The 55,998-nt window shown below is 58.7% G+C and carries 56 protein-coding genes (1 of these 56 running past the window's edge); 31 read left to right on the forward strand and 25 right to left on the reverse strand.

Annotated features, from left to right (window positions below; translation table 11 throughout):
• On the forward strand, positions 1-377 hold the 3' portion of the coding sequence (locus FCS96_RS02665) for a DUF808 domain-containing protein (RefSeq protein ID WP_138438688.1). Its footprint begins 538 nt before the window's first position; 377 of the gene's 915 nt are visible here — the last part of the coding sequence; its start codon lies beyond the left edge, outside the window; the stop codon is at positions 375-377.
• Between the two features lies 1 nt (position 378).
• On the opposite strand, the gene FCS96_RS02670 is transcribed toward FCS96_RS02665, so the two are convergent.
• From FCS96_RS02670 to ubiE, 9 genes are all read right to left on the reverse strand, one after another.
• Complete coding sequence (locus tag FCS96_RS02670) at positions 379-1,098, reverse strand: 16S rRNA (uracil(1498)-N(3))-methyltransferase (protein WP_138438689.1); 720 nt, start codon at positions 1,096-1,098, stop codon at positions 379-381.
• Positions 1,095-1,874, reverse strand: a complete 780-nt coding sequence (gene tatC, locus FCS96_RS02675) for a twin-arginine translocase subunit TatC (RefSeq protein WP_138438690.1) — start codon at positions 1,872-1,874, stop codon at positions 1,095-1,097. The genes FCS96_RS02670 and tatC overlap by 4 nt, the downstream gene beginning before the upstream one ends.
• Positions 1,871-2,347, reverse strand: coding sequence for a Sec-independent protein translocase protein TatB (gene tatB / locus FCS96_RS02680; RefSeq protein ID WP_138438691.1), 477 nt, complete (start codon positions 2,345-2,347; stop codon positions 1,871-1,873). The genes tatC and tatB overlap by 4 nt, the downstream gene beginning before the upstream one ends.
• Before the next feature lie 11 nt (positions 2,348-2,358).
• Entirely contained in the window at positions 2,359-2,595 is a 237-nt protein-coding gene (tatA, locus tag FCS96_RS02685) for a twin-arginine translocase TatA/TatE family subunit (protein ID WP_138438692.1), read from the reverse strand.
• A gap of 89 nt (positions 2,596-2,684) precedes the next feature.
• Positions 2,685-3,014: a phosphoribosyl-ATP diphosphatase gene (locus FCS96_RS02690; protein ID WP_138438693.1), complete on the reverse strand. Its 330-nt coding sequence runs from the start codon at positions 3,012-3,014 to the stop codon at positions 2,685-2,687.
• 12 nt (positions 3,015-3,026) lie between these two features.
• Positions 3,027-3,443 carry a phosphoribosyl-AMP cyclohydrolase gene (gene hisI, locus FCS96_RS02695; protein WP_138438694.1) on the reverse strand — a complete coding sequence of 139 codons (417 nt, stop codon included), beginning with the start codon at positions 3,441-3,443 and terminating at the stop codon, positions 3,027-3,029.
• Between the two features lie 41 nt (positions 3,444-3,484).
• A complete protein-coding gene (gene ubiB / locus FCS96_RS02700) occupies positions 3,485-5,128 on the reverse strand; it encodes a ubiquinone biosynthesis regulatory protein kinase UbiB (RefSeq protein ID WP_138438695.1) in 1,644 nt (547 codons plus the stop codon).
• Positions 5,125-5,766, reverse strand: a complete 642-nt coding sequence (locus FCS96_RS02705) for a ubiquinone biosynthesis accessory factor UbiJ (protein ID WP_138438696.1) — start codon at positions 5,764-5,766, stop codon at positions 5,125-5,127. Before FCS96_RS02705 ends, ubiB begins: the two co-directional genes overlap by 4 nt.
• Positions 5,766-6,557 (reverse strand): bifunctional demethylmenaquinone methyltransferase/2-methoxy-6-polyprenyl-1,4-benzoquinol methylase UbiE, encoded by a 792-nt coding sequence (ubiE, locus tag FCS96_RS02710; RefSeq protein WP_138438697.1) that lies wholly within the window; start codon positions 6,555-6,557, stop codon positions 5,766-5,768. The genes FCS96_RS02705 and ubiE overlap by 1 nt, the downstream gene beginning before the upstream one ends.
• Before the next feature lie 126 nt (positions 6,558-6,683).
• Here ubiE and FCS96_RS02715 point away from each other — a divergent pair, with 126 nt between their 5' ends.
• The gene (locus FCS96_RS02715; RefSeq protein ID WP_138438698.1) at positions 6,684-6,962 is read left to right on the forward strand and encodes a polyhydroxyalkanoic acid system family protein; all 279 of its coding nucleotides are present in this window, start codon (positions 6,684-6,686) and stop codon (positions 6,960-6,962) included.
• A gap of 17 nt (positions 6,963-6,979) precedes the next feature.
• On the opposite strand, the gene FCS96_RS02720 is transcribed toward FCS96_RS02715, so the two are convergent.
• Positions 6,980-7,729 carry an FFLEELY motif protein gene (locus FCS96_RS02720; protein ID WP_138438699.1) on the reverse strand — a complete coding sequence of 250 codons (750 nt, stop codon included), beginning with the start codon at positions 7,727-7,729 and terminating at the stop codon, positions 6,980-6,982.
• Positions 7,730-7,801: 72 nt separating this feature from the next.
• Complete coding sequence (locus tag FCS96_RS02725; RefSeq protein WP_138438700.1) at positions 7,802-8,725, reverse strand: alpha/beta hydrolase; 924 nt, start codon at positions 8,723-8,725, stop codon at positions 7,802-7,804.
• Positions 8,726-9,060: 335 nt separating this feature from the next.
• Here FCS96_RS02725 and FCS96_RS02730 point away from each other — a divergent pair, with 335 nt between their 5' ends.
• Together FCS96_RS02730 and FCS96_RS02735 are read left to right on the forward strand one after the other, a co-directional pair.
• Complete coding sequence (locus FCS96_RS02730; protein ID WP_138438701.1) at positions 9,061-10,488, forward strand: WS/DGAT domain-containing protein; 1,428 nt, start codon at positions 9,061-9,063, stop codon at positions 10,486-10,488.
• A gap of 90 nt (positions 10,489-10,578) precedes the next feature.
• Positions 10,579-11,448 (forward strand): bile acid:sodium symporter family protein, encoded by an 870-nt coding sequence (locus FCS96_RS02735; RefSeq protein WP_138438702.1) that lies wholly within the window; start codon positions 10,579-10,581, stop codon positions 11,446-11,448.
• Positions 11,449-11,467: 19 nt separating this feature from the next.
• On the opposite strand, the gene FCS96_RS02740 is transcribed toward FCS96_RS02735, so the two are convergent.
• Positions 11,468-12,391, reverse strand: coding sequence for a DMT family transporter (locus tag FCS96_RS02740; RefSeq protein WP_138438703.1), 924 nt, complete (start codon positions 12,389-12,391; stop codon positions 11,468-11,470).
• 256 nt (positions 12,392-12,647) lie between these two features.
• On the opposite strand from FCS96_RS02740, the gene FCS96_RS02745 reads away from it, so the two are divergent.
• The 3 genes from FCS96_RS02745 (at position 12,648) to FCS96_RS02755 (ending at position 17,376) form a co-directional block, all read left to right on the forward strand.
• Positions 12,648-13,754, forward strand: coding sequence for a porin (locus FCS96_RS02745; protein WP_138438704.1), 1,107 nt, complete (start codon positions 12,648-12,650; stop codon positions 13,752-13,754).
• 252 nt (positions 13,755-14,006) lie between these two features.
• A complete protein-coding gene (gene nosP / locus FCS96_RS02750) occupies positions 14,007-15,167 on the forward strand; it encodes a nitric oxide-sensing protein NosP (RefSeq protein WP_138438705.1) in 1,161 nt (386 codons plus the stop codon).
• Complete coding sequence (locus FCS96_RS02755; protein ID WP_138438706.1) at positions 15,154-17,376, forward strand: hybrid sensor histidine kinase/response regulator; 2,223 nt, start codon at positions 15,154-15,156, stop codon at positions 17,374-17,376. Before nosP ends, FCS96_RS02755 begins: the two co-directional genes overlap by 14 nt.
• A gap of 66 nt (positions 17,377-17,442) precedes the next feature.
• On the opposite strand, the gene FCS96_RS02760 is transcribed toward FCS96_RS02755, so the two are convergent.
• The gene (locus FCS96_RS02760) at positions 17,443-18,120 is read right to left on the reverse strand and encodes a response regulator (protein WP_171040687.1); all 678 of its coding nucleotides are present in this window, start codon (positions 18,118-18,120) and stop codon (positions 17,443-17,445) included.
• 254 nt (positions 18,121-18,374) lie between these two features.
• Here FCS96_RS02760 and FCS96_RS02765 point away from each other — a divergent pair, with 254 nt between their 5' ends.
• From FCS96_RS02765 to FCS96_RS02775, 3 genes are read left to right on the forward strand one after another with little or no spacing between them, the layout of a single operon-like run.
• Positions 18,375-19,361, forward strand: a complete 987-nt coding sequence (locus FCS96_RS02765; protein WP_171040650.1) for an ABC transporter substrate-binding protein — start codon at positions 18,375-18,377, stop codon at positions 19,359-19,361.
• Entirely contained in the window at positions 19,358-20,134 is a 777-nt protein-coding gene (locus FCS96_RS02770) for an ABC transporter permease (RefSeq protein ID WP_138438708.1), read from the forward strand. Before FCS96_RS02765 ends, FCS96_RS02770 begins: the two co-directional genes overlap by 4 nt.
• Complete coding sequence (locus FCS96_RS02775; protein ID WP_138438709.1) at positions 20,127-20,795, forward strand: ATP-binding cassette domain-containing protein; 669 nt, start codon at positions 20,127-20,129, stop codon at positions 20,793-20,795. The genes FCS96_RS02770 and FCS96_RS02775 overlap by 8 nt, the downstream gene beginning before the upstream one ends.
• 30 nt (positions 20,796-20,825) lie before the next feature.
• On the opposite strand, the gene FCS96_RS02780 is transcribed toward FCS96_RS02775, so the two are convergent.
• The 4 genes from FCS96_RS02780 to FCS96_RS02795 are packed head-to-tail and all read right to left on the reverse strand — an operon-like array spanning position 20,826 to position 24,540.
• Positions 20,826-21,629 (reverse strand): ABC transporter permease, encoded by an 804-nt coding sequence (locus tag FCS96_RS02780; protein ID WP_138439621.1) that lies wholly within the window; start codon positions 21,627-21,629, stop codon positions 20,826-20,828.
• A gap of 2 nt (positions 21,630-21,631) precedes the next feature.
• The gene (locus tag FCS96_RS02785; protein ID WP_138438710.1) at positions 21,632-22,354 is read right to left on the reverse strand and encodes an ABC transporter ATP-binding protein; all 723 of its coding nucleotides are present in this window, start codon (positions 22,352-22,354) and stop codon (positions 21,632-21,634) included.
• Positions 22,351-23,325 (reverse strand): YVTN family beta-propeller repeat protein, encoded by a 975-nt coding sequence (locus tag FCS96_RS02790; RefSeq protein WP_138438711.1) that lies wholly within the window; start codon positions 23,323-23,325, stop codon positions 22,351-22,353. The genes FCS96_RS02785 and FCS96_RS02790 overlap by 4 nt, the downstream gene beginning before the upstream one ends.
• A 42-nt stretch (positions 23,326-23,367) precedes the next feature.
• Entirely contained in the window at positions 23,368-24,540 is a 1,173-nt protein-coding gene (locus FCS96_RS02795) for an ABC transporter substrate-binding protein (RefSeq protein ID WP_138438712.1), read from the reverse strand.
• A 162-nt stretch (positions 24,541-24,702) separates the two neighbouring features.
• Between FCS96_RS02795 and FCS96_RS02800 the strand changes: the two genes are divergently transcribed.
• Positions 24,703-25,962: a sensor histidine kinase gene (locus FCS96_RS02800; RefSeq protein ID WP_138438713.1), complete on the forward strand. Its 1,260-nt coding sequence runs from the start codon at positions 24,703-24,705 to the stop codon at positions 25,960-25,962.
• The gene (locus tag FCS96_RS02805) at positions 25,959-26,615 is read left to right on the forward strand and encodes a response regulator (protein WP_138438714.1); all 657 of its coding nucleotides are present in this window, start codon (positions 25,959-25,961) and stop codon (positions 26,613-26,615) included. Before FCS96_RS02800 ends, FCS96_RS02805 begins: the two co-directional genes overlap by 4 nt.
• 12 nt (positions 26,616-26,627) lie before the next feature.
• Here FCS96_RS02805 and FCS96_RS02810 read toward each other — a convergent pair whose 3' ends face one another.
• Together FCS96_RS02810 and FCS96_RS02815 are read right to left on the reverse strand one after the other, a co-directional pair.
• Positions 26,628-27,281, reverse strand: a complete 654-nt coding sequence (locus FCS96_RS02810; RefSeq protein WP_138438715.1) for a pentapeptide repeat-containing protein — start codon at positions 27,279-27,281, stop codon at positions 26,628-26,630.
• A 67-nt stretch (positions 27,282-27,348) separates the two neighbouring features.
• Complete coding sequence (locus FCS96_RS02815) at positions 27,349-29,157, reverse strand: methanol/ethanol family PQQ-dependent dehydrogenase (protein WP_138439622.1); 1,809 nt, start codon at positions 29,155-29,157, stop codon at positions 27,349-27,351.
• A gap of 372 nt (positions 29,158-29,529) precedes the next feature.
• Between FCS96_RS02815 and pedF the strand changes: the two genes are divergently transcribed.
• The 4 genes from pedF (at position 29,530) to exaC (ending at position 34,672) form a co-directional block, all read left to right on the forward strand.
• On the forward strand, positions 29,530-29,979 hold the full coding sequence (gene pedF / locus FCS96_RS02820; protein WP_138438716.1) for a cytochrome c-550 PedF: 450 nt from the start codon (positions 29,530-29,532) through the stop codon (positions 29,977-29,979).
• Positions 29,980-30,051: 72 nt separating this feature from the next.
• Complete coding sequence (locus FCS96_RS02825; protein ID WP_138438717.1) at positions 30,052-31,008, forward strand: substrate-binding periplasmic protein; 957 nt, start codon at positions 30,052-30,054, stop codon at positions 31,006-31,008.
• Between the two features lie 147 nt (positions 31,009-31,155).
• Positions 31,156-32,931 (forward strand): PQQ-dependent methanol/ethanol family dehydrogenase, encoded by a 1,776-nt coding sequence (locus FCS96_RS02830; protein WP_138438718.1) that lies wholly within the window; start codon positions 31,156-31,158, stop codon positions 32,929-32,931.
• A gap of 220 nt (positions 32,932-33,151) precedes the next feature.
• The gene (gene exaC / locus FCS96_RS02835; protein WP_138438719.1) at positions 33,152-34,672 is read left to right on the forward strand and encodes an acetaldehyde dehydrogenase ExaC; all 1,521 of its coding nucleotides are present in this window, start codon (positions 33,152-33,154) and stop codon (positions 34,670-34,672) included.
• Between the two features lie 102 nt (positions 34,673-34,774).
• Here exaC and FCS96_RS02840 read toward each other — a convergent pair whose 3' ends face one another.
• Entirely contained in the window at positions 34,775-36,898 is a 2,124-nt protein-coding gene (locus FCS96_RS02840; RefSeq protein WP_138439623.1) for a NosR/NirI family protein, read from the reverse strand.
• A 224-nt stretch (positions 36,899-37,122) separates the two neighbouring features.
• Here FCS96_RS02840 and pqqA point away from each other — a divergent pair, with 224 nt between their 5' ends.
• The 11 genes from pqqA to FCS96_RS02895 all read left to right on the forward strand — a co-directional run bounded on the left by pqqA (position 37,123) and on the right by FCS96_RS02895 (position 47,496).
• On the forward strand, positions 37,123-37,194 hold the full coding sequence (gene pqqA, locus FCS96_RS02845; protein ID WP_007153157.1) for a pyrroloquinoline quinone precursor peptide PqqA: 72 nt from the start codon (positions 37,123-37,125) through the stop codon (positions 37,192-37,194).
• Between the two features lie 53 nt (positions 37,195-37,247).
• A complete protein-coding gene (gene pqqB / locus FCS96_RS02850) occupies positions 37,248-38,177 on the forward strand; it encodes a pyrroloquinoline quinone biosynthesis protein PqqB (protein ID WP_138438720.1) in 930 nt (309 codons plus the stop codon).
• The gene (pqqC, locus tag FCS96_RS02855) at positions 38,174-38,929 is read left to right on the forward strand and encodes a pyrroloquinoline-quinone synthase PqqC (RefSeq protein WP_138438721.1); all 756 of its coding nucleotides are present in this window, start codon (positions 38,174-38,176) and stop codon (positions 38,927-38,929) included. Before pqqB ends, pqqC begins: the two co-directional genes overlap by 4 nt.
• Entirely contained in the window at positions 38,926-39,204 is a 279-nt protein-coding gene (gene pqqD, locus FCS96_RS02860; RefSeq protein WP_171040651.1) for a pyrroloquinoline quinone biosynthesis peptide chaperone PqqD, read from the forward strand. The genes pqqC and pqqD overlap by 4 nt, the downstream gene beginning before the upstream one ends.
• Positions 39,201-40,349 (forward strand): pyrroloquinoline quinone biosynthesis protein PqqE, encoded by a 1,149-nt coding sequence (pqqE, locus tag FCS96_RS02865; protein WP_138438723.1) that lies wholly within the window; start codon positions 39,201-39,203, stop codon positions 40,347-40,349. The genes pqqD and pqqE overlap by 4 nt, the downstream gene beginning before the upstream one ends.
• Positions 40,315-42,213 (forward strand): alpha/beta hydrolase family protein, encoded by a 1,899-nt coding sequence (locus FCS96_RS02870; protein ID WP_228264007.1) that lies wholly within the window; start codon positions 40,315-40,317, stop codon positions 42,211-42,213. Before pqqE ends, FCS96_RS02870 begins: the two co-directional genes overlap by 35 nt.
• 57 nt (positions 42,214-42,270) lie before the next feature.
• Positions 42,271-43,434: an alcohol dehydrogenase-like regulatory protein ErcA gene (gene ercA, locus FCS96_RS02875; RefSeq protein ID WP_138438724.1), complete on the forward strand. Its 1,164-nt coding sequence runs from the start codon at positions 42,271-42,273 to the stop codon at positions 43,432-43,434.
• A complete protein-coding gene (locus FCS96_RS02880; protein WP_138438725.1) occupies positions 43,418-45,166 on the forward strand; it encodes a PAS domain-containing hybrid sensor histidine kinase/response regulator in 1,749 nt (582 codons plus the stop codon). The genes ercA and FCS96_RS02880 overlap by 17 nt, the downstream gene beginning before the upstream one ends.
• Positions 45,167-45,232: 66 nt before the next feature.
• On the forward strand, positions 45,233-45,514 hold the full coding sequence (locus FCS96_RS02885) for a hypothetical protein (RefSeq protein WP_041339054.1): 282 nt from the start codon (positions 45,233-45,235) through the stop codon (positions 45,512-45,514).
• Between the two features lie 66 nt (positions 45,515-45,580).
• Complete coding sequence (locus tag FCS96_RS02890; protein ID WP_138438726.1) at positions 45,581-46,957, forward strand: class II fumarate hydratase; 1,377 nt, start codon at positions 45,581-45,583, stop codon at positions 46,955-46,957.
• A gap of 56 nt (positions 46,958-47,013) precedes the next feature.
• Positions 47,014-47,496, forward strand: coding sequence for a CDP-archaeol synthase (locus tag FCS96_RS02895; protein ID WP_138438727.1), 483 nt, complete (start codon positions 47,014-47,016; stop codon positions 47,494-47,496).
• Positions 47,497-47,515: 19 nt separating this feature from the next.
• On the opposite strand, the gene FCS96_RS02900 is transcribed toward FCS96_RS02895, so the two are convergent.
• Positions 47,516-48,487 carry a metallophosphoesterase gene (locus tag FCS96_RS02900; RefSeq protein ID WP_138438728.1) on the reverse strand — a complete coding sequence of 324 codons (972 nt, stop codon included), beginning with the start codon at positions 48,485-48,487 and terminating at the stop codon, positions 47,516-47,518.
• Positions 48,488-48,705: 218 nt separating this feature from the next.
• Between FCS96_RS02900 and msrA the strand changes: the two genes are divergently transcribed.
• Positions 48,706-49,371: a peptide-methionine (S)-S-oxide reductase MsrA gene (gene msrA, locus FCS96_RS02905; protein WP_138438729.1), complete on the forward strand. Its 666-nt coding sequence runs from the start codon at positions 48,706-48,708 to the stop codon at positions 49,369-49,371.
• Positions 49,372-49,382: 11 nt separating this feature from the next.
• The gene (gene msrB / locus FCS96_RS02910) at positions 49,383-49,808 is read left to right on the forward strand and encodes a peptide-methionine (R)-S-oxide reductase MsrB (RefSeq protein WP_138438730.1); all 426 of its coding nucleotides are present in this window, start codon (positions 49,383-49,385) and stop codon (positions 49,806-49,808) included.
• A 27-nt stretch (positions 49,809-49,835) separates the two neighbouring features.
• Here the strand turns inward: msrB and sorU are convergent, their stop codons facing one another.
• A complete protein-coding gene (gene sorU / locus FCS96_RS02915) occupies positions 49,836-50,156 on the reverse strand; it encodes a SorU family sulfite dehydrogenase c-type cytochrome subunit (protein WP_138438731.1) in 321 nt (106 codons plus the stop codon).
• Positions 50,157-50,188: 32 nt separating this feature from the next.
• A complete protein-coding gene (gene sorT, locus FCS96_RS02920; RefSeq protein ID WP_138438732.1) occupies positions 50,189-51,415 on the reverse strand; it encodes a SorT family sulfite dehydrogenase catalytic subunit in 1,227 nt (408 codons plus the stop codon).
• A 226-nt stretch (positions 51,416-51,641) separates the two neighbouring features.
• On the opposite strand from sorT, the gene FCS96_RS02925 reads away from it, so the two are divergent.
• Complete coding sequence (locus FCS96_RS02925) at positions 51,642-51,806, forward strand: hypothetical protein (protein ID WP_228264008.1); 165 nt, start codon at positions 51,642-51,644, stop codon at positions 51,804-51,806.
• Positions 51,807-51,830: 24 nt separating this feature from the next.
• Here the strand turns inward: FCS96_RS02925 and FCS96_RS02930 are convergent, their stop codons facing one another.
• Positions 51,831-52,814: a calcium/sodium antiporter gene (locus tag FCS96_RS02930; protein ID WP_171040652.1), complete on the reverse strand. Its 984-nt coding sequence runs from the start codon at positions 52,812-52,814 to the stop codon at positions 51,831-51,833.
• Between the two features lie 9 nt (positions 52,815-52,823).
• Positions 52,824-54,074, reverse strand: a complete 1,251-nt coding sequence (gene nhaD, locus FCS96_RS02935) for a sodium:proton antiporter NhaD (protein WP_138438733.1) — start codon at positions 54,072-54,074, stop codon at positions 52,824-52,826.
• A gap of 334 nt (positions 54,075-54,408) precedes the next feature.
• Between nhaD and mqo the strand changes: the two genes are divergently transcribed.
• On the forward strand, positions 54,409-55,890 hold the full coding sequence (mqo, locus tag FCS96_RS02940; RefSeq protein ID WP_138438734.1) for a malate dehydrogenase (quinone): 1,482 nt from the start codon (positions 54,409-54,411) through the stop codon (positions 55,888-55,890).
• Positions 55,891-55,998 lie beyond the last annotated feature (108 nt).

The following is a 55,998-nucleotide window of genomic DNA, read 5'->3' on the forward strand; positions in this document are numbered from 1 at the left end:
CGATTATGATCACGGTCGTGGTGTACGGCCTGGTCGCCGGCATCGTGAAGCTCGACGACGGCGGGCTCTACCTGAGCCAGCAGGACAATGAGGCCGTGCAGAAAGTGGGGCGGGGCATTCTCTGGCTGGCACCTTACATGATGAAGACCCTGTCGATCGTGGGCACCATTGCCATGTTCCTGGTTGGCGGTGGCATTCTGACCCATGGTCTGCCGCCGGTATACGACGCCATCCACCACGTTGCCCAAGGCCTTGGTGGTGTGCCCGAGGTCATCCTACCGACCCTGGCTGACGGTGTGTTTGGCGTGATTGCCGGAGCCGTGCTGGTGGGGGTGATTACCCCGCTACAGAAGCTTTGGGCGGCGCGTTCAGCCTGAGTTAGCCGCAGGCATCGAACAGACGGCTGACCAGAACCGGTACGGCCGTCTCCACCCGCAGAATGCGTGGCCCCAGGTGCACGGGGGCACAGCCGGCTTCCTCGAGTTTACCCACCTCGTAAGGCGTAAAGCCGCCTTCCGGCCCAATGCACAGCGCGGTGGGCTGGTCCAGATGGGTGGGGCAGGGTCGATCTGTGCCCGGGTGGGCTACCAGGGCGTGTTTGTCGGCCAGCAGTGCCGGTAGCTCATCTTCCACGAAGGGTTTGAACAGCTTGCGAATGTGCACCTGGGGCATCACCGTGTCTCGCGCCTGTTCCAGGCCCAGCGTCAGGTTCTCGCGCAGGTTGTCATCGGACAGCCACGGCGTCTGCCAGAAGCTTTTTTCCACTTTATAGCTGTTGATCAGCCAGAGGTCCTTCACCCCCAGCGTCGCACAGGTTTGCAGCACCCGGCGAAACATCTTGGGGCGGGGCATGGCGAGCACCAGGGTCAGCGGCAGCGCGGGCGGTGGTGCCTGATCAAACGATACCTGCAATTCCGCTTCGGTTTCGGTTAGCCGCAGCACTTCACCGGTGCCAATGTCGCCATTGACCCGGCCGACCGGAATGCAGTCACCGGTCTCAACCCGGATTACTGAGTGTAGATGCTGTAGCCGGCGCCCGGTCAGCCTGACCCGATCGTCCGCGGTGAAATCCTCGTCAAACAGCAGTGCCAGGTTCATTCGCCGGCGGACTCGTCGGTCTCAGCGACTTCCCGCTTCGCCAGTCGGCCGAAGATGATGCCCACCTCAAACAGGATCCACATGGGCACGGCCAGCAGCGTTTGGGAAATGATGTCCGGCGGGGTCAGCAGCATGCCGATGATGAAGCACGCCACTACCACGTAGGGGCGTTTGGCAGCCAGATCGGCCGGTGTCGTCGCGCCGGTGAGAATCAGCAGTACCGTGGCGATGGGGATTTCAAAGGCGACCCCAAAGGCGAAGAACATCTTCAGGACAAAATTCAGGTAACTGCTGATGTCCGGCAGCTCAACAATGCCTTCCGGCCCAATGGCGGTGAAAAAGCCAAATACCAGCGGAAACACCACGTAGTAGGCGAAGGCAGCGCCGGCGTAGAACAGCAGCACCGAGGTAAACAGCAGGGGAAACGCCAGCCGTTTCTCGTGGGAGTACAGGCCCGGCGCGACGAAACTCCAGAGCTGGTACAGGATGATGGGAATGGCAGCAAAGACCGCCAGGACCAGGGCCAGCTTCAGGGGCGCAAAAAACGGGGAGGTCACGTCGGTGGCGATCATGGTCTGCCCGATCGGCAACAGCGATCGGATCGGTTCCGAGAGCCACAGGTACAGGTCGTTGGCAAACGGGTAGATAGCAGCAAAGCAGATCACCACTGCCAGTACCATTTTCAGCAGGCGGTTACGCAGCTCCAGCAAATGCTCGATCAGGGGCATTTCCTGGTGTTCGGGGGAAGCAGGGTTGCCGTCTGGCTGGGAAGTCATGAACGGTCATCCGATGGAGCATGCCCCGAGCGGGGCTGTTCGGTGCCCTCGGGCTCGGCGCCGGGAGTGGGTTCGTGTTCAGGCGCCGCGGCGGACTCGGCCGATGGCGTCGGCTCATCGCCGTTTTCGGGCGATTTCGTGGCCACACGACGGGTCGCCGGGGCCGGGCGTGAGCTCTGGTGGTCGCTGTGCGGCATGATCATGTGTTCGTAACGCTTGGCATCGTCGAGCGCACCGCGCACGCTCTTCTGGACGTCTTCGAGTCCTACATCGCCGGCTTTGCGCAGTTCTTCCCGTAGCTCTTCGGCCTTGAGCTGGCGATCCAGCTCCGAGGTGAACTGGCTTACCATGCGCCGGGCACCGCCAATCCACCGCCCGGCAGCTCGGGCAGCGGTAGGCAGGCGCTCGGGGCCGAGCACCAACAGAGCAATGACGCCGCAGATCAGCAGTTCAAGAAAGCCAATATCGAACATTCAGCCTGGTCTCAGCTGTGGGACTTGTCCCGTGGCTTTTCTTCGGGTTTGGCCGGCTGGCCCTTCGCGTCGGTATCTTCTTCCAGGGAGTCCGGGTCAGCGGCCTTGCTGTCCTCGTCGTTCATGGATTTCTTGAAACCACGGATTGCACCGCCCAGGTCGGTGCCGATGTTGCGCAGCTTCTTGGTTCCGAACAACAGAATCACGATGCCGAGTACGATAAGGAGCTGCCAGATACTGATGCCCATGATGGGGTCCTCGTTTTAAGTTGTCGCTACACCGTAGTGTACGTTAACAGATCGGATTGACGTTAATCTCCCGATCAGTCTGTTTTCCCTTATTGGTCCCGGGAGGCTTTCTCTTCCAGTCCGGACAGGTCGAAACGCCGGGCCAGTTCATCCAGGACTTCGTCCGGGCCAAGGCCGAGCCGGGACAGCATCACCAGGCTGTGAAACCACAGGTCTGCGGTCTCGTAGACCACGTTCGAGGTGTCACCCGAGTGCTCCGCGTCCTTGGCGGCCAGCAGAGTCTCGGTGCATTCCTCACCGACTTTTTCCAGAATCTTGTTCAGGCCTTTGGCATGCAGGCTGGCCACGTAGGACGTGTCCGGATCGGCCTGTTTGCGCGCTTCCAGTACCTGTGCCAGTTGTTGCAATACGTCACTCACCGTCGGAACTCCTTATTTGCTGCCGTAGATGGCGTCGGGGTCTTTGATCACCGGATCAACGCTGACCCACTGACCGTCTTCCAGGCTGCGATAGAAGCAGCTGCGTCGGCCGGTGTGGCAGGCAATGCCGCCCATTTGTTCCACCTTGAGCACGATGACGTCTTCATCGCAATCCAGACGGATATCCTTGATGACCTGCTGGTGGCCAGAGGATTCACCCTTGCGCCAGAGTTTGCCACGGGAGCGGGACCAGTACACTGCCTGGCCCTCAAGAGCTGTCAGCCGAAGCGATTCCCGGTTCATCCAGGCCATCATCAGGATATCGCCAGTGGCCGCATCCTGGGCGATGGCGGGCACCAGTCCATCGTCGGTCCAGCGGATGACATCCAGCCAGTCGGGGTTGTCGACATTATCGGGGGAATCTTTCATTTTTGTGAATCCTGAATTCTCAATGCTGAATCAATAATCAGTTAGCGACTTCCGCGCAGCACCAGGCCGCCTGCTCCGGCCAACAGTAGCCAGCTCCAGATCGGCACGTCGGCGACCCAGGCCTGGGCTTCCGGTTGGGTGCCCAGCACCGCCACGGCGATCAGAACGCCGGCAGTCAAACCGCGTCGCCAGCGGCGTTCCGCGCGTCTTTGCTGTTCCTGAAGCAGTTCCAGTGTAGCTTGATTCTGTTGCTCGGTGGGGCCGGACTGGCGCAGTTGCAGCAGCGCATCGTGCACCAGTTGCGGCATCTCCGGCGACTGTTCCAGCCAAGAGGGCAGGTGTGTTTGCAGTGACTTGATCAGTCCGGACGGGCCTATCCGACGGCGCATCCAGCTTTCCAGATACGGTTGCGCGGTGCTCCACAGGTCCAATTCGGGGTAAAGCTGGCGACCCAGGCCTTCCACGTTCAGCAGTGTCTTCTGGAGCAGAACCAGCTGAGGTTGCACCTCCATGTTGAAGCGGCGTGCAGTCTGGAACAGGCGCAGCAGGAAGTGACCAAAGGAAATGTCCTTCAGTGGCTTCTCGAAGATCGGTTCGCACACGGTGCGGATGGCAGCCTCAAACTCGTTGACCCGGGTATCCGGTGGCACCCAGCCGGACTGGACGTGCAATTCGGCGACCTGGCGGTAGTCACGGCGGAAAAACGCCAACAGGTTGCGGGCCAGGTAGCTCTGGTCGTCCGGTGCGAGGGTGCCAACAATGCCGAAATCGATGGCGATGTATTTCGGATCAGCAGGGTTGCTCACGTCCACAAAGATGTTGCCCGGGTGCATGTCGGCGTGGAAGAAGCTGTCTCGGAACACCTGGGTAAAGAAGATTTCCACGCCTTTTTCGGCCAGCACCTTCATGTTCACGCCGGCGGCGTTCAGGGCCGGCACGTCGGCAATGGGTATGCCGTGGATGCGCTCCATCACCAGCACCGACTTGCGGGTGTAGTCCCAGTCGATGAAGGGGATGTAAATCAGTGATGAGTTCTCGAAATTGCGGCGCAGCTGGCTGGCGTTGGCGGCCTCGCGCTGCAAATCCAGCTCGTCGTGAATGGTGGAGTCGTAGTCTTCGACCACCTCCACCGGGTGCAGGCGCCGGCCTTCAGACCAGTATTTCTCCAGAAGACCGGCCATCAGGTACATCAGGGCCAGGTCCTGACGAATAACCCGTTCGATCCCCGGACGCAGGACCTTCACCACAACCTTCTGGCCATTGGGTAGGGTGGCGCCATGCACCTGGGCCACTGAGGCCGAGGCAATCGGATCCGGCGTGAAGTCCTGGAACAGCTCAGCCACCGGGGCTCCAAGCGACGACTCGATGATGGTGCGGGCAACGTCGCTGGGGAAGGGAGGAACCCGGTCCTGCAGGTTTTTCAGGGACTCGGCCATGTCGTCTGGCAGCAAGTCGCGCCTCGTCGACAGGATCTGGCCGAACTTCACGAACACCGGCCCCAGCTCCTCCAGCGCCAAGCGCAGTCGGTCGCCCCGGTCTAATTTCGGCTTGGGAAACAGGTGCCAGGGCGCGAGCAGGAAAAACACCTTCAGCGGTGCCGGCAACTCCGCCAAGGGCAAAAACGTATCCAGCCGGTATCGGCAGAACACCCAGGCGATTCGGATCAGTCGTTGCAGGCGGGTCACGGGTTCTCCGGTTCGTCAGTAGGGGCGCGGTTGCCAATCTGGTCGATGCGCGCGGCAAGGCGTTCAGTGCGGAGGTTAAGTTCGTCGATGTCCGCGAACGTGGCTTCCAGTTCGCGCCGGCCGGGGAGGGCACGGCTTTCCTCGTGCACGTATTCCTCGATATTGGCGTTCAGCGCCTGAAAGGCGTTGCGGCTCCATTTCACCGCCCCGCGAACCCGTTGGCCCAGAAAATGCGCGGGCACGTCACCGATGTGTCGGGCCATGGCCGCTTCCCAGTCCGGGTTAAGCTGATTCAGGGCGCGTTGTAGCTGGTGTGCCAGTGCGGTATCGCCCTCCACCTGCAACCGGCCATCGCTGAACACCCGATCATCACCGAGTGCCAGTGCCGCCAGGGCAATGGGCTTGCCCTGGATTTCCAGTCCCGGCGTTTCCGGTGGCTGGCTGCTGACCTGAACCCGACTGCCCGTGGTGTGCAGTGTGTAGGCCAGAGGCAGTGGCGCGGTAATGGTCACCCGGACCGGGGCATTCAATGCGGTCAGTAGCGCCCGACGGCCTGCCGGATCAAGTTCCAGGGCCTGGTTCAGCGCGCCTTCGATGATGGCGGTTACCGCAGCGAGCAGGGTCGGCCCGGGAAACATCAGGGCTTGATTCCCACGTGCAGGGCAACAATGCCGCCGGTCATGTTGTAGTACTTGCAGCCTACCAGACCGGCGTTTTCCATCATGCCCTTCAGGGTGTCCTGGTCGGGATGCATGCGGATGGATTCGGCCAGGTACTTGTAGCTTTCGCTGTCGCCGGCAATCAATTGGCCCATCAGCGGCAGGGCGGTAAACGAGTAGGTGTCGTAGGCTTTGCTCAGCAGCGGGTTAGTCGGCTTGGAGAACTCAAGGATCATCAGCTTGCCGCCGGGTTTGAGAGCCCGGGTCATGTCGCGCAGGGCTTGGTCCTTGTCGGTGACATTGCGCAGGCCAAAGGCAATGGAAACCGCATTGAAGCTGTTGTCAGGAAACGGCAGATGCTCGGCGTCGGCCTGAACATACTCAATGTTGCCGGCGTAGCCGCGATCCACCAGCCGGCCACGGCCCACTTTCAGCATGGACGCGTTAATATCGGCCAGTACCACCTTGCCGGACGGGCCTACAAGGTCGGAAAACTTCATGGTGAGATCGCCGGTGCCACCGGCAATGTCGAGCACCTGGTGGCCCGGACGAACACCCGAGAGTTCAATGGTGAAACGTTTCCACAGGCGGTGAATACCCATGGACATCAGGTCGTTCATGAGGTCGTATTTACCAGCTACGCTGTGGAATACGTCCGCCACCTGGCTCGCTTTCTGGCTCTTGGGCACATCCCGAAAACCGAAATGGGTGACGTCATCCTGGCCCTGGCTGTTCTGGGCCTGATTGGCCGGCGTTTGCTGCTCGCTCATGAGAGAAATCCTGTCTGAATCTGAACCTCGTATTCTAACCGCTGGTGGGGTCGCTACAAGGGTGGCGGCGAGTTTAATAGCGCCCTAAACTGTAAAACCTTCCATTTTCCAAGAGAAAACTGATTTATGTCCGTTATTGATGTACGCCGTCCGCATTCACTGGACAAGGAGCATGCTCGGGAAGCTGCTGAAAACCTGGCGAAAGATCTGTCCGAGCAGTTCGACGTGAACTATCAGTGGGAGGGGGATCTGCTCCGGTTCAAGCGCAGTGGCATTAAGGGTCAGCTCGACATCAGTCATGCCGACCTGCACATCCATCTTGAGCTCGGCATGATGCTCCGCCCGTTCAAGTCCCGGATCGAACAGGAAATCAACTCACAGCTGGACCAGATGCTGAAGGCCTGAGGCTGCGGTAGCCGGGGTCAGAGATCGGCCGGTAGCCGGAACGGCTCGGAATGGCCTGCAAGGATATTATCCATCACCCGCTGTTCCCGGCTCACCAGTCGCTCAATCAGTGAGTCGACATCGTCCATGGCGCGAAAGGCCATGAAGCCCCGGTGCATGAACCCGTGCAGGTCGGCTAGTCCGGCCATGTCGGCCGGTGCCTTGGTCATGGACAGGAGCCAGCCCAGGGTCCGGTTGCGCACGTAGCGATCCAGTTGCAAACCAACGTCTTCAATCAGCTCGAGCTGACGCCCACGCAACGGTAGTTGTCGGCTCTGGCGAAAGGCTTCGCAGTACTGGGCCACGGTCAGGCTATCGGCGGGAATCTGTGCCTCGCGCAGCTGTTCGGCCAGCTCCAGGTCCAGTTGCTGGGTTATCAGGTTCAGCTCCACCAGGCGTGCCAGGGTGCCCAGGAGGTGGTCCGGCAACCATTTCACCATTTTCGGAAACACCCGATCGATGTTGTCGTCCCGGCCGGTCATGGCGGAAGGCGCGTACAGGTCGGACAGTAGAAACTCGAGGCCAGTGTGGTAGCCCGGGTGCTCGTACAGATCCTGGTGGGTGGTTTTCAGCCGTTGCGCCTGCCAGTCGGCGACTTCAACGGTATCTGCCAGCAGCGGATGCGCGGCTTTGTGCTGGCGGAAATCGTGATACGCCAGCAACAGATGACGAAGCAGGCGCCCATTGTCGGTGGTGACTTCGGTGGCGACCAGGCGCTTGCGGTACATGGGAAACAGGCTCCGTTTAACTAACCGTGGGGCAGAAGCCGGGTAGTTTAACGAAGGTTCGCCCGCAGGACACTAGCCCTGGGAGGCTACCGGCAGGGTTTCGAGACTGGGTAGCCATTCTTTGCTGTCGAGGGTGATGAAGTGACTCGGTGCCTCGGTTTCAATAATGCGCATGGTAGTCGGGCTATGACGGGCGCTGGCCAGCATGGCAGTACGGTCGAGAATGCGATCCACGGCCGGGATCAGAAAGGTGCCATGACGGATGTTGTTGTACACGCTGGTGTCGGTGCGCTCCATCCAGTCCATGATGTCCTCGATGTTGCGAACAATGGTCAGGTGGTCCTTGGTGGCTGAGAACAGATTGCTCAGAAGCTGTTTCTTGCGCGGGTTCATCTTGCCAAAGAAGGTCTGGCCATAGGCAGAAGAGGGCGCGGAGTTGATCAGGCGAATCAGCCAGGGCCACATTCCGTGGCTGACTGGTTCCAGCAGCGTCGTTACCAAGGCATGAATCTTGGCCTGGGGCAGCACCGGCGCTTCCAGCACCACTTCCACATCCTCATACAACTCCGGCCACTGATTCATCGCCTCCAGGATCACCGCTCCACCCCGGGAGTGTCCGTGAATGCGGATGTTCCGGGTGGTCGGCAGGTTGGCGAGCGCCTGGTTCAGGATGCAGGCATCGTATTCAATGGTGCCTTCGAGGTGCTTGATCGGCACTTCCCAGTGCGGTGTTTCCGGGGTCATGCCGTTTACCGGGATGTGGTAGTTGCTGCAGGTCAGCAGGATCAGTTCGGTGGTGGGAGCTTCGTAGGCCTGGGTGAAGTAACAATGGTTTTCCAGGAATCCGTGGACACCGACAACGGTCACCTGGGCTTCGCCACTGTGATTGCGAACTGAGACAGCGCCCTTGCCAACGCGATAAACGCGGCCAGAAAACATCTCTGAGTAAGCGTTTTCGATGGGTTTGATCAGTTTGCGAACATGGCTCGCTTTCATTGTTACTCTCCCGACCAGCGTATTATTGGCCTGCTATTGATATTAGACGCTGTTGGAAACTCGGTATTACAGTCTGTTGTACTCCGAACCCGAGTTGTTTGTATTGGCTCGGCTAACAGTATCTACGCTTGATTGGGGCCAATCGATGACTCTTTAGTGGTATTTGGTAACCATCGACCCGGAACTTAGGTCGATTTTAGGTCGAAAAGTCGTTAACCGGTAACTATTTGTAATTTTGTGCATGACAGTGTCGATGGAGACGTTGCAACTTGTCTGGCACAATGCGGAGTTCGGTTTTTACGTAGCTTCATCCATTTCCCCAGGGACGACCAGGTTTGAGTCACGAGCAATCGCATCTTCTTTTGCCTGCGGATTCGGCCTGGCTGGCCTTGGAACGGCCGGAAAACCCGATGACCATCACGGTCATGCTGCGGGTGGACGGGCTCACCGCACCGCGATTGCGGGAATTCCTGCAGGTGTACTGGCTGGCTTGGGAGCGATTCCGTTTCATGCCGGTGCAACGCTCGCCCGGTTGGTGGTGGGAGCAGGATCCGGTGTTTGATCTCAAACATCATCTGGATGTGGTACTTGATCGTTTCAGCCCCGACGAGCTCCAGGACTGGGTGTCGGCGCGCCTGAACCAGCCTCTTCCCCTGTACCGCCCACGCTGGAAATTCTGGCTGGCCCCCAATGCCGAGGGCGGCGCCGCGCTCCTCCTGCGCCTGCATCACTGTTACGCCGATGGACTGTCCTTGCTGGGTATATTTGATCGGCTGTGTCCGCCATCGCCACAGCAGCATCCAGCGCTGTATGGCGCCGCTGAAACTCCGCAACTGGCCCGTTGGAGCGCCGCCGCCAAGGCCTGGCTGGAGCGGCTGGTCGCGAACGAAACGGCGACACGGGGTGAGGTGGGTGTCACCGACGTAGAAGCCCCGGCGACGGACCGGATGCAGCAGGCGGGGCGATCGTTGGAGCGCGTTGCCGCCAATGGCCTGAAATTGCTGAATGAGATCAGTGAATTTCTGGTTGAGCCGGCGGATACGCCATCCGATCTGAAGCGGCCATTGCTGGGCCGGCGTCAGTGCCGCTGGTCAGAACCGGTACCCCTGGCGCGCTTCCGATCGGTGGCGGACGCCACCAGCGTCACCATTAACGATGTCCTGCTCAGTTGTGTTGCCGCGGCAGTCCGCAGCCGGCTCGGAATTGAGGCCGCTGAGCTGGACGATGCGGTGCTGCACGCGGCGGTGCCGGTGGATATTCGGTCCAGGTTGCCGGCCGACCTGCAACCGGAGTCCGGCTCCCTCGGCAACTATTTCGGCACTGTATTTGTGCCCTTGCCGGTGGACGGTGAAAGTCCGCTGGAGCGTCTGTACCGGATTAAACACGAAACCCGCCGGCTGAAGAAAAGCTGGCAGCCGGGTATCGCCTGGGGGCTGGTGGCCAGCGCTTCGGCAATTCCGGAGCCCTGGCGGCAGCCGGTGGCCGATGTGTTCTACCGCAAGGCCAGTGCGGTGGTGTCCAACGTTCCGGGTACGCCAGAGACCCGTTACATGGCCGGCTGTCGTATTACCGAGCAGATGTTCTGGGTACCCCAGGCCGGCGATATCGGCCTGGGCGTCAGCATCGTCAGCTACGCTGGCCAGATCCAGTTCGGGGTGGTTGCCGACGAGGCGATCATGGCCGATCCCAGCGAGTTCCTGGCCGACTGCCTGCAGGAACTTCAGTGCTTCCCGCATGGGCGCTGGCCTCAAGGCGGATTGTAAAAACGTTTACATTCTGGGGCAGGTCTTTCGATTAGACTCCGGATGTCATGCCGCCGGGCCCGACCAACAACAATAACGAGGAGTCTCAACGTGGAGACCAGTCCGCTGATTTCGATCGGCCTGCCCATTTCACTGTTTATCATCATGGTGGGCATTGGCCTCACGCTGACCCTTCGGGATTTCGGCCAGGTCACGCGCAACCCACGCAGCATTGTCGTGGGCACTATTGCCCAGATCCTGCTGATGCCTCTGGTGGCCTTTGCCATTGCGCCATTCCTTGGCCTGGCGCCGGCCCTGGCGGTTGGCCTGGTTATCATTGCTGCCTGTCCGGGTGGAACCACTTCAAATCTGTTCGTGCTGCTGGCCCGTGGCCACATTGCGCTGTCGATCCTGCTGACGGTCTCTGCCAGCTTGATTACCATCATCACCCTGCCGTTTTTCACCAATTACGCCCTGCAGATGTACTTCGGAGAAGCAGCTAACATCTCGCTGCCGGTGGGCAAAACCATTGCCATGCTGGTGGTGATCGTGCTGCTGCCCGTGGCCCTGGGTATGTTCATCCGGACCAAGGCACCGGCGAAAGCTCAGAAAGCCGAAGGCATCGTTAGCATCTTTGGCGGATTCGTCTTGCTGCTGCTGATTATCGCCCTGCTGTGGGGGTCCCGGGAGCGGTTGCCGGAGTTGCTGGCCCAAGCTGGACCGGCGGCGTTTCTGTTGAATCTGACCGGTATCGTGATTGGGCTTGGGCTGAGCCGGCTGGCGGGCCTGTCCCAGAGAGAGTCCCTGGCCATTGCCGTGGAGTTGGGCATCAAGAACGGCACCATCGCCCTGATGGTGACGCTGACCCTGCTGGAATCCAGCGAGATGTCGATACCGGCAGTGGTTTACAGTGTGCTGATGTATGGCTTTGGCTGCATTCTGATCGCCATGGGCCGCCGCCTGGTGCCGGTGCCCCAGTAAGCGGCCACATCGGGTTGGGCTAGGGTTTTGCGGTAACAAGGCGAGACCAGAGTCGGCCATCGATGGCAGACAGCCCCAGCGCAATCAGCCCCAAACCCGCGAGCTGGGTCGCCGTGATCGACTCGTTCAGGAACAGTATCCCCAGCAGAATCGCCGACCCGGGTACCAGCAGAGTGACCAGCAGCAGGTTGGTGGCCCCGGCCGATTCCAGCAGTTTGAAATAGATGATGTAAGCCAGAGACGTGGAGAACAGCGCCAGTCCCAGAATCGCACCCCAGCTGTGCACACTCGCCGTACTGAGCGCCTGCGTCCCTTCCAGGCTCATCGCAATCGGCATCATGATCAGGCCCGAGGCGGTGACCTGGCCCGCGGCGGTCAGAATCGGATGAACCCCCAGGGCCTTGAAACGCCGGCCATACACCCCGCCAAACGCATAGGACATCGCCGCACCGAGAATCGCCAGCTGTGGCAGCCAGGGCGTGGGCTCGGACGAAGCCGGCAGCCCGATCATCACCACCACACCCAGAAATCCGATCACCACACCCAGTACCTTCAGCGGCGTGGCGCGCTCGTCTGTCAGCAGGCAGGTGGCCACCACCACGGTGAACAGTGGCGTGGTGGCATTAAGAATGGACGCCAGGCCCGAGGCAATCTGGGTCTGGCCCCAGACGATCAGCGAAAATGGGATGGCGTTGTTGATGGTGCCCATGCCCAGGAATGCCAGCCAGACCTGCCATTGCCTGGGCGGGCGCAAGCCCAGGATCAGCACCACGCCCCATAGCCCAACGGCGGCCAGCGATACCCTCAGTGCAACAATGGTCAGTGGCGGCAGGTCCTGGACCGCAACACCAACAAAGAAAAATGACCCACCCCAGAGCAGCGACAGCACCAGCAGCAGTGTCCATTCCCGCATTCCCATGGTCAGACTGATTGGAGATGTCACGATATGCTTCGCCTTATCAGTTAATTGGAACGACCAAGGCTAGCCGGCATTAACCGGTTCCGCCATCCGATTCTTGCGAGGTCGTACTGCCAAAGTGGCGAATTGCGCCCCTCCCAAATGAGCAGGTAATCAACTCCCTTGTGTTATTTCCCCTTGGTTGTGCTTCTCCGAGTATGGAATTCGGGCGTCAGATCGCGCTCCGGGGCTAGAGCTTCACGGCCCTGATCCCAGATTTCCAACAACAACCGGGGGAATTATGAACAACAACAATATCCGAAAATCAGCTCTGGCATTGGCCGTGGCAGCGACCTTGGGAGTCAGTGCTGGCGCCCAGGCAGCCATTGAAGTTTATGACGAGGACGACACCAGTTTTTCTGTGGATGGTTATTTCAATGCCTTCTATGTGAATCGGGATGACAAGCTGGCGGATACCCGCAATTCAGACGTGAAGATGGGCTTCCTGCCGAACACCATCGGCTTCAATTTCAGCAAGGAAATGGGCGAGCTTACGCTGGGGGGGCGTTCTTCATTCTGGAGCACGATCAATGACAGCCTGCAGTCGCCGACCGATACGGCCATCGACGTGCGCCAGCTGTATGCCACCGTGGACGGTGCCTTTGGTCAGGTGCTGATGGGTAAGGACTTCGGTCTGTATGCCCGCTCCAATATATTCCAGGACGAGATACTGATGGGCTTTGGTTCTCCGGGTGCAGCGACCGGGGTGTCGTTCGGCAACATCCGGACAGGTTATCCCTACCCCAATCCCTCGGCGCAAATTACCTATCGATCCCCGGACATGGGCGGGTTGAACGTGGCGGTGGGTATTTTAGAGCCGGCCAATACCACGCCTGGCCCTGGTTCCGAGCAATCGGCGCCCCGGTTCGAAACAGAAGTTACCTACAGTGCCGATCTCAATGGTGTCAGCCTGACCGGCTGGCTCAACGGTCGTTCCCAGAAGTCTGAAAACGATACCAGTTCGGTGGATTCGACTGGCCTGGGCTACGGTTTGCGGGCATCGGTGGCCGGATTCTCGCTCAGTGGCTCCGGGTTCACTTCCGAGGGTGACGTGCCGGTCCTGATCAGTGACACGGCAGCGCCCATTTCCGAGGAGGATGCCGATGGCTTCCTGGTCCAGGGTTCCTATACCCTTGGCGCCAATCGCCTGGTTCTGTCTTATGGCGAGACTGATTCCGATCAGGCCGACTATGAGACTGAAAATACCTCGGTGGCGGTGTTCCATAGCGTGAACAGCAACCTCAAGCTGGTGGCGGAATACAACATGTTCGAGCAATCCACCAAGTCCACCGGTGCTGATGCGGCCGATATCGATACCCTGGCACTGGGAGCGGTCGTGATGTTCTGAGTCGGCGCTGACCGGCGCAGCCCGCTAAGGTCGGAACGGATGTTGGCCTTTGGGGGCGGCCGGAGTACGACTTAAGTGTCGTTTTACCCACGCCGCAACTGGCAGTGCCGGCTGCAGTCGATCAGGAGGGTAATTTTATCAATGGCTTACCACAGTTTCGGCGCGCCGATTAAAAGCACGGAAGTCGCATTGGCAGGTTATCCGGATGCCGTAGAATCGGATCAAAGACCTCGACCTATGGATCCGGTGACTATGAGCCCAGAGACGGTCCCGTCAGCGGTTCGGACTGCCAGCGTAAACGTGCACAACCCGGCCCTGGCGGCCAGCCAGTTGGCTGCCCAACTCAGTCACGAAGACCTGGGCTGCGTGTTGTTTTTCTGTTCGGCGGAGTACGAACTGAAACAACTGGGGCCTGCGCTTGAGGCTGCGTTTCCGGGAGTTCGCATTTGCGGTTGCACTTCGGCTGGCGAAATTACCCCCGAGGGTTATGGGCGCGGCTGTATTACTGCCATTGGTTTTGATCAACGTTATTTCTCCATCGACTGCGCCTTGATTTCATCCCTGGATCGCTTTTCCTTGCAAGATGCCCAGGGCGTGATCAATCGCTTGCTGGCCACCTGTCGCGATGCCGGTCTGGCGCCGGTAAAAGGCAACACCTTTGCAATTACCTTGCTTGATGGCCTGTCCAGCCGGGAAGAGCTGGTTCTGGCTACCCTCAATTCGGCGCTGGGAACCATTCCCCAGTTTGGCGGCTCAGCAGGTGACGACGAGCGCCTTGCCAATACCCACGTGTTTTATGACGGTCGGTTCCATACTGGCGCGGCTACCGTGATGCTGGTGAATACTCCGCTGGATTTCCGGGTGTTCTCCACCCATCACATGGTCGATCGCAGCGAGAAGTTGGTCGTGACAGACGCCTGTTCCGAGCGTCGCACGGTAAAGGAACTCAATGCCGAGCCAGCGGCCCAGGCGTATGCTCGGGTCGTTGGGGTTCGGGTTGAAGATCTGGATCGGGAAATTTTCGCCCTGCGCCCGCTGGGCGTGAAGATTGGTGGCCATTACTTTGTCCGTTCGATCCAACGGGTAAATCCTGATGGCAGTCTCACATTTTACTGCGCCGTTGAGACCGGGATCGTGATGACCGCTATGGAGCCGGAGAGCCTGCTTGACAGTGTTCGACATCAGATCGAAGCCTCCGAACGGGTGGTGGGGACGCCCTTGATCACCATTGGGTGCGACTGTTTCCTGCGCCGTCTGGAAGCGGAATTAACCGGGGAGGTGGCTGCCGTGTCGGAATTTATGCGGCGCCATCGGGTGATCGGATTTAACACCTACGGTGAGCAGTTTGACGGAATGCACATCAATCAGACGTTTACGGGGGTGGTGATTGGCCAACCGGATGCCCATTCCTGACCCAGGCGAGCCGTCGACCGACGAGATGAAAAACCGCCAAATCGAGGCGCTGGAGGAAGAAAATCAGCGCCTGCGAAGGATTCGAGACGCGCTGATTGTGAGGGTGGAGTCAGGTACTGCCCACAAACCTGAGCCCTACGCTGCCTTTGAGCACTCGGTGATTCTGGCGGAACAGGTCCGGGAGCGGACCGATGCCTTGAATAATGCCTTGGAAGAGCTCAAGTCCAGCCATACGGCCGTCAATCGGGCCAGGGAAGAAGCCGAAACCACTCGCCAGCGGCTTAGCGATGCGATCGAAAGCATCGCCGATGGGTTTGTCCTGTTCGACCGTCATCATCAACTGATACAGAGCAATAGTCGCTTCCGTAGTTATTGGCGCGATGCGGGGATCGTGGCGCCGGAACCGGGTACCAGCATTCAAGAGGTCAAAACTCGTGCCGAGGCCAGCGGCCTGATCGTCGAAGAACATGACCACGACGACCCCGAAGGCTCGGTGTTCCTGCTGTCCAATCAACGCTGGGTTCAAGTAACCGAACGTGCCACCCGTGAGGGTGGCTTGGTGGTGCTCTATTCCGATATCACTGACGTTAAAAACAGCGAAATGATGCGCCGGATCAAAGCACTGGAAGAAAGCGAGCGTTGGATCCGTGTGGTCACCGATCACGTGCCAGCGCTGATCGCTTACGTCGGTGCCGATATGCGGGTTCAGTTCTGCAACAAGGTCTACGAGGCTTGGTACGGAAGAGGGGGGTTCCCGGTTCTGGAGCAGCGACTGGATCAGATTCACAGCCCTGAGTTCTACCAGCGCTTGCTGCCCCAGATCATGGAAGTGATGGACGGGCACAATGTAACGTTTGAGCTGGAAGAGACCGATGGCAGGGGCGAGGTGCGGTACATGCTCCGTTCTTACGTGCCCAATCTGGACGAGTTTGGCGACATCATCGGTTTCTTCGTGCTAATCCGTGACATAACGGACCGACGTAAGACCGCCTTGGCACTGGAGGAGGCTTACGATGATCTTGAGCGCCGGGTTAACGAGCGCACCGCGGCGTTAACCAGTCTGAATCACAAGTTGCGTGACGCAAAGCTTGACGCTGAACGAGCGAACATGTCCAAGACCAAGTTCCTGGCGGCGGTCAGCCACGATCTGCTGCAACCGCTGAACGCCGCTCGGCTGTTTACCAGTTCGCTACTGGAGCAAAGTTTTGGTCCGAAGGCTGAGGGATTGGTACGTTCAGTGAGCACGTCGTTGGACGATGTGGAGAATCTACTCGGCACTCTGGTGGATATTTCCAAGTTGGATGCCGGTGTGATCAAACCGGATGTAACGGCATTTGATCTGCGCGATTTGCTTAACAACATTGCCCGGGAATTTCGGCAGATGGCGCTTTCGGAGGGCCTGCGGCTGGATTTTGTGCCGTGCTCGGTAGTGGTGGAATCCGACTCCCAGTTACTGGCTCGTATTCTCCGCAATTTTCTGACCAATGCTATTCGCTACACTCGCACCGGGCGCATCCTACTCGGTTGCCGCCGGCAGACAGATCATGTCGTGCTGCAGGTCTGGGATACCGGGCCTGGTATTCCGGAAGACAAGCTCACCGAAATTTTTCAGGAGTTCAAGCGCATTAGTCCGAGTGGCGCCCAGGCAGACAAAGGCTTGGGGCTGGGCCTTGCCATCGTGGACAAGATTTCCCGGATGCTTGGTCATGAGGTACGGGTGTCCTCGGTTGAAGGCAAGGGGTCTGTGTTCAGCGTACGCGTGCCGTTGGGCCAGCTCCAGCCGCCCAGAGCGGTTGCGAGCGCGGCACCCTCTTTGCCGGATGCAGGCCTGGACGGAGTCCGTGTCTGGGTGATCGACAACGATCGCTCGATTTGCCAGGGCATGCAGACTTTGCTCGAAGGATGGCAGTGCCAGGTGGTGACGGCGGTTTCCCTCGAGGACCTGGAGCGGCAACTGGACATCGAGTCCGCGGAGGTGGAGCTGATCCTGGCCGACTATCACCTGGACAACGACGAAAACGGTGTCGACGTGGTAGGTGAAATTAATCGGCGGCGCAGTACACCAGCGCCTGTGTTGATGATTACCGCCAATTACTCCAATGAGCTGAAACAACGGATTCGGGCGTTGGGTTACCTGCTGATGAATAAGCCCTTGAAACCGTTAAAATTACGCAGTGTTCTGCACCATGTGGTGCACAACTTAAGGTAGACGTGATGCCTGGCTTACAATGGGAAGGATTGCGAGGGGCGACCAGGTCGCCCGACGCCACAGACCTTAGCGTTTGAGGTACTGGCTGAAATCAACATCGCTGGCGGACAGAATGGCCTGAACCCGGTTGTGTACTCCGAGCTTCCGCAGGATCGCCGAGACGTGGGCCTTAACGGTTGTTTCTGCGATATTGAGGTTGTAGGCGATCTGCTTGTTGGACTCGCCCTTGGACATTCTTTCCAGCACCAAAAGTTGGCGGCGGGTCAGGGAGTTCAGAAGCTCTGGTGAAATAGGGTTGTCGTCGTTCCGACTGCGGCGCTGGCGGCCCTCATTACTTGTGCGGATGATGTCTGAGGGGAGATAGACATTGCCGTTGAGGATCTGTTGGATCGCTTCGGTCATCTGGGCCCGGGGTGATGACTTGGTGATAAAGCCAATCGCGCCGTAAGTAATGGCCTGCAACACAACCTGTTTGTCTTCTTCCGCGGACACGATCACCACGGGAATACTGGGTGCCTCGTTACGCAAGGTGATCAGACCATTCAAGCCGTGCATACCGGGCATGTTCAGATCCAGCAGAATCAGGTCGAGATCATCATTCTCCCGGGTGATCTCGACGGCGCTGTCGAGATCGTCCGTTTCGATGATCGTGCTGTTTTGAAAGCCTGATGCAATGACGCTGCTGATTGCCTCCCGAAACAGCGGGTGGTCGTCGGCAATGAGAATCTTGTACGCGGGCTCCATGACGGCATCGGCCTGTTTGTTGTCGGTTTCGGGAGAGGTTCCGGAATCATGATAACGGTTTTCCGACGAGAGTGTGGCATCGAGCTCGTTGAGCATGACAATCTCCTTCGCAAAGGCCAGAGACAGCCTCCGCTTATTATTGTGATGCTTCCATTACACGTCATAACCGCCATCGGTTGAATGCGACCATCGCACCAAAAAACAGGCACCAAAGTACTATTCTGGATACCGGCGGGGCTTCGTATTGTGAGGGGATGAGCCGATCAATATGCAGCAAACCGAAGTGGTGGAAGCGGCGGGCGCCCAGACTGGCTGGTTTGCTGGCCGGCCTGATGTTCAGCGTCCTGGCAAGTGCCCAGCCGGTACTGACCCTCAGCGTCCTGTACGCTGGCACCGCCCACTGGGAACTGGATCATCTCCAGCATGCGGGGTTGGATAGCGCTAACGGGTATCGCCTGGAACTGCGTCCGGTTGCCAATCTTCCAGCCTCGCGGCTGGCCGTGACCAGTGGCAGTGTCCAAGGTGCGGTGGCGGATCTGCTTTGGGCCCAGGCCCGATTTTCTGCGGGTGAGCCTTACCTGTACGTGCCTTTTTCGACCCAAATTGGTGACTTGGTGGTGGCTGAGAATTCAGCCATTCGTTCGTTGGCTGATCTGAACGGGCGTCGTCTGGGGGTGGCCGGTGGCCCCGACAGCAAGGGCTGGATATTGTTGCAGCAGGTCGCGTCGCAGCGAGGCCTGGACCTGGCAGCCAGTGTGGAACTGCAGTTTGGATCGCCGCCTCTGCTCAGCCAGGCGCTGAAACGCGGTCAGGTCGATGCCATCGTAACCTACTGGCACTTTGCAGCCAGACTTAAGGGGCAGGGTGGTTGGCGGTCGGCATTTCGGCTGCAGGATCTGCTTGCAGAACTCAATCTGGATCGGAACCTGCCCGTGCTGGGCTATGTCTTTCCCAACGCGTGGGCCGATGACCACCGCGATCTCATTGCGCGATTCGCCCGTTCGGTCCAGCAGGCGAAACAATCATTAGCCGTCGCCCCGGCCCACTGGCAGCGCCTGGCGTCTTTAATGCAGGAACCCGGCTCAGGGGAGTTGGCGGCGCTGCGCGAGGGTTACTTGGCGGGCCGACCGCTACCACTTACCGAGCGTCGGGTGGCGGATTTGCACGCCCTGCTCCTGCTGACGGGCGCGGAGTCGGGCGAACTCATGCCTGCCGACTTGTTTTTCAGGCCTGCCCCATGACCTCCGGTAGCGGTTCGCCGCCTTTGTGGTGCTACTGGGTGGTGCTGCCGGCAACCGTGCTGATCTGGGCTGTGCTTGCGGCCACCCTGGAAACCGCTCTCTTACCCACGCCAAGTGCAGTCATGGTTGCTCTTGCTAGTGAAGCGGTCAATGGTGAACTCTGGCGTCATCTGGCCGCAACTCTGGCTCGGGTGGCAATCGCCTTCGGCGTGGCAATGCTGCTGGGCGTGGTGATCGGCAGTGCCATGGGCCGCTCTGCCCGCCTCAACGCCTTGTTTGATCCGCTGCTCGTGATTCTGCTGAACTTGCCAGCGCTGGTCACGATCATCCTGATGTACGTCTGGTTCGGTCTGGTGGAAATGGCGGCCCTGCTGGCGGTCATTATCAACAAGGTACCGAACGTGGCGGTGACCGTGCGCGAAGGCGCTCGTAGCCTTGACGACAAACTTGAACAGATGGCTGTGGCTTACCGGTTCAGCCGCTGGCAGTGGCTACGAGAAGTGTGGCTGCCGCAAATGTTTCCTTACCTGATGGCGGCCACTCGGGGCGGGCTGGCGCTAATATGGAAGATTGTGCTGGTGGTGGAGCTGTTGGGTCGGTCTAACGGCGTCGGGTTCAAGCTGCATCTGGCATTTCAGGTTTTCGACGTGGCCACCATACTGGCCTACAGTTTGGCGTTCATTGCCGTGGTGCAAGTGATCGAGCTGGCCATTCTGCAGCCTCTGGAGCGTCGCGCCAACCGCTGGCGTCGGCCGGAGATGGCCCATGCTTGAGCTGGATATCAGTGGCCGCGGCTGGCATCAGCCCGTGCTGGGCGCCATTGTCACGACCGTTAACCGCGGTGACCGGGTGTGCCTGCTGGGACCATCTGGAGTGGGCAAGACCACGCTGCTTAATGCCATCGCCGGGCTTGATCGGAACCCCATAAAAGTGACGGCCCGCAGTTCGCAGTCGGTCCGTATCGGCTACCTGTTTCAGGAGCACCGGCTGCTGCCCTGGCGTAGCTTGCACCAGAATCTGAGAATCGTGGGCGCCACCGATGGTGAAGCGGATCGATTGCTGGCGGCGGTAGGCCTGACGGGCTACGGTCACCATTTTCCTGATCAGGTCTCCCTCGGTATGGCGCGTCGTGCCGCCCTGGCCCGGGCCATGGCTGTTAAACCCGATCTGCTCCTGCTGGACGAGCCTTTCGCCTCGCTTGACCCGATTCGTGCAGGCGAACTCAGGCAACTGATTCTCGATCTGTTGGCACAGTATCCGCATATGGGACTGGTGTGCGTCACTCACGATGCCCGGGATGCCGCCGAACTTGCCACTCGGCTTTGGTACCTCAACGGTGAGCCTGCGCGTTTGCAATGGGATGCGCCGGTAACAGCCGGCGACGATGTCAGGAAAATCGTCGAAAATCTTATAATGCCGGAACGGGGCGGCTAATCGCTTCGGGTATTGGCCCTTTAGCGGCTATCAGGCCGAGTCTTTGCCCAGGATGCGGGTGCGCTGTGGCCTAAAGCTGGCAGTTGCCAGCAACGCCAGAACCAGGGTCGTACCGGCCGTGATGCCAAAGGCTTGCGAATTCCAGCTCAGGTATAGGGAAAACCGGATGGCCTCCACCGCGTGGGTGAATGGATTGAACTGACAAATCCAGTACAGCCATGGGCTGGCCTCATTCATGCGCCAGAGTGGGTAGAGCGCTGAGGACAAAAAGAACATTGGGAAAATGACAAAGTTCATCACCCCGGCAAAGTTTTCCAGCTGTTTCACCCATGTGGCAATCAGTAGGCCCAGGGCACCAAGCATAAGACTGGTCAGGATCAGAGCCGGCAGCACGGCAAGGTAGCCCCAGTTCGGCGGCTCCACGTCTACCAGCAGAGCCAGTGCCAGGAACAGATACACCTGGGCAACGGATACGCCGCCCATGGCCAGGAGCTTGGTGACCAGCAGGAACGGTCGAGGCAGAGGGCTGGTTAACAACACTCGCATGCTGCCCAGTTCCCGATCATAAACCATCGATAACGCACCCTGCATGCTGTTGAACAGGATGATCATGCCGCACAAACCGGGGGCAATGTAGTTCTCGTAGGTAATGTAGGTGTCATAGGGCGGGATGATGGAGATGCCCAGCACTGCCCGGAAACCGGCGGCGAAAACGACGAGCCATAACAGTGGGCGCACCAGCGCGCTGGCGAAGCGAGTTCGTTGCTGCCAGAACCTAAGCCATTCGCGGGTCTGGACACCGACAAAGCCATGCCAATAGTGGGACGGGCTTATCATCAGCCGGCTCCGGTCAGGGTGTGAAAAGTGGTGGCCAGGTCTCGGTTGCCCTGGTCGGAGCAAAGCTGGTAGCCGTCAGCGTCGGCCAGCAACTGGCCGCGATGCAGGATCAGTACCCGGTCTTCGTTGTGCACCTCTTCAATCAGGTGCGTGGCCCAGAGTACGGTGAGTCCGTCCTGATCGCAGAGTGAGCGCACATGATGATTCAGGGCGTTGCGGCTGGCGATGTCGAGCCCGGCAGTCGCTTCGTCCAGCAACAGGATCGTTGGCTGGTGGAGCAGGGCCCGGGCAATTTCCACCCGCCGTCGATGACCGCCATTGAGTTGCCTGACCGGGGCGTCGGCCCGGTCCAGCAGACCAAAGCGTTCAAGTTCTCGATGACTCCGGGAGCGCGCGACCCTACCCGACATCCCATGCAGGGCGGCGTGGTAGTGCAGGTTCTGGCGAACCGTGAGGTCCAGGTCCAGAGCATTCTGTTGGAACACCACGCCAAGCTGGCTCATGGCCTCGGTGGGGTGTTTTTTCAGGGATCGCCCGGCCAGTATCAGATCGCCCTGCTGCAGGGCTAACAGACGGGTAGTCAGGCCAAACAGCGTCGACTTACCGGCGCCATTGGGCCCGAGCAGGGCGTGAAAACGCCCGGAAGTCAGCGTAAAGCTGACGTCCTTTAGCACCGGTTGGTCGCCGTAGCGAAAACCGATGCTGCGGGCTTCAATGGTCATGAGGACGGATCGATGACCACACCCCAGGGGTAGCGGCCGACCTTGATCGACTTGAGCACCTTCAGCTCGTCTACATCGATCACCGAGACATCGCCGGAGACCCCATTGGTGGTGTAAAGGTGCTTTTCATCTTTATCGAGGTCCAACTGCCAGACCCGGGCTCCCACCAGCAGGTAGTCCAGAACCTCATAGCTCTGGGCGTCGACTACGGCCACGTGATTCGAGGGGCCGAGAGCCACGAAGGCGTACTTGCCGTCGGAGGTCAGTTCTATGCCAACCGGCTGGACCCGATCCTGATTCACCCCGGGTACCTTGAAGCTCATCTGATGAATCTGTTCCAGTTTGTCGACGTCAATGATATGCACAGTGCCGCCGATTTCGGCCGAGGCCCAGGCGATCTTGCTGTCTTTACTGAACTCCACATGGCGCGGCCGCTGGCCAACCACGATGTTCTTCTCAATCTCAAAGGTTTCGGTGTTGATCCAGTGCAGCATGCTGGTGGTTTCGGAGGTGTTTACCGCCCATTTACCATCCGGGCTGACCGCCATGCCTTCGGGTTCTATACCAACATCAATTTGGGCCAGCACGTCCTTGGTGTCTACATCGACCACGGTCACGATGGCGTCGTCTTCGTTGGCGATGTACAGGTGTTTGTTGTTGGGATGCAGGGCGAACTGCTCCGGGTCTTCGCCGGAAGGCAGGGTGTCGATGATCTTCCGGGTTGCCAGGTCCAGAACCTGCACGGTGTCGTCGTCACTGGCGCAGATGTAGAGCTTGGTATGGTCCTTGGACAGCAGGATGCCCCGAGGGCGCTGACCGACCTCAATGGTTTCCAGCACCATGTGGGTGTCGGTGTCGATGATGGACAGAGTGTTGTCTTTCTCATTGGAGACATAGGCCACGCTGGCGAGAGCCGGAGTGGATAGACCGATCATGGCGGCCAGGGCAGTGCGCTTCAGTCGATTGTTCATTGTGATTGCTCCGTCTTGTTTTTACAGCTGAATGCCAAGGCATCAGCCACTGATTCGACATGTGCTTTCCGGCTCATCGAAACCGAGGGTATCCATCTGGGAGTTCGGGTGCAGGTAGCCGTCGAAGGGCGCTTGCGCCACTAGGCCCCTTGGATGAACCAGCGGGATGGGTTGTCTGAGTTGGCCATTCCATGAGCGGTAGGTGAGCTTTCGCCCCTTGAAGCCTGCCAATTGGAATTGGTCGCCGAGCAGGAAGTTGCGAATGCTGGTCGGATTGGCCTCGCCCAACTGGGTAACTGCCGTGCCGATGGAACGTACGGCGGCCCAGGCCGCGTAGTCCTCGTTGTTCATGTTGCGGTCGGCGAGATCACTGAAGCGTTTCTGCAACTGCGCCGCGCCCCAGCTTTCCACGACGCGGTGCCAGGCCACCGGACTCATGCCCTGGGTGCCGACAACCGGGCGGGGTAGCCAGGTGTTAAAGGGCACGTATTCCCCGAAATCGCCGTGTACATCGGCAACGACAACGGCATCATAGTCACCATGCTGGGTGAATACTGGCAGCTCCTTGGACGCCATGCGTCGCAGATCCGTATCAAAGGTCCAGGGTTTGTCGGCGACGAGGTCAAGTCCGAAGCGTTTGGCGGATCGTCGAAAGGCCTGCGCCCAGGCCTGATCTTCGTCGGTTGGCCCGGTGATCATGAATACCTGCTGCCATCGGCGTTGGTTGAGCCATTGCCCCAGGGCATCGGTAAGCATGCTGTAGCTTGGGATGGTGTGCACGAGATTAGGGTGGCATTCGTCTGTCCGAAGATCGTCATCCTTCGCGCCCGCATTCATCAGCAAAGTATGTTCGTCGGCCGCGTTTACCAGCGCGGTGAGGGCAGACGCCGGAGCATTGACAACAAAAAGGTCTATTCCGGCCTTCTGAAGACTCTCGAACGCCGCGACGGTATCGGCTTGCGAGTCGCTGATTCGTTGCTCCAGCAGGTAGTTTTGGCCAAGGAATTTGCCGGTGGTGCGGTTGTCAGCGATGGCCAGGTCGGCACCCCGGAGACCGGAGTCTTCCGGCGCGGGTATCACGTTGGAAAGCACCGGTCCCTGATCAGGGATCCAGTGCAGGTAGCCAATCCGGACCGTCAGGGTGTCTGCCTGTGCGGGCAGGGCAATGATCAGGGTCGCCAGAGTGGCGGCCAACAACCGGTTGCAGAAAACCATAATGTGCTCCGCCTTATTGTTGTGTTTTCAGCTTAATGAAGGAGAAAAGGCCCGGAAATATTCAGAAAGTAGGAATGTGCCGGTACTAAAGAACTATTCCGGTGAAAAACTGGCGGTTTAGCATGGAGAATAACCTTCCCACGTGGAGCGCCGGGCTTTGCAATGACTGCGTACCGTAAGACTTTGTTGATCATGCTCGCCGTATTCGCCGTTGTGTATGCGGCTGGAGCCCTGTTCTATGTCCAGCAGGCTCAGCACGATGTTCAGCGGGAACTGAGTGGGGCCGTGGCGTTGGCTGATAATCTGCCGGCCCCCCATCGGTTGGCTGCTGAAGTGGTGCCCCATCTGCGGCACCTTGAGCCAACGCCAAGCGAGCCAGGGGCCGATGGCTCGGCGGCAGACGACGTCTCCGACCGGGAGTCGGTGCCAATCTGGTTCACCACTCTCATTGGCGCTGACCATTCTGCGGAGCTGTCGAACGGCTGGCGCTATGCACCGGCGGATGAGGCTGAGGAAATCTGGGAGGGCTTCCTGTTGATCTCGGTCTCCTATGCCATCGGCATGCTGCTCTGTTTTTTCGTGCTCCGACAGATGGTGGCAGGTGCGGTGAGGACGCTGAGTTCGCTGGAAGCGGCCATGCAGGCGGTTGCCAATGGCAGCCTGACCTCACGATTGCGTCGCCAGCCTGTTCAGGAACTGGATGCTCTTGCGTCCCGCTTTAACGCCATGGCCGAGGCACTGGAAAGCGAGCAGCGAACGGTGAGTCGGCTGATGACTGAGCTGCTCCAACTGCAGGACCGGGAGCGGGAACATATCGCCCGAGTCCTGCACGACGATCTGGGCCAGTACCTGACCGGCATCCGCGCCCAGGCCCGGAGCTGGGTGTACGACCCACAGCTGTGCGAGGGGAAGAAACAGCAGGCCCGGGAACTGGCCCAGCATTGCGAAACCATGCAGACGCATTTCCGCCATCTGCTTCATGATTTGCACCCGTTGGTCATGGAGCAACTCGGGCTCGACGGTGCCATCCAGCATCTGGTCGAGCAGTGGCAGCGACTGAGCGGGCTCAGCTGTCATCTGAATCTGGGTGTGGCCCTGCCCGAGCTTAGCGGCGAGCAACAGACCCATCTGTACCGGTTTCTGCAGGAAGCCCTGAACAACATATCCCGTCATGCCCGGGCCTCCAGCGCCTCGCTCGCTGTGACGACCGATTCGATTCAGCTGAACATTGAAGTCTGCGACAACGGGGTTGGTGGCGCTGACTTGGACCGATGCTCGGGACTCGGCATACGCTCAATGCGAGAGCGGGCCCGCTGCCTCGGCGGCCAGATCCAGTTTGAGAGCTTGGTCGGTACAGGTACCCGAATCCGTCTCGCGGTTCCTCTGCTTGAAAGTAAACCCCTTGTTGGAGGTGTGGTATGAAAGTAATGATCGTGGATGATCATCAGGTGGTGCGCCAGGGCATCTCCAACCTGCTCCAGTCAATGGTCCCTGGTCTGGCGGTTACGGAAGTGGACTCCGGACAGGAGGCGGTTGCCCAGTATGGGCAGTTATTACCCGAGCTGGTGCTGCTGGACATGGGCCTGCCCGATATCTCCGGGCTTGAGGTTGCGCGCCGCATCCGCCAGCGGTGGCGGGGTGCGTCGATCCTGTTTTTCACAATGCATGAAGAATTGCCCATGGTCCGTCAGGCCCTGGATGTAGGCGCGCTGGGTTTTGTTACCAAAAATTGTGCGCCGGAGGAACTGGCGGAGGCGGTGAAGAGGGTAGCCGCGGGCCAGCCATACATCGAACATGCGGTTGCCACACGCCTGGCGATGAATCAGGAGCGCCCAGTGGACCACAGGTTGCGGGATATGACCCAGCGGGAAATGGAAGTCTTGTTGATGTACGCCCGGGGCGAGAGTATCCAGGGGATTGCAGGCAGGCTATGCGTTAGCAGTAAGACAGTGTCGAACCACCTCGCTTTGCTCAAGAGCAAGTTACAGATCGAATCGGCTGTGGAATTGATTCATCTGGCGGTAGACGCCGGGCTGGTTCGTTATGGCCAGTTGAATGACGGGCAGCGGGTTTAGGCCCGCTGCCGATTACCAGTCGAACGGACAGGCAATACACCCTTCCATATACGTGCCCTCGAAGGTGGCAAAGTGAATGCGTGTGCCAGTCAGATTCGCACCGGCAAGGTTGGCCAGGCCCAGTTTGGCCTCTTGGAGGTTGGCGCCCTGCAGGTTGGCAGCCTTGAGATCGGCTTTTGGCAGCCAGGCCATTTCGAGGCTAGAGAAACCAAGGTCGCTCCTTGCAAGGGTTGCACCTGAAAAGCGAGAAAAATCCAGGTCGGCGCCGGTCAGATCAGAATCGCTAAAATCTGCACCCTGTGCGAACAGGTATTCGGCTTCCATACCCGGCATCTTTGCGTTGCGGATTTTTGCACCGCGCAAATCAGCCCGGGTAGCCTGTACCCGGTAGGCCGTCACCTTGTCCAGATTGGCTCCGTTCAAGTTGGCTCCGCGCAGGTTAGTATGGCTTAGATTGGCACCACTCAGGGTGGCGTTCTGGAAGTTGGACAACCGCAGATCCAGGTTTGACAGGTCCGCACCACGTAGATCCGCACCGGGGCACTGGGCATGTTGCTCCAGGATGCAGCCATTGATGACTGGGGCCTGGTCCAGTCCCGCCAGGTAGTCCCCTGCAGTGGCCCTTGCAGCGGTCAGAAACAATGAGGCTTGAATGAGTGATCGCATAACGAAGTACTCGGAGCGTTGATTGAAAAAGGGCCCGGCTAAACACCGGGCCAATCTCGGAGATCGCCTATCGCGAGGCCTGGGCCCAAGAGGGCAGTTTGAACACCCAGAACGAGCCACCCTGGGAAATTGGTTTGGTCAGTTCAGCCATGTCGCCACCCCACAGTGGCACTGCACCGCCATAGCCCGAGGCCACACCGACGTATTGTTCGCCGTCCATTTCCCAGGTGATGGGTGAGGAGATGATTCCGGAGCCCGTCTGGAATTTCCAGAGTTCCTCACCGGTCTGGGCATCGAACGCTTTCAGGAAACCGTCGCCGGTGCCGGTGAAGACCAGACCTCCCTCGGTGGTCAGAACGCCGGCCCATAGCGGCATTTTTTCCTTGTGCTCCCATTCAATCTTGCCGGTTAGGGGGTTCATCGCTCGTAAAACGCCCACATGGTCGTCGTACATGCGTTTAATGCGGAAGCCCTGGCCCAGATACGCCGCCCCTTTCTTGTAGGTGACTTCTTCAGTCCAGTAGTCCTCTTTCCAATGGTTAGCGGGCACGTAGAACAGGCCGGTCTGGTGGCTGTAGGCCATTGGGTTCCAGTTCTTGCCACCCAGGAACGGCGGTGATACTTCAATGGCTTCGCCGCGGGTTTCACCAGCCTTCGGGGCGGGTGGACGTTGGCCTTCAGCTTCAATCGGCCGCCCGTCTTCACCGATGCCCTCAGCCCAGGTGATGTTGTCCACGAACGGGAAGGCTTTCTTGAAGTCACCGCTGGTGCGGTCAACGACGTAGAAGAAGCCGTTACGGTCGGCATGTGCTGTAGCTTTTACCGTTTCGCCGTTTTCCGAATACTCAAAAAGCACCAGCTCATTGTTGCCAGAGAAATCCCAGGCATCGTTCGGTGTGTGCTGGTAGAACCATTTCACTTCCCCGGTGGTTGGGTCTACACCGACTTGGCCAGAGGTATACAAGTTGTCATAGTCGGCTGGATTACCACCCGGTGAGGTGCGCTTCCAGGTATTCCAGGGGGCCGGGTTGCCTGCCCCGATGATGATGGTGTTGGTGTCCGGGTCAAAGCTTGCGCTTTGCCAGGGTGCGCCACCGCCATGACTCCAGGCCTCGACTTTACCGGTTTCTGTGTTTGGATCGTCGGGCCAGCTCGGGGCGCGCGGATCGCCGGTCGGCGTGCTCGTCTCGCCATTCAGACGGCCATAATGGCCCTCTACGAAAGGCCGCATCCAGATTTCCTCTCCGGTGTCCGGGTCGCGGGCAAACAGTTTGCCTACCACCCCGAATTCGTCGCCGGAGGAGCCGTGGATCAGCAGCACCTTGCCGGTTTCCTGATCTTTCACCAGAACCGGGGCGCCGGTCATGGTGTAACCCGCTTCATGGTCGGCGAACTTCTCGCGCCAGGCCACCTTACCGGTGTCCTTGTTGAGGGCGACGATGCCGGCATCGAGTGTGCCGAAGAAGACCTTGTCGCCGAAGATCGCCGCGCCTCGGTTAACCACGTCGCAGCAGGGTCGGATGCCTTCCGGCAGTCGATGGCTGTATTCCCACAGCCGTTCGCCGGTTTTGGCGTCCAGGGCGAACAAGCGCGAATAAGACCCGGTGATGTAAATGACGCCGTCGTGAATCAGGGCCTGAGATTCTTGCCCACGCTGTTTTTCATCGCCGAATGAGAATGACCAGGCTGGAACCAGGCGTTCAACGTTCTTACGGTTGATGGTGGTCATTGGGCTGTAGCGTTGGGCCTTGGGACCAATACCGTAGCTGAGTACGTTTTCGGTGGTGCTGGCATCGTTGGCGATGTCGTCCCAGGTAACTTCCTTGGCTGTGGCCTGCAAGCTCAGGCATGTGGCCGAGCCGAGAACCATAGCCATTCCAATGCCGCGTAAGAGCGGATGTTGCCGTTCATTGATTTTCATAACCTATCCCCTTGCTTTTTGTTGTGTCGTCTTGCCCGTGGTACTGACGCTTCGAGTATTAACTCTGCTCGACCACATCCGCGACGGAAAAGCGCGCCTGAAAAGCGGGAAAAAGCCAGGAAAAGGCGGGAAAAAATCCCGAAAGGATGGGTTGCTGCTGAAAATGCAGGAAATTTGACGGTTACGGGTTGCGGATCATGCTTTGGCCTTCACCCGGTTTGCCTACTACCAAGGAACTAAGCCGAATCCTCCAAAGTGGCATTCGGATTGGTGTGGAGGATTTCTAGACTGGGGGTCAATGCATGGGAAACCGCAGAGGTCAATACAATGACAATATCCACACCACTCAGAATCCTTCTTGCCTCGGCGCTGTTGCTGATTTCTGTGGCGCTGCTGCTTGCGTCGGAACAGGCGCGGGGCCACGGCAATGTCACACCGCAGGAAGTTGATACCGGAAAGCTGCCGGAGCTGGGGGATGAGGTTCGTACCGAAAACCCATTCCGCGAAGGCAATGAGCTCGCCAAGTTCCAGGCCGAAGCGGTCGCGATCGGGGAGAGCGCCTATGCGGGCAACTGCGCCGGGTGCCACGGCATTCGTGCCATGTCGGGCGGGCTGACTCCGGATTTGCGGGAATTGAGCATCTGGGACGATGAGTACTACATCGGTCGTGTGCGCAACGGCACGGATCGGGGCATGCCCTCCTGGAAGAAGACGCTGGACCAGAACGCCATGTGGGCTATCAAGACCTACGTAGAGTCGTTGCCAAAACCGGAGTGATCACCTGCGCAATTTTGACGCTCTGATTGGGGCCGGCTGCAGAGCCGGCCCATCGTCGTTGGGGGAACCACAATGAAACATGTCACTCTACTGCTGCTGATTCTGGCTTGCGCCAACCTCTGGGCGCAGGAGGTCGACGATGGCAATGACCTATTGAACCGACCGGCTGACCGTACTTACGACCGCATTCTCGAGTCCGGCTACCTCAAGGTAGGCGTCTACGAAAACTTCCCGCCGTACTCCTATGCCGAAGATGGGGAACCGAAAGGCGTCGACGTAGAGCTGGGCCGGCGCATAGCGAAAGAGTTAGGGGTAGAGTTCCGAGTGCACTGGATTACCCCCGACGAGAACCTGGGCGACGATTTGCGCAATAACGTCTGGAAAGGTCACTACCTGGCCAAGCAAAGGCTGGCGGACCTCATGATGCGGGTGCCCTATGACAAGCAATACGCCTACATGCAGGACTCCACCGGCGAGTACATTAATGAGCAAGTGGTCATGTTCGGGCCTTATCAGCAGGAAACCTGGCAAATAGCCTACGACCCGAACAGGCTCGACAGTGTTGAAACGGTCGCGGTTTTTCAATACCACCCCATAGGAGTAGAAATTGACACTCTGCCTGACTTTTACCTGAGCTCGGGCTTGCGAGGCCGTCTGAGAGAGCAGGTCCATCACTATCGCACGATCTCTGAAGCCTTCAATGCCATGCGCCAGGGCGACGTTAGTGCGGTGATGGGAATGCGGGCGGAGATTGATCATGAGCTCAGTAAGCCCGCCAACGCCCATTTCCAGCGTGCCGGTAACGGTTTCCCTGGCATCGGCAAACAGGTCTGGGATGTGGGCATGGCTATTAAACACACCCACCGTCAACTCGGCTATGCCCTGGAGTCCATTGTGGATGGGCTGGTTCGGACCGGAGAGCTGCACGCCCTGTTCGCAGGACTGAATCTGGATTACAGCGTACCCAACTATTATCAGAAGTTTCTGGAGCCGAAGGCCCTGGCTCGGGCTGGCGGAGAGGAGCAGTGATTTGGACAGTCGTACTACCAAGTGATGAGGAAACCTGTTCCGGGGAGTAATTGTCGCTGTTCGGCTGAGCGCGAAGAATCGGTACACAGGCGGGAAGTTTTCCCGTTTTACCGAAAACCGACAACAAGAGAATTGGAGAGCGCAACCATGAGATCGAACAAATTCGGTACCCGCATTGCGAGCAGCGCCCTGGCGCTTGCGGTGTCTTTCGGGGCCCAGGCGGTCACCGACCAAGACATCATGAATGACGAGAATACCCCGGAGGATATAGTCACTTATGGTATGGGGCTGAAGGGGCAGCGTTTTAGCACCCTGGATACTCTCACCCGAGAAAACGTCGAGTATCTGCAGCCGGTGTGGGCCTTCTCCTTTGGTAGCGAAAAGATGCGCGGCCAGGAAGCCCAGCCGATGGTCAAAGATGGCGTTATGTACGTCACCGCGTCCTATTCGCGGGTATACGCCATCGATGTGAAAACAGGTGACGAACTCTGGCAGTACGACGCGCGTCTGCCCGATGGCATCATGCCCTGCTGCGACGTGGTCAACCGGGGCGTTGCGCTGTACAACGACAAGGTCATTTTCGGCACGCTCGATGCCAAGCTGGTCGCTTTGAACAAAGACACCGGCAAACCCATGTGGATCAAGAAAGTAGAGGACTACCAGGCGGGTTATGCCATCACCGCCGCGCCCATGGTCATCAACGGTAACGTCATTACCGGGGTTTCTGGCGGTGAATTCGGTATTGTCGGTAAGGTCGAAGCATACGACGCCAATACTGGTGAGCTGGTCTGGACCCGCCCGACCGTCGAGGGTCACATGGGCTACGTCTACAAGGATGGCAAAGCCATTGAGAACGGCATTTCCGGCGGCGAAGCCGGCAAGACCTGGCCTGGCGACATGTGGAAAAACGGCGGTGCAGCGACCTGGCTGGGTGGTACCTACGACGCCGACACCAACTCCATTTTCTTCGGTACTGGCAACCCGGCGCCCTGGAACTCGCACCTGCGTCCCGGTGACAACCTGTTTTCGTCCTCCCGCATCGCCATTGATCCGGATGACGGCAGTATCAAGTGGCACTTTCAGACCACGCCTCACGACGGCTGGGATTATGATGGCGTCAACGAGCTGATTTCCTTCGACTACAGCGACAACGGGAAAACCGTTAAAGCGGCAGCAACGGCCGACCGTAATGGTTTCATGTACGTACTGAACCGCGAGAACGGTGACTTTATTCGCGGCTTTCCATTCGTCGACAAAATCACCTGGGCCGAGGGGCTGGATCCGAAAACCGGACGCCCGATTTTTGCTGAAGGTGGTCGTCCTGGCGATCCATCAGTGACGGATAACGCCAAGGGTGAGCAGGTGCTGGCGCAACCGGCGTTCCTTGGCGGTAAGAACTGGATGCCCATGGCTTACAGTCAGAACACCGGGCTGTTCTATGTGCCCTCCAACGAGTGGGCGATGGACATCTGGAACGAGCCGGTTTCCTATAAGAAAGGGGCCGCATTCCTGGGTGCTGGTTTTACCATCAAACCTGCCAACGATGACTACATCGGTGTGCTGCGAGCCATGGATCCAAAAACCGGCGAAGAGGTCTGGCGCTATGAAAATACAGCGCCGCTCTGGGGTGGTGCCATGGCGACGGCCGGCGACCTGGTGTTCACCGGTACACCGGAAGGCTATCTGAAAGCCTTCGACGCTAAAACCGGAGAGGAGCTGTATAAGTTCAATACCGGTTCTGGAGTGGTAGGAACGCCGGTTACCTGGGTAATGGATGGCGAACAATATGTCTCGGTGCTCTCTGGCTGGGGCGGTGCAGTGCCACTCTGGGGCGGCGAAGTGGCGAAAGTGGTCAAGCACTTCAACCAGGGTGGAATGGTCTGGACCTTCAAACTGCCGAAGGATCGTGTTGCGTCAAAGTAAGCTGAGCAAGTTGAGTGTCTTTGGGCTGCCTTCGGGCAGCCTTTTTTCGTTGAGGGGCTGACGTTGTGCTCAAAGGACCAAGGCTGGGGTTTCTACTACCAAGGAATGAGTTTTTCGCCCCTATTGAATCATTCACCCATCCGTCATCGGCTACTACATTGAATGGGTAAACGCGAAATTCCGCGTTGTCCTGCGACAAACACAACAAGAGGCCGATGCCATGATCTACGCACAACCTGGACAGGAAGGATCTGTCGTTTCATTCAAGTCCCGTTACCAGAATTACATTGGTGGCGAATGGGTCGAGCCCACCAAGGGCCAGTATTTTGAAAATATTACACCGGTAACCGGTGAAGTCATCTGCGAGATTCCGCGCTCCACCGCGGAAGACATCGAGCTGGCGCTCGATGCTGCCCATAAGGCCGCACCAGCCTGGGGCAAGACATCACCTACCGAGCGCTCGAACATCCTGCTGAAGATTGCTGATCGTATTGAAGCGAATCTGGAGAAGCTGGCGGTTGCGGAAACCTGGGACAACGGCAAGGCGGTGCGTGAAACCCTGAACGCCGATATACCGCTTGCCGCTGACCACTTCCGGTACTTCGCTGGTTGTCTCCGCGCGCAGGAAGGCCATATGGGGGAGATTGACCACAACACCGTGGCTTATCATTTCCACGAGCCGCTGGGTGTGGTGGGGCAGATCATCCCCTGGAACTTCCCGTTGTTGATGGCCGCCTGGAAACTGGGGCCCTGCCTGGCCGCCGGTAACTGCACGGTGCTCAAGCCGGCCGAGCAGACCCCTGCCAGTATTCTGTTGCTGATGGAGATCATCGGTGACCTGCTGCCGCCGGGTGTGCTCAACATCGTAAATGGCTACGGCATTGAGGCTGGTCAGGCGCTGGCGACCAGCAAGCGTATTGCCAAGATTGCCTTTACCGGCTCCACACCCGTCGGTTCGCACATTCTGAAATGCGCGGCGGAAAACATCATTCCGTCCACCGTCGAGCTGGGTGGTAAGTCCCCGAACATCTACTTCTCTGACGTCATGCAGGCCGAGCCTGAGTTCGTCGACAAGTGTGTCGAGGGCCTGGTGCTGGCCTTCTTCAACCAGGGTGAAGTCTGCACCTGCCCGTCCCGGGCACTGGTTCAGGAAGATATGTATGAGGCGTTCATGCAGAAAGTGGTTGAGCGCACCAAGGCTATCAAGCGTGGCAACCCACTTGATACCGATGTACAGGTTGGCGCCCAGGCTTCCAAGGAGCAGTTCGACAAGATTCTGTCTTACCTGGAAATCGGCAAGCAGGAAGGCGCTGAGTTGCTGACCGGTGGCGGCAGGGAAGACCTGGGCGTTGAGTTCAACGACGGCTTCTACATCCAACCGACCCTGTTCAAGGGTGACAACAAGATGCGGGTATTCCAGGAGGAAATCTTTGGACCGGTAGTCGGTGTGACCACCTTCAAGACCGAAGAAGAAGCCCTGGCGATCGCCAACGACACCGAGTTTGGTCTGGGTGCCGGCGTCTGGACCCGAGACACCAATCTCGCCTACCGCATGGGTCGCGCTATTCAGGCCGGTCGGGTGTGGATGAACTGCTATCACGCCTACCCTGCCCATGCGGCCTTTGGTGGCTATAAGAAATCCGGCGTTGGCCGTGAAACCCACAAGATGGCGCTTGAACACTACCAACAGACCAAGAATCTTCTGGTCAGCTACGACACCAACCCGCTGGGTTTCTTCTAACCGGCACGCAGTAAGCCGCGGGCCAAGGCTGGCCTGCGGCTGGTCTCCAAACACTCAGGTTTCCGACCTCTTTTGGCTCCTCCCCGGAGCCTTTTTTGTGCCTCAAACAGAAGCATCCGTGGCCAGGATCTGGGCTTGTTGCTGTTGTCTGCGCTGTTGCTTGTCCCGAATGATGCTGTCCACGCATTGACTGTCGTCGCGAAGAATGACCACGCACTCCAGGCATTGAATGCACTCGTCATAGTCAATCTGGCCATTTTTGCGAATGGCATTGATACCGCATTCATTCTTGCAGTGCTGGCAGGGCGAGCCACAGCGGTCAATTCGGTCCAGCCAGTTGAACAGCCGGAACCGGCCCAACACCGCCAGCCCGGCACCCAGCGGACACAGGTAGCGACAGTAGAATTTGTGAATGAACATGCCGATCACCAGCAGGCCAATGGCATAGGCCACAAATGGCCAGTACCGCCAGAACACCAGGGTGATACTGGTTTTGAAAGGCTCTACCTCCGCCAACTGCTCGGCCAGGGTCAGTGAGTAGAAGGCTGTGCCCACCAATCCCAGCAGGACAGGATACTTGATTAAGATCAGACGCCGGTGCCACCGTTCCGGCACTCGAATCTGGCGCAAGCGCAGTTTATGGCCTAGCCAGGCGGCCATTTCCTGCAATGCACCGAATGGGCAAAGCCAACCGCAAAACAGGCCTCGGCCCCAGATGAACAGAGTAACGAAGGTGTAGGTCCAGAGAATGAACAGAACCGGGTCGAGCAGAAAGACATCCAGGGTGAAACCATCCCAAAGGGCTAGCAGCAGGGTGTAGATATTCACTACCGATAACTGGCCCTGGGCGTAAAACCCTATAAAGAACACCGTGAACAGCAGGAAGCCCCAGCGGAATCGGTGTACCAGCCTAGGGTGCCGGCTGAGCGTTTTCTGGCGCACGAAAAAAACGGTCAGCACCGCCAGACTGATGACCAACAGTGCGATTTGCCACCAGCGCTCTTGCCAGAGGCCGACCCACACCGGCTGCCGGCTGGAGCCCGGTGGCTCGGCGACTTCCACGGTTTCAAACAGGTCGCCGGAAAATTGTACGGGCAGGTTAAAGCTGGCGGAATCCGACACCAGATGGTTCCGGGCCAGTTCGACATGCAACTTCAGGCTCGCTTCTGCGCCCGGATTGAAACCGGCATTGCCGCCGACCCGGAACAGGTTAACGGCGTCGAACACCGGCAATCCCTCGGCCTGGAGTGCCAGGTTCTGATCCAGCCAGTTCAGGTCCCGCATCTCCACCGACAGATTGTTCTGGGTCAGCCCAATCCGATTCGGGGAGCTTCCGGGGGTGAAATTCCCGTCAACGTGCGGGTGCACGCCGCGGGAAGCCACCAGTAGAACTTGGTCATTGTCGCCGAGGCGGCCCATGAACCGGTCGTAGCCCTCGTTGCCCAGTAGATTGCGTCCGACCATGGGGGAATTCATGTAGGCAAAGAACAGTTCGGAGAAAGCGGCACCGCCGGTCGGTTCCATGTCGGCGGGATAGTCGGACAGCGGTCGCCCCAATTGCTGCTCAACATCGTCTGCGCTAATACGTGCTCGGCCAATAAAACCTCGGTCGATTAGCGATTGCCAGCCCAGGGGATCGAAGAAATCGGGTCTGGCCCTGGTTGGGGCGGTCTGGGCAAAAGCTGCCAGCTTCTGGCGGGCAACCTTAAGGGCGGAAGACAGCACCGTGTCGTTGATGATGAGCACGGATACCGTGGCCTTGCTAACTCCATCGAAGTACACCACGTCGCCGTCCGAGGTTTTACCCTGCTTGCCGGCGTATGACGATTGCACAACGATCTGCTCCCGCAGGGAGCGACCTTCATACTGGTCGACAAACTCAAACAAGGGTTCTTCCCCAAGGCCATGAAGAAACACCGGTTCGTGATGATGCAGCACTTCGACTCCGGTAAACCGCCCTTGCGTGTCCAGTCCGATCATCATCCGGATAGGTTTGCCGGCGAACCCCTGAAGACGACTCAGGTCGGTGGACTCGTAGGCGTAGCCAAGCAGCTCCTGCAGCTGGTAAACGGGGTAAACGGGGAAATCGGGCAATTTGTCTTCGATCATCGTGGCGGCGGGAAACAGGGAGCGAATGAGGTCGCGTCGGCTATCGGTAAGCTCCGCTCCGGAAAGCCCCGGCAACAGGGAAAGAAGGAACAGCAAAGGTGCGAGTCGCCTGGCCATCATGGAACTCCTGGAAGTTATTATTTTGCTTGTTCCATGCTACGGCGTAGGTGTCAGGTCTCAATGAGACCTCGGAGCCAGAGTGGTGCTACTTTGTGGGGTAGTAAAACGGTTCTAAAGTACCATGTTGGCCCAGAGCCTCTGTCGCTACATTGAAAGCGTGTAGTCGGTCAATCCGGTGATCACACGCAATGCGCTAACAATCATGACAAGAGGTGAGCATTATGTGGACCAAACCCGCTTACGAAGACCTGCGGATCGGCTTTGAAGTCACCATGTACTTCGCCAACCGCTGAGTGAGAACCGGCCGGCGCGGCTGCGCCGGCTTTTCTCTCGGCAGGTACTTCCCATGCAGATTCGAGTGCTTGGCTCCGCCGCCGGCGGAGGGTTCCCCCAGTGGAACTGTAATTGTCGCAACTGCGCCGGGTTCCGGAACGGTACCCTTAACGCGCAGGCTCGCACCCAGTCTTCTATTGCCATCAGTGAGGACGGTGAGCACTGGATTCTCATTAACGCCTCACCGGACATTCGTGCTCAGCTGGCGGCTTTTCCAGCCATGCAGCCGGGTCGCGCCTTGCGGGATACTGGTATTAACGCCATTGTTCTGATGGACAGCCAGGTAGACCACACCACCGGCTTGCTGTCGTTACGCGAGGGTCTGCCGCTCGATGTCTGGTGCACCCGACAGGTTCATGATGACCTCAGCTCCGGCTTTCCCTTGTTCACCATGCTGGGTCACTGGAACGGCGGCCTGAACTGGAGATCTATCGAAGCTTCGGAGCAACAGGCGTTCACCATTCCCTGTGCGCCGTCCATAGAGCTGACGGCAATTCCACTGCTGAGCAATGCGCCGCCTTATTCGCCAAGGCGTGACAACCCCCATCCGGGAGACAACATCGGCTTGTTCCTGCGGGACACTCGCACCGGAGCCCGGGTGCTTTACGCGCCAGGGCTGGGCGAGCCGGATCAGCGCCTGTTGGCCTGGATGCGCATTGCCGATGTTCTGTTGGTCGATGGTACCGTCTGGCACGACGATGAAATGATCCGGCAGCAAGTCGGCACCAAGACCGGGCAGGCTATGGGACACCTTGCCCAAAGCGGTTCCGGTGGCATGATCGAGGTGCTGGGAACCATGCTCGCCAGTCGCAAGATCCTGATTCACATCAACAACACTAATCCGATTCTGGACGAGGACTCGCCGGAGCGTGTTGAACTGAATCGGCACGGTATTGAGGTCGCCTGGGACGGGATGCACATCGATTTGTCGGGGCCGCTATGAACGCTGATGCCACTAATGCGATGAGCCGGCAGGATTTCGAGCAGACCCTGCGTGCCAAGGGGCGGTTCTACCATATTCACCACCCCTACCATAAAGCCATGTATGCGGGACAATGCACGCCCGAGCAGATCCGCGGCTGGGTGGCGAATCGATACTATTACCAGATCCAGATTCCCCAGAAAGACGCCGCCATCATGGCGAATTGCCCAGACCCCTCGGTGCGTCGGCTGTGGTTGCAGCGGATTCTTGATCACGACGGCCACGATGGCGATGCCGGTGGCATCGAAGCCTGGCTCAACTTGGCGGAGGCAGTGGGTCTGACCCGGGAAGAGGTGATAGACCAGCGCCACGTCTTGCCGGGGGTTCGGTTTGCAGTGGATGCCTATCGCAACTTTGCTCGCCAGGCCAGCTGGCAGGAAGCCGCATGCTCGTCACTGACCGAGCTGTTTGCGCCGGAAATTCACCAGTCCCGGTTGGCCAGCTGGCCGCAACACTATCCCTGGATTGATCCTGCTGGCTATGGCTATTTCCGCAAGCGGCTTTCGGAAGCCCGTCGCGACGTGGAACACGGCCTGACCATCACCCTGGATCACTTCATCACCGGGGCCCAGCAGAATCGAGCCCTCGAAATTCTCCAGTTCAAGTTGGATATTTTATGGTCTATGTTGGATTCGCTGACTATGGCTTACCTGCACCAGACGCCCCCGTTCCACACCGTAACCGACCAAGCGGTCTGGCATCGCGGCCTGTGAGCGAGGACGGTGCAAGCAGGATCCCCCGTTTGCGCCGGGGCTTCCGGTTCCAGTGGGAACCGGTCCAGAGTTGCCATGTGCTGCTTTATCCAGAGGGCATGGTCAAACTCAACGACAGTGCGGGCGCGATTCTCGGCGAGGTGGATGGGCAACGAAACGTCGACCTCATTGTGGCCTCGCTTCAGCTGAAGTTTCCGGACGAGAATGACTTGGGTGCCGATGTTCGCGAATTCTTGAATGATGCCGTTCAGCGGCACTGGATTGAATGGCTATGACAGCCGCAAAAGGAACCGGAACCAGTACTCAGGTTGGCCCTCCGTTGTGGTTGCTGGCGGAGCTGACCTACCGGTGCCCGTTGCAGTGCCCCTACTGTTCCAATCCCCTGGACTTTGCCCAGAGCGAGCAGGAGTTGAGCACCGAGCAGTGGTTCAGTGTGCTGCGTCAGGGCCGGGAGATGGGAGCTGCCCAGCTCGGCTTTTCCGGCGGAGAACCGCTGGTACGACCGGATCTGCCGGAGCTGATTGCGGAGGCCCGGAACCTGGGCTACTACACCAATCTGATTACCTCGGGTCTGGGGCTGACCGACGCCAAGGTCGATGCCTTTGCCGAGGCCGGCCTGGATCACATCCAAATCAGTTTTCAGGCATCTGATCCAGAGCTGAATAATGCCGTGGCAGGCTCCCGCAAAGCATTTGAGCAGAAATTGGCCATGGCTGAAGCGGTCAAGTCGGCCGGCTATCCGATGGTGCTGAACTTCGTTATTCACCGGCACAACATTCACCAGATGCCGGATATTCTCGATCTGTGCGAACGCCTGGGGGCGGACTATGTCGAATTAGCCACCTGCCAGTACTACGGCTGGGCATTCAGGAACCGGGAGGGGTTGATGCCGTCCCTGGCCCAGTTAACCAAGGCGGAGGCAGAGGTGAACGAAGCTCGGGAGCGGCTGCAGGCCAGTGGCTCTGCAATGAAGCTGATCTTTGTTACCCCGGATTACTACGAGGAGCGGCCAAAGGCCTGCATGAACGGATGGGGCAGTCTGTTCTTGACCGTGGCACCCGATGGCACCGCGTTGCCGTGTCACAGTGCCCGGCTGCTGCCGATTGATTTTCCGAAGGTACAAAGTACCAGCCTCAAGGAAATCTGGTACGACAGCCCGGGATTCAATCATTATCGGGGTGATACCTGGATGCCCGAGCCCTGTCGGTCCTGCGATGAGAAAGGCAAGGATTTCGGGGGCTGTCGCTGCCAGGCCTACCTGCTAACCGGCAATGCCGATAACGCCGATCCGGTGTGCAGTAAATCCGCTCATCACGATCGAATTCTCGCGGCGCGGCGCGCCGCGGACCATGCCACGGCCGGGCTCGACGATCTGGTATACCGCAATGTTAAGAACTCCCGACTGTTTTTCCGTAGCTGAGACCTGCCGCAGACTGCCCGAGTCATCTTCGGAGGCTCGGCTCAGCGCCTATGACGTTTGCGCCGGCCATGCCCAGCGCTTGGAACTGATCGCTTCTGAGGCCGGACTGTTCTGGCTGGAAGAGCCGGCTGGTCACCATGGCAAGGTGCTCATGGTTTGCTCTGAAGCCGATGACTGTAGGCGCTTACTGGAAACAGGAGCACTTGGCAGTCACCTCAATGGTTACGGCGGTGGTTCGCTGGCAGCATTGGATGATCGGGTGGTGGTTGTCAGCGACAGGCAGAGGCTGATTTCGGTTAATCCGGACGATGCAGTGGCCAAGGTATTGGTGGATGAGCCTGAGTGTGAGTGGGGTGGGCTGGCGGCGGATCCTGCCCGAAACCGGGTGCTTGCAGTTCGAGAGGCTCGTGGCGCGCAACAATTGGTGGCGGTTGGTGACAATGGTGATTGGCAGTGCCTGCACGAGGGCGAGGATTTTTACGGCGCCCCCGCGTTGTCGCCGGATGGCTGGCGTGTCGCCTGGATCAGCTGGCAGTTACCGGACATGCCCTGGCATCAGAGCAAACTCTGGATCGGGGAGCTTGATCGGGCGGGAAACGTGCGCAACCTGCGATGCTGCGTGCCGCCCGCCGAGGGCTCCATACAGCAGCCATTGTTTAGCGGAGACGCCCTGTGGGTGCTGTCTGATCATGCCGGCTGGTGGCAGCCCTGGCAGGTGCAGGCCCAGGGGCGTGACGTTATTTGGCACGAGCTTTCGGCGCCGGAACTGGACCACGCCAATGCGCCCTGGCAACTTAGTGAACATCATCACTGCGCTCTGGCGGACGGTCACTGGGCCCGGGTTCAGTACCGGGCTGGCACCGGCGAGCTGTGGCTGAACACTGGGACGGGTGGTGAAACCCGGGTTGCCTGTGAGTACAGCGACTTTCGCAGTCTTTGCACGCGGCATGGCCGTTTGTGCTGCATCGCCCGCTCGGCCAGCCGGCTGGACAGCATCATCGAGGTTGACCCCTACAGTTGCGAGACTCGAGTTTTAGCCGGCGGTGAGTCTCCTTTACCCGGACGGCAGGTTGCTGTTCCCGAAACATTTATCATCCCCCCACAGGCCTCTGCGGAGTTTCCCGTACAGGGCTTTGTGTACTTACCGGTCGGTCCGATATCTGACGTGCCGCCTTTGATCCTGATGGCCCATGGCGGGCCGACCTCCGCGGTATATCCGGTCTACAACGCCCAGATTCAGTACTGGTGCCAACGGGGCTTTGCGGTCGCCGAGGTGAACTACCGGGGTAGCAGCGGCTTTGGGCGAGAATTCCGGCAGGCTCTCGCCGGTCGCTGGGGTGACATTGACGTGCAGGACATGCGACGTGCGGCCGCATACCTGGTCGCCCAGGGCTATGCCGATGGGGGGCGGTTGTACATCCAGGGCCGAAGTTCAGGCGGTTACACCGCCCTGATGGCGTTGCTGGACGACAACTGCTTTAAACGCGGTGCCAGTCTATTCGGTGTGACCGATCCACTGCGGCTGAGGCAGATGACCCACCGCTTTGAATCCGGGTATCTGGATTGGTTGTTGGGACATCCGGACGAATATCCCGAACGCTGGCAAGCTCGTACACCTTTGCACCACGCAAGTAGGATCCGAGTACCTGTCATCCTGTTTCAGGGTGGTTTGGACCCGGTCGTCGTGCCCGCCCAGACTCGGGCGATGGTGGACTCCATGACAGCCGCGGGCAATCCTCCGGAGTTGCACTGGTTTGAGGATGAAGGTCATGGCTTTCGCCAGCGCCGCAATCAGGCCAATATGCTGGAATGGCTGCACAGCTTTTACCGGCGCCCTAGCGGAAAGCCCAATGATTGGGCTTGAAACTTGAGTTAGACTGTCGGTTATTCCTATAACAACAACCGATAGAGCGTAGCCTTCATGAGTCACGACATTTCGGCCTTGCGGAAATTTGTGTCACCGGAAATTGTCTTCGGTGCCGGGTCACGACGCTCGGTCGCCAACTTCGCCAGTAATTTTGGCGCCCGCCATGTTTTGCTGGTGTCGGATCCGGGTGTTGCCGCAGCGGGCTGGGTTGGGCAGATCGTGACCCTGCTGACTGAGGCCGGTATTCGATCAACCATCTTCACCGGCGTGTCACCCAATCCGAAAGTCGATGAAGTGATGGCGGGAGCTGAGCTCTACAAGTCCAGCGAATGTGACGTTATCGTGGCGATTGGTGGCGGCAGTCCAATGGATTGCGCCAAGGGGATTGGCATCGTAGCGACTCACGGTCGCAACATCCTTGAGTTCGAGGGGGTGGACACCATCAGCAACCCATCGCCGCCGCTGATCCTTATTCCCACGACCGCCGGAACCTCCGCAGACGTCTCCCAATTTGCCATCATTTCCGACCCCAATCGCCGCTTCAAATTTTCCATCATCAGCAAAGCCGTGGTGCCGGACGTATCCCTGATCGATCCCGAAGTGACCGAGACCATGGATGCCTATCTGACCGCCTGCACCGGTGTTGATGCGCTGGTGCATGCGATCGAGGCATTTGTTTCCACCGGTAGCGGGCCATTGACTGACACGCACGCGCTGGAAGCAATCCGGCTGATCAACCGTAATCTTGAACCCCTGGTGGTTAACACGGCCGATGCCTACCTGCGTGAGCAGATCATGCTGGCCTCAATGCAGGCCGGGTTGGCATTCTCCAACGCCATCCTGGGTGCGGTGCACGCCATGTCGCACAGTCTGGGCGGTTATTTGGATTTGCCCCACGGCCTGTGCAATGCCCTGCTGCTGGAACATGTGGTGGCGTATAACTATCGCTCGGCCGAGGACCGTTTCCGGCTAGTGGCGGAGGCGATGAATATTGATACCCGGGGCATGAGTCATCGAGACATCAAGAAACGTCTCATGGCACGGATCATTGAGCTGAAAAAACAGGTTGGGCTCGAAGCCCGGCTGGCCCAACTGGGTGTTAGCACTTCTGATATTCCCTATCTGTCGGGATACGCTCTGCAAGACCCCTGCATTCTCACCAATCCGCGAAAATCCTCGTTGCGGGACGTTCAGGTCGTCTATGAAGAAGCCCTCTGATCAACCGGACAGCGGCTATGGAATTGGCGATCTACTGGGGCTGGGCAGTCAGTCCGTACGCAAGAACTATTACCCTGCGCTGCAGGATCGCATCAACGAACTCGAGCAAGAACGAAACCGGTATAAATGGCTGTTCGAGAATGCCCTTCATGGCATCTTCCAGGCCAATCTACGGGGTGGTTTTCTCGCCTGTAATCCGGCCATGGCCCGCATCTGTGGGTACGACAGCCCGGAGCAGCTTAGTCAGAAGGTTATCCGGTTGCGGGAACAATTGTTCTGCAAGGCCGCCGAGTTCGATCAGATCCGCCAGGAATTGCTGGACCAGGGCAGTCTGAGTGCCCGCGAAACCATGCTGCAGCGGGCCGATCATACGCCCGTTCCTGTGGCCATAACCCTGTTGCGCCGTCCGGACCTGGGTCCGGAAGTGGTGGAAGCTTTTGTGGCGGATATCACTGAGCGATTTCAGGCCCGGCAGAAACTGGAGCAGTTGAACCAGGACCTGGAACGTAGGGTTCAAGAGCGCACCCAGGCATTGCAGAGCGCCAACGTCGGACTGCACCACCAGATTGAAGAGCGGGAGCGGGTGGAGCACGAGCTGATGGTGGCCGTTGATGCGGCGAAAGAGGCGAACCGGAGCAAAGACAAATATCTGGCTGCTGCCAGCCATGATTTGATGCAACCACTCAATGCTGCCCGGCTGATGATTTCCGCACTGCAGGACCAGCCGTTACCTGCTGGCCAGAGCCGCACAGTGCATCAGATTCACCGGGCCCTGGAAGGGGCTGAAGAACTGCTCTCGGACCTGCTGGACATCTCCAAGCTGGATCAGCAGGCAATGTTGCCGGATTTGGTGCCCACCGATTTGCAGACCCTGTTGGAAGGATTGGGCGAGGAATTTGAAGCTGTCGCTGCCAATGCCGGGCTGGCGTTTCGGTCCCGCCTGATTCCCCTGACGGTAAGCACCGACTCAAGAATGCTGACCCGAATAGTCCGCAACTTGTTGAGCAATGCTTTCCGGTACACCCGGGCAGGCGGCGTGGTGCTCGCGGTGCGACGGTACCAGGGCAGTGTCCAGATCCAGATCTGCGATACCGGCGTGGGCATCGAGGAAAGTAAACTTGAGGAGATTTTTACCGAGTTTCACCAGCTATTGCCGAAAGGCGCGGGCGGACGTCAGGGCGTTGGTCTGGGGTTAGCGATTGTTGATCGGATGGTTCGAATTCTCGGCTATCAGATCAGCGTGTCGTCCCGCCCTGGAAGAGGATCGCGCTTCGTTGTGACCTTGCCTTCGGAGTCCGAGGTTCAAAGCGCCCAGAAAACTGCAAGAAGCGCTTTGACGACCGCATCTGACAGTCTCGCAGATGCTTGTATCCTGGTCATCGATAACGATCCCGCGGTTCTGGATAGTATGGCCTTGCTGTTGCGCGGCTGGGGCTGTCAGGTGGTAGCTGTCGCGAGTGCGGAAGAGGCGATTGAGTTACTGGCGGAAGAAATCGTGCCGCACGTTGTTCTGGCGGACTTTCATCTTGATGACGATCGTACCGGTTGCGAGGCTGTTGCCCTGGTGCGTCAAGCACTTGGGCACACGGTGCCTGCCGCGGTGGTCACCGCTGACCAGAGTGATGAAACCCGACGCATGTTGCGCGAACAGCAACTCCCAATGCTCAATAAGCCAGTAAAACCGAATCGCCTCAGAGCGCTGCTCACCAGTCTGTTATTTCCACCGGTCTGATCCTTCAGGCTTTGCAGCAGGGTCTACACTTACCTCATCAGTGCTGAGGAATGGGGGATCCGCCTAATGAGCAATGCTGAATCCGGACTAAACAACCACGAAGTCACCATCTGCCTGGCGGGTGGCGCCGTGCTGGGGCCGTTTAATGCAACCTGGAGCAAGAACGAAGGCGGCGACGTGCGGGAGCTGGTGCGTGAGTACGATGCTTACCTGCAGGGCGATAAGCAGCATCGGTTCAAATTCCATCTGCACGATACCTACACCAATACCGTGCATACCCTGATCCTGAATTTTGAACAGGTCACTGGCATCTGCGATCACGTGCGGCTGCGATCGAACGCCCACTGATACGGAGCAGGCTGGCGGCCGTAAACGCTTGTGATTGCACGAGGAAATGGACGAACGGGAGGCAAAATGAGCGAATATCGAACGGAAACAGACAGCCTTGGTGATATCAAGGTACCGGCACAGGCGCTGTGGGGCGCACAGACCCAGCGCGCGATCGAGAATTTCCCGGTCAGTGGGCAACCACTTCCGCACACGTTCATCGCCGCAGTGGCCCAGATCAAGCGGGCGGCCGCCGAGGCCAACACCAGCTTGGGCTTGTTGGATGCGACCCGCCGCGACGCCATTGCCGAGGCGTGTGAGCGCATACTGGATGGTGAATTTGACGATCAGTTCCCGATTGATCGTTACCAGACCGGCTCCGGTACCAGCACTAATATGAACGTGAACGAAGTGATTGCAGCCATTGCAAAGAAGGGCGTGGTGGATGTGCATCCCAACGACCACGTCAATATGAGCCAGAGTTCAAACGACGTGATACCCACGGCCATTCATGTCAGTGCAGTGATCGCAGTGAAGGAGCGACTGATCCCGGCCCTGAGCCACCTGGAAGGTGTCATCTACGAGCGCGAGTCGCTGTTCTCAGACCAGGTAAAGACCGGTCGCACCCATCTGATGGATGCCATGCCAGTTACCCTCGGCCAGGAACTACGCACCTGGCGGGAGCAGTTGGTGGCGTCCCAGACCCGGGTTGAACAGGCCGCGAATGAGCTGTTGGCCGTGCCTCAGGGCGGAACCGCCGTGGGTACCGGTGTTAATGCGGCGCCGGAGTTTGCCGAGCAGTTCGTCAAGTTCCTGCAGCACAACACCGGTTATGGTTTCAGTGCCATGGAACATAAGTTCGTTGGGCAGAGCGCGATCGATGGCCCGGTAGCGCTGTCGTCCCAGTTGCGGGGTGCAGCCATCGTGCTGATCAAGATCGCCAACGATCTGCGCTGGATGAACAGCGGCCCGATTCATGGCCTGGCGGAAATCAGCCTGCCGGCACTGCAACCGGGCAGCAGTATCATGCCTGGCAAGGTGAATCCGGTGATTCCCGAGTCTGTTGCCATGGTGGGCGCCCAGGTGATGGGCCTCGACAGCGCCGTGGCCATGGCCGGGCAATCGGGCAATTTCCAGCTTAACGTAATGCTGCCCCTGGTGGCGGGTAACCTTCTCGACATGGTAGAGCTGCTGAGCAACGCCTCGAAGCTGCTGGCGGAGAAGGCGATTAAAGACTTCACCGTGAACACTGAGGCTCTGAATGAGGGGGTTGGTCGCAATCCGGTACTGGTTACCGCGCTGAATCCGGAGATCGGCTACAGCCTGGCCGCCGACATCGCCAAGGAAGCCTACCGCGATGGGCGCCCGGTGATTGATGTGGCGGAGGAACGCAGTGGCTTGAGTCGCAAGCGGTTGGAGCAGTTGATGGACCCGCTGAAACTGACCCGCGGAGGTCTTGCCTGAGGGTAAAGGCCAGGGGTGTAATCCGCGGAGCCTGACAGGAAGGGGAGTAGAAGTACTTGCTGCTATCACTGGTGCTGTTCGTGATGCTGGTACTGGCCAACGGCGTGCCGGTGGTGGTTGCCCGTATTCTGAAACGACGGTGGGCCGCGCCGGTGGATGGCGGGCGGCTGTGGTCTGATGGCCGACCCGTCCTGGGAGCGAGCAAAACATGGCGGGGATTGATCTCAGGCGTGCTGTGCTGCGCCCTGTTTTCGTCAGCGATTGGGCTTGGCCTGATGTTCGGGCTGTTGTTCGGGATATTGGCGCTGTGGGGCGACCTGCTCAGTAGCTTTTACAAGCGCCGACTCGGGATGGCATCTAGCGCCCGGGCGATTGGTCTGGATCAGGTGCCGGAGTCGGCGTTGCCGATGGTGCTGGCGGTGTTCTGGTTGCCGATCAGCTGGTGGAGCGCGGCCTTGGTGGTGGCGCTGTTTACACTCTCCATTATCCTGTTTTCACCGCTATTATACCGCCTGGGCATCCGGCGCCATCCCCACTGATTGTCCTCACGTCGTCCGCTTACTGGGGACCACGGGTGAGGGTGTGGATGGTGACTTCCGGCGGGCAGTTCAGCCTGACATTGACCACCGAGGTACCCGAGCCCGGCGAGGTATAGCCTTGCATGCCGTTAGCCCGCCAATAGCCCCGGCCGAGGTGGCGCGGACAGTCTGAATCCAAGGTGACCGGGATGCCGCCGGGCAGGCAGATCTGTCCGCCGTGGGTATGGCCGCACAGAAACACGTCGTAGCCGGCGTGCGCAGCCTCTCGCCAGATTTCAGGTGTGTGGCTGAGCAGAATGCTGACGCCGTCGATCGGGATGTCATCTCCAGCCCGGTGCAGGTTGTGCACCTTGTAATAGTGCGCGTCATCAACGCCGGCCAGATAGATCTTCTTGCCCTGGTGCTCGATGGGCAACATCTCGTTCATCAGCAGCACGTAGCCCATGTCTTCCAGGCCGGGCACCATTCGGATGCTGTCGTGATTGCCCAGAACCGCGTAGGCTTCGCCGCGAATGGCGTCCCGTAACCGGGACATGCCGTCGAGGGCTCCGTCCACCGGGCCCCAGGTGAGTTTGCGATAATCGCCGGTTAGCACGCATAGGTCGTATTCAAGGGGCTCGATCTTCTTGAGCACAGCCTGCAGGTTGGCCTCGTCCATATCGACGTGGAGATCGGTCAGGTGCAGGATGCGAAAGCCTTCGAAAGCGGCTGGCAATGCTGGCAGAACGAAGCGGTTGTGCGCAGTATCCAGTCGGCGGCTGTTGGCTTGCCCACGCCGGAACAGACCAGCCAACTTTAGGCAGAAACTGATCAGGCCGGGTGCCGCGGTAACATTTTCCAGGTGGAAGCTGGAACCCTGGCCGAACGCCTGGGCTTCGTATTCCCGCTCAATGCCCAGTCGCTGGCGCGCATGCACAGGCCCGAGCCGGAGGCTCAGGCGGTACTCCAGAAGTTCGTCCTGGTTTTTCGGTGTCCGAGCCCTTGCCGTCATGTCTCTGTCCTTGATATGCCGAACGGGCGATTGTCAGATTGCGATGTGGCAAACCCCGCTTGTCAGTATGGTTCGCTGCGGCGCGGATGCAACCCAAACCCGGCAATGTTCATGTTTGGAAAAAGCACTGGGCCGTTGGTAAATCGTAAGCGTAACAGCCACAATTCAGGGTATTACACGTGCTTTACCCACACCCAAATTCGAGAGTTGAGGACACCATGGTCAATTCCTGTGATATTCCGGGGCTGAATGTGCCCCGAAGCCGTTTTCCTGATCCGGAGCAGGATGTTCCCCAACCCGCCGATGAAGCCCGGTTGGTGCTAGCGGGCGGTTGTTTTTGGTGCGTGGAAGCGGTGTATAAGGCCATGGACGGTGTCACCAAGGTGGAGTCCGGGTATTCCGGCGGCAGCGCCGAGACTGCCACTTACGAAGCCACCTGCAGTGGTACCACCGGCCACGCCGAGGTTGTGGATATCCACTACACGCCGTCAAAAGTCAGTTTTGGCGAGCTGCTTAAGGTATTCTTCTCGGTCGCACACGATCCGACCCAGCTTAACCGCCAGGGTAATGATCGGGGCACCCAATACCGTTCGGCCATCTTTTACGAGACGCCGGAGCAGAAACAGGTGGCCGAGGCTTACATTCATCAGCTCGGTGCCGCTGGCGTGTACCCTGATCCGATCGTAACGACGCTGGAGCCGCTCGAGGCGTTTTACCCCGCCGAGGCCTACCATCAGAACTTTGCGGCCCGGAACCCGTACCAGCCATACATCATGGCGGTAGCCGCGCCGAAGATGGAGAAGCTGGTGAACAACTACGGCGATCGCCTGAAACCGGAATATTCCGACGACGGCTCCGGCCCTTCTGACGACAATACGGCCTGAGGAGGCATACCATGGGCGTTTCTGCTGCAGGATATGACCTGACACCGCTGACACCAGCGCAAATTGAAGAGAAAGCCGCCGATCTGACGCCGGAAGAGCGCAAGGTGCTGCTGGACCACGGTACGGAGCATCCGTTCTGCGGGACGCTGCTGGACAACAAGAAAGCGGGCGCTTATTACTGTCGCCTGTGCGATCTTCCGCTGTTCAGTTCGGACTCGAAATTCGATTCAGGTACCGGCTGGCCAAGCTTTTTCCAGCCGTTCGATCCCGAGCACATCCGTTATCTGGAAGACACCAGCATGGGTATGGCTCGTACAGAGATCCGCTGCCCACGTTGCGACAGCCACCTGGGGCATGTATTCCCTGACGGCCCGCCGCCGACCGGCAAGCGCTACTGCCTGAACTCCGTTGCGATGGTATTTCAGGAAAACGAATAAGAGAAACGGGGCAAGCGCCCCGTTTTTTTATGGGCCGCCGCCGGTGATCGAGGCCACGTAGTGGGCAACGGCTTTTATTTGCTCCTCTGTGAGGGTGTCACCGAATGCCGGCATCAGGCCGACGCCGCCTTTAACGGCATTGCGGACCTGTTCCTGCGACGGTGCCAGTTCATCCAGATTTGGTCCGATTTCGCCGGTGGCGCCGGCATCCGAGAGGGTATGGCAGATACTGCAGGCGGGCTGGGCGGCCTCCATGAAAACGATCTTGCCCTGGCTGGCAAGATCGTCTGCTAATGCATGCGCGCCCCACAGGCCGAATGCCAGACCAAATACGCAACGTTTGATCATAAGACACTATCCATCAATGGCTGGTGCCGGCCTTAGCCGACCTCCACGGTCACGCCATGGTCACTCCAGCCGTTGTGGCCGTATCCGCGTTCGTTATCCATGCGTCCCTCCGGCTGGCTGTTGCCGTTCATATCGGTTGCCTTGCTCACTATTCGGTATTCGCCCGGTGTAAGGTCTGCTGCCAGCACGAAGGGTCGCCAGGAAAAGGGCCCCAAGTCAGGCCCGAGGAAGCGGGCAGGTTTCCAGGTTCGGCCGCCATTGACCGAAACCTCCACCTTATCAAGAGCGACGGTCCCGCCAAGCGCAACACCGTAGATCATGGTACGACCTTCCCGTGCGGATTCGAGCGGCGAGGTGACCCAGGATTTAACGTTCATTTCCCACATGGACGGCTGATCGGGTGCACCTTTTTCGCCGACGTCGCGAATACGGTAGCTGGAGGCCTGGATTTTCACGCCGGTCTGATTTTCAGTGAAGGCCACCTGTTTCACGTATTTGATGTTGTTAACGCCGTAAAAACCAGGCACCACCATTCGCAGCGGACCTCCGTGGGTCAGTGGCAGTGGCTCGTCGTTCATTTCCCAGGCCAGCAGGGCGTGCTCGAGGGCGCGGGTAGGCACGGAGCGTTCCACGGTCACCTGCGTCGGCTCAAGTCCGGCTGGTAACTCCTCACCACCGGTGCTGGTTATATACTCGACTCCATCGGCAAGACCACCCAGTGCAGCCACCACATCCTTCAACGGTACGCCGGTCCACATTACACAACCGGCTGCGCCCACCGACCATTGTGTTCCACCTGCACCATGGGGGAAGAACGCACGGCCGTTTCCGGAGCATTGCAGTACCGAGGCCACGGTTGCCACGCCGATCTGCTTGAGCTCGCCGAGGGTCATTGCTTTCGGGTTTTTCACCCCTTCAACCCGCAGTTGCCAGGCATCACGATCGGCGACGATTGATTCCGGCGGGGCGGGCAGGTTGTTGCGAACGAATAGCCGGTCACTCGCGGTGATCACACCCTGGCCAATGGCACCTCTCTGCGTCTCCATGGTGTTGGTACTGTGCACGATCAGCGCGTTTCGCTCTTTCCAGGAGGCGTAGTCGGGCAGGGTTTTCGGTTCTTCAGCTTTTGCCAGTGGCGCGAATCCAAGCAGGCTGACAGCCGCCATGGCGCTGGCACTCCCCATCAGTATCTGACGTCGGCCTGGGTTGGTCAGGCCGGGGTCGTTTGGACCTCGCTGGATGACAGTACTCGGTTTCATGATTCTCCTCCCTTGGTATTGGCTAATGACGGTAGTCCCTTACTGCAACCGTCCACGCGCCGAACGCATTCTTATTAGTTATAGGAGGTGTTTAATAAGTGATCAATTAATGGTTGATATCCAAGGCCTGACGCGTTGGTTATTCAGCGTCAGACGGAACAGATACAATCCCCAGCGATTGTTAAGGTCTTGAAACAATGGGGAAGCGGAAGAAGGTGCTGGACTAATGATTCGATTGAAACTGAGCCCACTGACCGAGTCGGCCACCCTGCTGAGACGGGGTGGTGTGGTTCTTGGAAGTGTCGGGCTGACAGCACTTTACTCCCTGCTGATCCTGCTCCGGGCCCTGCTCAGGCTGGAAGAATTGCTGGGGGACGGCGAGGCCGAATGATAGGGCCCCGCCAGGCTTGGCCGGTCAGGCGCCGGATGCAGCGACCACGGTAGAGAACAGATAACCGGTGTAAGCAAAGTACACCAGCAACAGCACCACCCCGTTGCCCCGTGAAATAAGTTTGCGCTGGCCCATCACGCCGAAGCCCATCATTAGCAGCCCCACCGTTAACGCCAGCATCAGGGTCCAGTCCCGGTACAGCACTTCCGGATCGACTTTCAGGGGTTCAATGACGGCCGCCAGGCCAACCACCGCCAGGGTGTTGAAGATGCCAGAGCCGAGGATGTTACCCAGAATAAGGTCGTGCTCGTTTTTCTTGACCGCGGCCAGGGCAGAGGCAAGTTCCGGCAATGAGGTGCCGATGGCGACAATAGTCAGACCAATCACCAGGTCACTGACCCCCAGAGTCTGGGCGATGGTGACCGCACCCCAGACCAGCAGGCGTGAACTCACTACCAGCAGAATCAGGCCTACCACCACCCAGATCACAGCGGATTTCAGGGGCATCGGGTGGGCAATCATCTCGGCGTCGGTGTCGCCCCCCAGGGGGTCTTCCTTGCCCTGAAAACCCTGGTAAATGGACCAGCCCATAACACCGGCAAACACCGCCAGCAGAACCCAGCCATCCAGTCGAGTCAGTTGGCCGTCTATCAATTGCGCGCCGGCAATCAGGGTCAGTACCAGTAGCAGTGGCAGTTCTTTGCGGATGACCTGGGAATGCACGGCAATGGGTGCAATGACGGCGGTCAGGCCGACGATCAGCGCGATGTTGGTGATGTTGGAGCCGTAACCGTTACCCAGGGCCAGCCCCGGGTTGCCATCTGCTGCAGCCATGGCCGATACCGCCAATTCTGGCGCAGAGGTGCCGAAGCCGATGATCACCATCCCGATCAGCAGCGTGGGCATGCCCAGGTGTTTGGCGGTTGCCGCGGCGCCTTCGACAAACTTGTCAGCGCTCCAGACCAGCAGGATCAAACCGGCGACGATTGCGCCCATTGCCATTAGCATAGAAAAACCTCAGTGAATAAAACGTCCGAGCATGAACACGCCGGCATAACCCAGGGTGTAGGCCGCCAGGAGGTGCGCAAGATACCGCATGTAGGCCCCAAAGGTCAGCCCCGGAATCTTGGTCATGGCCACAATGCCGGCTGCTGAGCCGATAATCAGTAGCGAGCCGCCCACGCCGACGGCGTAGGTCAGGCCCATCCACTCGCCCGGGGTCATCCCGATCCCAGCCTTTAACAGCGCGGCCGTCAGCGGCACGTTGTCGATCACCGCCGAGAAGATGCCCATCAGATAGTTGGCATACAGCGGCGGAAGCACATCGTAGATGGCGACCAGGGAGTCGAGCGCGTGAATTTCCTTGAGCATGCCGACCAGCAGCAGAATGCCGAGGAAGAACAGCAGCGTTTCGAACTCAATGATACGGATGTACTCAAGAATCGGGTCCAGATCGGAATCGTCACTCATGAACCGGGAAATCAGGAACATGACCGATAGCCCGAACAGGAAGGTCAACACCGGCGGAACCCCATACAGGGCATTGCCGGCGATGGTGCACAGGATTGTTAACAAGAACAACGCGCTGATGACCGCGTCCACGGGGCGTATTTCGTTCTTGGTCGCACGCAGCGTGACCGTTCCGGTCAGCCCCCGGGACAGGAACACCGCCAGTATGAACACGGTGATGGAGGCCGGGATGGCGAGTGTCAGCAAGGTGAGTATTTCCACCTTGTCAGCGAGGAAAATCATCAGAGTGGTGACGTCGCCGGTGATCAGTGAGACGCCGCCGGAATTAACCGCGAACACCACCAGCGTGACGAACTGCAGGCGCTTTTTCAGCTCCAGCTCAAGGGACAGAATGAGCGAGCATGAGACTAACGTAGCGGTGATATTGTCTGCCAAAGAGGAGAAGATGAAGCAGAACAGTCCGGTCAAAAATAACAGTTTCCGCTCGCTGACCTGCTTCGGCATGATCAAATAGATCAGGTTTTCGATCATCCCTTTCTTGTTCAGGTAAGCGACGAACGTCATGGCCGCGACCAGGAACAGCCAAAGACCCGCAATCTCGGCAATACTCTCGGATAAACCGGTCGATATCGCGGAAGTCTCACCCTCGCTTTCGCTCATAAGAAACAGAAGAATCCAGCTCAGGGTGCCAAAAAACAGCGTTACCTTGGCTTTGTTGACGTGGGTGATTTCCTCGAAAATAACGCCGAGTAGCGCGAGAACAGCAATAGCGATCAGAACAGCTTCTAGGGCAGACATGGTCGTGTCTCGTCTCGATACATAGATAGGCGGGCCGCTGTTGGCCCGAACTGATTGAAGTGTTTGAGGGCGGAGTTTAGACCCTTGGCTGGGAGCGGGCCACTGCCCTTAGGTAGTAAAAATTGGTGGCCGAAGTAGAGGCAAAGCCCTGTAAGAAGCGCATCGAATGACAATCGCAATTTATTCTTCCCGCAAAAATCGGGATAATTGCGCCACGTTTACATCCGAAAGCACACCGCGGCACCTTTTACCAAGTGCCTGGTCGGCTTTCGACAGGCTTTCCTGCTGATCGTGGGAGAGTACACAGGCTCAATACTAGGTAGGGTATAAAGCAATGGCCGTTAGACAGGCAGACGTAGTGCTGGTCGGCGGTGGCGTCATGAGCGCCACCCTCGGCATGATGCTCAGGCAGCTCGATCCGTCCCTGGACATCGTCATGGTGGAACGTCTTGATCACGTTGCCCATGAGAGCACGGACGGATGGAACAACGCAGGTACCGGACACGCCGGGTACTGTGAGCTGAACTACACCCCGGAAACCGACGACGGCGATGTGACCATTGATCGGGCTCTCAAGATCAACGCCCAATTCGAAGTGTCGTTGCAGTTCTGGTCGTATCTGGTGGAGCAGGGAATGCTGCCCGATCCCAAAACCTTCATCAACCGCACACCGCACCAGAGCTTTGTCTGGGGTGAGAAAGATGTGGCCTTCCTCAAGCGTCGGTTCGAGCGCCTGAGTGCCCATCACCTGTTCCGCGAGATGGAGTACACCGAGTCCCCGGACGATCTGGAAGAATGGATGCCCCTGGTGGTCAAGCACCGGGATCCGATGGAGCGGGTTGCCGCTACCCGGATCAAGCACGGTGCCGATGTCGACTTCGGTTCCCTGACCCGGAGCATGGTGGAATACCTGCAAAGCCAGCCCAACTTCGAACTGATGCTGAGCAGCCCGGTGCACTACATCGACCAACGTGACAACGGCCGCTGGAAAGTGCGCGTGCGCAACCAGAAGACCGGCGAGCTGACCAAGCTGGAAGCCGGCTTTATTTTCCTGGGCGCCGGTGGTGGTGCGTTGCCGATGCTGCAGAAATCCGGCATTGACGAAGCCCGCGGCTACGGTGGCTTCCCGGTCAGCGGCCAGTGGCTGGTGTGCCGGAAGCCAGATATCGTTGAGCAGCATCACTCCAAGGTTTACGGCAAGGCGCCCATCGGTGCGCCGCCGATGTCGGTTCCGCACCTGGATACCCGAATCATCAACGGCGAACCTGCCCTGCTGTTTGGCCCGTTCGCCGGTTTCACCACCCGCTTCCTCAAGCAGGGTTCGCTGTTTGATCTGTTCGGCTCGGTCAAGCCTACCAACCTGCGCCCCATGCTGTCGGTAAGCAAGAGCAACATGGACCTGACCCGCTATCTCATTGGCGAAGTGTTCCAGTCCCATAGCGATCGGGTGGCTTCGCTGCGCAATTTTTTCCCGGACGCCCGTGAAGAAGACTGGGAGCTGAAAATGGCTGGCCAGCGCGTGCAGATCATCAAGCAGGTCGACGGTGGCGGTGGCAAGCTGGAGTTTGGTACTGAGATCGTGGCGGCCAAAGACGGCACGCTGGCGGCTTTGCTGGGTGCCTCGCCCGGTGCATCCACCGCGGCCAACGCCATGCTGACGGTTCTGGAGCGTTGCTTCCCGGAGAGTTTGAAGACGGCTCAATGGCAAGAGCGGATGCGTCAGTTGGTTCCGTCCTATGGCCAGTCGCTGGTCGAAGACGAGCAGCTGCTGAATAAAGTCAGAGCAAGGACTTTGTCGACCTTAAAACTCGGCTGATATACCTAATCAATATAAAAAACGCTCAGACATTGAGGCCGCTGGCATACAAACCAGCGGCCTTTTTGTTTTTATGTGCTTTGAATATGGTCTGATTTGCGATTTCCC

Source organism: Marinobacter alexandrii, from assembly GCF_005871205.1.
GTDB classification, from domain to species: Bacteria; Pseudomonadota; Gammaproteobacteria; order Pseudomonadales; family Oleiphilaceae; genus Marinobacter; species Marinobacter alexandrii.

Coding starts and splice junctions, on each gene's coding strand:
- FCS96_RS02670 (WP_138438689.1), bottom strand. CDS start 1,098: ATGAACCTGGCACTGCTGTTTGACGAGGATTTCACCGCGGACGATCGG.
- tatC (WP_138438690.1), bottom strand. CDS start 1,874: ATGACTTCCCAGCCAGACGGCAACCCTGCTTCCCCCGAACACCAGGAA.
- tatB (WP_138438691.1), bottom strand. CDS start 2,347: ATGTTCGATATTGGCTTTCTTGAACTGCTGATCTGCGGCGTCATTGCT.
- tatA (WP_138438692.1), bottom strand. CDS start 2,595: ATGGGCATCAGTATCTGGCAGCTCCTTATCGTACTCGGCATCGTGATT.
- hisI (WP_138438694.1), bottom strand. CDS start 3,443: ATGAAAGATTCCCCCGATAATGTCGACAACCCCGACTGGCTGGATGTC.
- FCS96_RS02705 (WP_138438696.1), bottom strand. CDS start 5,766: ATGTTTCCCGGGCCGACCCTGCTCGCTGCGGTAACCGCCATCATCGAA.
- ubiE (WP_138438697.1), bottom strand. CDS start 6,557: ATGAGCGAGCAGCAAACGCCGGCCAATCAGGCCCAGAACAGCCAGGGC.
- FCS96_RS02715 (WP_138438698.1), top strand. CDS start 6,684: ATGTCCGTTATTGATGTACGCCGTCCGCATTCACTGGACAAGGAGCAT.
- FCS96_RS02720 (WP_138438699.1), bottom strand. CDS start 7,729: ATGTACCGCAAGCGCCTGGTCGCCACCGAAGTCACCACCGACAATGGG.
- FCS96_RS02725 (WP_138438700.1), bottom strand. CDS start 8,725: ATGAAAGCGAGCCATGTTCGCAAACTGATCAAACCCATCGAAAACGCT.
- FCS96_RS02745 (WP_138438704.1), top strand. CDS start 12,648: ATGAACAACAACAATATCCGAAAATCAGCTCTGGCATTGGCCGTGGCA.
- nosP (WP_138438705.1), top strand. CDS start 14,007: ATGAGCCCAGAGACGGTCCCGTCAGCGGTTCGGACTGCCAGCGTAAAC.
- FCS96_RS02755 (WP_138438706.1), top strand. CDS start 15,154: ATGCCCATTCCTGACCCAGGCGAGCCGTCGACCGACGAGATGAAAAAC.
- FCS96_RS02760 (WP_171040687.1), bottom strand. CDS start 18,120: ATGGAGCCCGCGTACAAGATTCTCATTGCCGACGACCACCCGCTGTTT.
- FCS96_RS02765 (WP_171040650.1), top strand. CDS start 18,375: ATGAGCCGATCAATATGCAGCAAACCGAAGTGGTGGAAGCGGCGGGCG.
- FCS96_RS02770 (WP_138438708.1), top strand. CDS start 19,358: ATGACCTCCGGTAGCGGTTCGCCGCCTTTGTGGTGCTACTGGGTGGTG.
- FCS96_RS02775 (WP_138438709.1), top strand. CDS start 20,127: ATGCTTGAGCTGGATATCAGTGGCCGCGGCTGGCATCAGCCCGTGCTG.
- FCS96_RS02785 (WP_138438710.1), bottom strand. CDS start 22,354: ATGACCATTGAAGCCCGCAGCATCGGTTTTCGCTACGGCGACCAACCG.
- FCS96_RS02790 (WP_138438711.1), bottom strand. CDS start 23,325: ATGAACAATCGACTGAAGCGCACTGCCCTGGCCGCCATGATCGGTCTA.
- FCS96_RS02795 (WP_138438712.1), bottom strand. CDS start 24,540: ATGGTTTTCTGCAACCGGTTGTTGGCCGCCACTCTGGCGACCCTGATC.
- FCS96_RS02800 (WP_138438713.1), top strand. CDS start 24,703: ATGACTGCGTACCGTAAGACTTTGTTGATCATGCTCGCCGTATTCGCC.
- FCS96_RS02805 (WP_138438714.1), top strand. CDS start 25,959: ATGAAAGTAATGATCGTGGATGATCATCAGGTGGTGCGCCAGGGCATC.
- FCS96_RS02810 (WP_138438715.1), bottom strand. CDS start 27,281: ATGCGATCACTCATTCAAGCCTCATTGTTTCTGACCGCTGCAAGGGCC.
- FCS96_RS02815 (WP_138439622.1), bottom strand. CDS start 29,157: ATGGCTATGGTTCTCGGCTCGGCCACATGCCTGAGCTTGCAGGCCACA.
- pedF (WP_138438716.1), top strand. CDS start 29,530: ATGACAATATCCACACCACTCAGAATCCTTCTTGCCTCGGCGCTGTTG.
- FCS96_RS02825 (WP_138438717.1), top strand. CDS start 30,052: ATGAAACATGTCACTCTACTGCTGCTGATTCTGGCTTGCGCCAACCTC.
- FCS96_RS02830 (WP_138438718.1), top strand. CDS start 31,156: ATGAGATCGAACAAATTCGGTACCCGCATTGCGAGCAGCGCCCTGGCG.
- exaC (WP_138438719.1), top strand. CDS start 33,152: ATGATCTACGCACAACCTGGACAGGAAGGATCTGTCGTTTCATTCAAG.
- FCS96_RS02840 (WP_138439623.1), bottom strand. CDS start 36,898: ATGGCCAGGCGACTCGCACCTTTGCTGTTCCTTCTTTCCCTGTTGCCG.
- pqqB (WP_138438720.1), top strand. CDS start 37,248: ATGCAGATTCGAGTGCTTGGCTCCGCCGCCGGCGGAGGGTTCCCCCAG.
- pqqC (WP_138438721.1), top strand. CDS start 38,174: ATGAACGCTGATGCCACTAATGCGATGAGCCGGCAGGATTTCGAGCAG.
- pqqE (WP_138438723.1), top strand. CDS start 39,201: ATGACAGCCGCAAAAGGAACCGGAACCAGTACTCAGGTTGGCCCTCCG.
- FCS96_RS02870 (WP_228264007.1), top strand. CDS start 40,315: ATGTTAAGAACTCCCGACTGTTTTTCCGTAGCTGAGACCTGCCGCAGA.
- ercA (WP_138438724.1), top strand. CDS start 42,271: ATGAGTCACGACATTTCGGCCTTGCGGAAATTTGTGTCACCGGAAATT.
- FCS96_RS02880 (WP_138438725.1), top strand. CDS start 43,418: ATGAAGAAGCCCTCTGATCAACCGGACAGCGGCTATGGAATTGGCGAT.
- FCS96_RS02885 (WP_041339054.1), top strand. CDS start 45,233: ATGAGCAATGCTGAATCCGGACTAAACAACCACGAAGTCACCATCTGC.
- FCS96_RS02890 (WP_138438726.1), top strand. CDS start 45,581: ATGAGCGAATATCGAACGGAAACAGACAGCCTTGGTGATATCAAGGTA.
- FCS96_RS02900 (WP_138438728.1), bottom strand. CDS start 48,487: ATGACGGCAAGGGCTCGGACACCGAAAAACCAGGACGAACTTCTGGAG.
- msrA (WP_138438729.1), top strand. CDS start 48,706: ATGGTCAATTCCTGTGATATTCCGGGGCTGAATGTGCCCCGAAGCCGT.
- msrB (WP_138438730.1), top strand. CDS start 49,383: ATGGGCGTTTCTGCTGCAGGATATGACCTGACACCGCTGACACCAGCG.
- sorU (WP_138438731.1), bottom strand. CDS start 50,156: ATGATCAAACGTTGCGTATTTGGTCTGGCATTCGGCCTGTGGGGCGCG.
- sorT (WP_138438732.1), bottom strand. CDS start 51,415: ATGAAACCGAGTACTGTCATCCAGCGAGGTCCAAACGACCCCGGCCTG.
- FCS96_RS02925 (WP_228264008.1), top strand. CDS start 51,642: ATGATTCGATTGAAACTGAGCCCACTGACCGAGTCGGCCACCCTGCTG.
- FCS96_RS02930 (WP_171040652.1), bottom strand. CDS start 52,814: ATGCTAATGGCAATGGGCGCAATCGTCGCCGGTTTGATCCTGCTGGTC.
- nhaD (WP_138438733.1), bottom strand. CDS start 54,074: ATGTCTGCCCTAGAAGCTGTTCTGATCGCTATTGCTGTTCTCGCGCTA.
- mqo (WP_138438734.1), top strand. CDS start 54,409: ATGGCCGTTAGACAGGCAGACGTAGTGCTGGTCGGCGGTGGCGTCATG.